44 protein-coding genes are annotated in these 47,459 nt (G+C 67.6%); 18 read left to right on the forward strand and 26 right to left on the reverse strand.

All coding sequences use genetic code 11. The features are described 5' to 3' along the window. The first annotated feature begins 311 nt into the window (after nucleotides 1-311). The 3 genes from QH195_RS26340 (at nucleotide 312) to QH195_RS26350 (ending at nucleotide 3,688) form a co-directional block, all read left to right on the forward strand. On the forward strand, nucleotides 312-983 hold the full coding sequence (locus QH195_RS26340; protein ID WP_280437385.1) for a TetR/AcrR family transcriptional regulator: 672 nt from the start codon (nucleotides 312-314) through the stop codon (nucleotides 981-983). A gap of 132 nt (nucleotides 984-1,115) precedes the next feature. Next, nucleotides 1,116-2,036, forward strand: coding sequence for an ABC transporter ATP-binding protein (locus QH195_RS26345; RefSeq protein WP_280423433.1), 921 nt, complete (start codon nucleotides 1,116-1,118; stop codon nucleotides 2,034-2,036). Beyond that, nucleotides 2,033-3,688, forward strand: a complete 1,656-nt coding sequence (locus QH195_RS26350) for an ABC transporter permease (RefSeq protein WP_432278856.1) — start codon at nucleotides 2,033-2,035, stop codon at nucleotides 3,686-3,688. Before QH195_RS26345 ends, QH195_RS26350 begins: the two co-directional genes overlap by 4 nt. An 83-nt stretch (nucleotides 3,689-3,771) precedes the next feature. On the opposite strand, the gene glgC is transcribed toward QH195_RS26350, so the two are convergent. Continuing rightward, a complete protein-coding gene (glgC, locus tag QH195_RS26355; RefSeq protein WP_280421318.1) occupies nucleotides 3,772-4,986 on the reverse strand; it encodes a glucose-1-phosphate adenylyltransferase in 1,215 nt (404 codons plus the stop codon). 114 nt (nucleotides 4,987-5,100) lie between these two features. Between glgC and glgA the strand changes: the two genes are divergently transcribed. Further along, nucleotides 5,101-6,327: a glycogen synthase gene (gene glgA, locus QH195_RS26360; protein WP_280437386.1), complete on the forward strand. Its 1,227-nt coding sequence runs from the start codon at nucleotides 5,101-5,103 to the stop codon at nucleotides 6,325-6,327. A 63-nt stretch (nucleotides 6,328-6,390) separates the two neighbouring features. Here glgA and QH195_RS26365 read toward each other — a convergent pair whose 3' ends face one another. The 10 genes from QH195_RS26365 to QH195_RS26410 all read right to left on the reverse strand — a co-directional run bounded on the left by QH195_RS26365 (nucleotide 6,391) and on the right by QH195_RS26410 (nucleotide 15,108). Next, nucleotides 6,391-6,795 (reverse strand): group I truncated hemoglobin, encoded by a 405-nt coding sequence (locus QH195_RS26365; RefSeq protein ID WP_280421320.1) that lies wholly within the window; start codon nucleotides 6,793-6,795, stop codon nucleotides 6,391-6,393. A gap of 98 nt (nucleotides 6,796-6,893) precedes the next feature. After that, nucleotides 6,894-7,808: a putative RNA methyltransferase gene (locus tag QH195_RS26370; protein WP_280421321.1), complete on the reverse strand. Its 915-nt coding sequence runs from the start codon at nucleotides 7,806-7,808 to the stop codon at nucleotides 6,894-6,896. Beyond that, nucleotides 7,795-7,962, reverse strand: a complete 168-nt coding sequence (locus tag QH195_RS26375; RefSeq protein WP_011211259.1) for a DUF3117 domain-containing protein — start codon at nucleotides 7,960-7,962, stop codon at nucleotides 7,795-7,797. The genes QH195_RS26370 and QH195_RS26375 overlap by 14 nt, the downstream gene beginning before the upstream one ends. A gap of 158 nt (nucleotides 7,963-8,120) precedes the next feature. After that, entirely contained in the window at nucleotides 8,121-8,693 is a 573-nt protein-coding gene (locus tag QH195_RS26380) for a DNA-3-methyladenine glycosylase I (RefSeq protein WP_280437387.1), read from the reverse strand. Next, nucleotides 8,690-9,010 carry a DivIVA domain-containing protein gene (locus tag QH195_RS26385; RefSeq protein ID WP_280437388.1) on the reverse strand — a complete coding sequence of 107 codons (321 nt, stop codon included), beginning with the start codon at nucleotides 9,008-9,010 and terminating at the stop codon, nucleotides 8,690-8,692. Before QH195_RS26385 ends, QH195_RS26380 begins: the two co-directional genes overlap by 4 nt. 263 nt (nucleotides 9,011-9,273) lie before the next feature. After that, nucleotides 9,274-10,410 (reverse strand): Mrp/NBP35 family ATP-binding protein, encoded by a 1,137-nt coding sequence (locus tag QH195_RS26390; RefSeq protein ID WP_280421324.1) that lies wholly within the window; start codon nucleotides 10,408-10,410, stop codon nucleotides 9,274-9,276. Nucleotides 10,411-10,429: 19 nt separating this feature from the next. Beyond that, nucleotides 10,430-11,284, reverse strand: coding sequence for a lytic transglycosylase domain-containing protein (locus QH195_RS26395; RefSeq protein ID WP_280421346.1), 855 nt, complete (start codon nucleotides 11,282-11,284; stop codon nucleotides 10,430-10,432). 381 nt (nucleotides 11,285-11,665) lie between these two features. Further along, nucleotides 11,666-13,075 carry a lytic transglycosylase domain-containing protein gene (locus tag QH195_RS26400; RefSeq protein ID WP_280437389.1) on the reverse strand — a complete coding sequence of 470 codons (1,410 nt, stop codon included), beginning with the start codon at nucleotides 13,073-13,075 and terminating at the stop codon, nucleotides 11,666-11,668. A 144-nt stretch (nucleotides 13,076-13,219) separates the two neighbouring features. Next, nucleotides 13,220-13,831 (reverse strand): DUF1003 domain-containing protein, encoded by a 612-nt coding sequence (locus tag QH195_RS26405; RefSeq protein ID WP_280437390.1) that lies wholly within the window; start codon nucleotides 13,829-13,831, stop codon nucleotides 13,220-13,222. Next, nucleotides 13,828-15,108, reverse strand: coding sequence for a magnesium transporter MgtE N-terminal domain-containing protein (locus QH195_RS26410; RefSeq protein WP_280421327.1), 1,281 nt, complete (start codon nucleotides 15,106-15,108; stop codon nucleotides 13,828-13,830). Before QH195_RS26410 ends, QH195_RS26405 begins: the two co-directional genes overlap by 4 nt. 53 nt (nucleotides 15,109-15,161) lie before the next feature. Here QH195_RS26410 and QH195_RS26415 point away from each other — a divergent pair, with 53 nt between their 5' ends. The 3 genes from QH195_RS26415 to QH195_RS26425 all read left to right on the forward strand — a co-directional run bounded on the left by QH195_RS26415 (nucleotide 15,162) and on the right by QH195_RS26425 (nucleotide 17,317). Continuing rightward, a complete protein-coding gene (locus QH195_RS26415; RefSeq protein WP_280421328.1) occupies nucleotides 15,162-16,106 on the forward strand; it encodes an HpcH/HpaI aldolase/citrate lyase family protein in 945 nt (314 codons plus the stop codon). Between the two features lie 134 nt (nucleotides 16,107-16,240). Further along, nucleotides 16,241-16,732, forward strand: coding sequence for a general stress protein (locus QH195_RS26420; RefSeq protein WP_033243303.1), 492 nt, complete (start codon nucleotides 16,241-16,243; stop codon nucleotides 16,730-16,732). 3 nt (nucleotides 16,733-16,735) lie between these two features. Further along, nucleotides 16,736-17,317, forward strand: a complete 582-nt coding sequence (locus tag QH195_RS26425; RefSeq protein ID WP_280421329.1) for a suppressor of fused domain protein — start codon at nucleotides 16,736-16,738, stop codon at nucleotides 17,315-17,317. A 99-nt stretch (nucleotides 17,318-17,416) separates the two neighbouring features. Here the strand turns inward: QH195_RS26425 and QH195_RS26430 are convergent, their stop codons facing one another. Next, nucleotides 17,417-18,490, reverse strand: coding sequence for a magnesium and cobalt transport protein CorA (locus QH195_RS26430; RefSeq protein ID WP_280437391.1), 1,074 nt, complete (start codon nucleotides 18,488-18,490; stop codon nucleotides 17,417-17,419). Nucleotides 18,491-18,551: 61 nt separating this feature from the next. On the opposite strand from QH195_RS26430, the gene QH195_RS26435 reads away from it, so the two are divergent. The 5 genes from QH195_RS26435 to QH195_RS26455 all read left to right on the forward strand — a co-directional run bounded on the left by QH195_RS26435 (nucleotide 18,552) and on the right by QH195_RS26455 (nucleotide 24,180). Continuing rightward, a complete protein-coding gene (locus QH195_RS26435; protein ID WP_280437392.1) occupies nucleotides 18,552-19,406 on the forward strand; it encodes a PHP domain-containing protein in 855 nt (284 codons plus the stop codon). Continuing rightward, nucleotides 19,403-19,669 carry a hypothetical protein gene (locus tag QH195_RS26440; RefSeq protein WP_280421331.1) on the forward strand — a complete coding sequence of 89 codons (267 nt, stop codon included), beginning with the start codon at nucleotides 19,403-19,405 and terminating at the stop codon, nucleotides 19,667-19,669. Before QH195_RS26435 ends, QH195_RS26440 begins: the two co-directional genes overlap by 4 nt. Before the next feature lie 506 nt (nucleotides 19,670-20,175). Continuing rightward, a complete protein-coding gene (locus tag QH195_RS26445; RefSeq protein ID WP_280421347.1) occupies nucleotides 20,176-21,381 on the forward strand; it encodes an NAD(P)-dependent malic enzyme in 1,206 nt (401 codons plus the stop codon). Between the two features lie 207 nt (nucleotides 21,382-21,588). Further along, nucleotides 21,589-22,494 carry a glycine betaine ABC transporter substrate-binding protein gene (locus tag QH195_RS26450; protein WP_280437393.1) on the forward strand — a complete coding sequence of 302 codons (906 nt, stop codon included), beginning with the start codon at nucleotides 21,589-21,591 and terminating at the stop codon, nucleotides 22,492-22,494. 207 nt (nucleotides 22,495-22,701) lie between these two features. Continuing rightward, nucleotides 22,702-24,180, forward strand: coding sequence for a DHA2 family efflux MFS transporter permease subunit (locus QH195_RS26455; protein WP_280437394.1), 1,479 nt, complete (start codon nucleotides 22,702-22,704; stop codon nucleotides 24,178-24,180). Here the strand turns inward: QH195_RS26455 and QH195_RS26460 are convergent. The 6 genes from QH195_RS26460 to QH195_RS26485 form a co-directional block, all read right to left on the reverse strand. Continuing rightward, nucleotides 24,177-25,598: an HAD-IB family hydrolase gene (locus QH195_RS26460; RefSeq protein ID WP_280437409.1), complete on the reverse strand. Its 1,422-nt coding sequence runs from the start codon at nucleotides 25,596-25,598 to the stop codon at nucleotides 24,177-24,179. The two genes, QH195_RS26455 and QH195_RS26460, sit on opposite strands and share 4 nt — an antisense overlap. Before the next feature lie 14 nt (nucleotides 25,599-25,612). Next, nucleotides 25,613-26,902: a patatin-like phospholipase family protein gene (locus QH195_RS26465; RefSeq protein WP_280437395.1), complete on the reverse strand. Its 1,290-nt coding sequence runs from the start codon at nucleotides 26,900-26,902 to the stop codon at nucleotides 25,613-25,615. Between the two features lie 134 nt (nucleotides 26,903-27,036). Next, nucleotides 27,037-28,830: an AMP-dependent synthetase/ligase gene (locus tag QH195_RS26470; RefSeq protein ID WP_280437396.1), complete on the reverse strand. Its 1,794-nt coding sequence runs from the start codon at nucleotides 28,828-28,830 to the stop codon at nucleotides 27,037-27,039. 120 nt (nucleotides 28,831-28,950) lie between these two features. Then, nucleotides 28,951-29,874: an alpha/beta hydrolase gene (locus QH195_RS26475; RefSeq protein WP_280421336.1), complete on the reverse strand. Its 924-nt coding sequence runs from the start codon at nucleotides 29,872-29,874 to the stop codon at nucleotides 28,951-28,953. A 17-nt stretch (nucleotides 29,875-29,891) separates the two neighbouring features. Further along, a complete protein-coding gene (locus QH195_RS26480; RefSeq protein ID WP_280421337.1) occupies nucleotides 29,892-30,722 on the reverse strand; it encodes an SDR family NAD(P)-dependent oxidoreductase in 831 nt (276 codons plus the stop codon). Continuing rightward, on the reverse strand, nucleotides 30,719-32,266 hold the full coding sequence (locus QH195_RS26485) for a flavin-containing monooxygenase (RefSeq protein ID WP_280437397.1): 1,548 nt from the start codon (nucleotides 32,264-32,266) through the stop codon (nucleotides 30,719-30,721). The genes QH195_RS26480 and QH195_RS26485 overlap by 4 nt, the downstream gene beginning before the upstream one ends. Nucleotides 32,267-32,325: 59 nt before the next feature. Between QH195_RS26485 and QH195_RS26490 the strand changes: the two genes are divergently transcribed. Further along, nucleotides 32,326-32,967 carry a TetR/AcrR family transcriptional regulator gene (locus QH195_RS26490; RefSeq protein ID WP_280437398.1) on the forward strand — a complete coding sequence of 214 codons (642 nt, stop codon included), beginning with the start codon at nucleotides 32,326-32,328 and terminating at the stop codon, nucleotides 32,965-32,967. Between the two features lie 34 nt (nucleotides 32,968-33,001). On the opposite strand, the gene QH195_RS26495 is transcribed toward QH195_RS26490, so the two are convergent. The 5 genes from QH195_RS26495 to QH195_RS26515 all read right to left on the reverse strand — a co-directional run bounded on the left by QH195_RS26495 (nucleotide 33,002) and on the right by QH195_RS26515 (nucleotide 39,879). Next, complete coding sequence (locus QH195_RS26495) at nucleotides 33,002-34,723, reverse strand: ABC transporter ATP-binding protein (RefSeq protein ID WP_280437399.1); 1,722 nt, start codon at nucleotides 34,721-34,723, stop codon at nucleotides 33,002-33,004. A gap of 28 nt (nucleotides 34,724-34,751) precedes the next feature. Continuing rightward, on the reverse strand, nucleotides 34,752-36,611 hold the full coding sequence (locus tag QH195_RS26500) for an ABC transporter ATP-binding protein (RefSeq protein ID WP_280437400.1): 1,860 nt from the start codon (nucleotides 36,609-36,611) through the stop codon (nucleotides 34,752-34,754). After that, nucleotides 36,608-37,588 carry an alpha/beta hydrolase gene (locus QH195_RS26505; protein ID WP_280437401.1) on the reverse strand — a complete coding sequence of 327 codons (981 nt, stop codon included), beginning with the start codon at nucleotides 37,586-37,588 and terminating at the stop codon, nucleotides 36,608-36,610. Before QH195_RS26505 ends, QH195_RS26500 begins: the two co-directional genes overlap by 4 nt. A 408-nt stretch (nucleotides 37,589-37,996) precedes the next feature. After that, nucleotides 37,997-38,674, reverse strand: a complete 678-nt coding sequence (locus tag QH195_RS26510) for a response regulator transcription factor (RefSeq protein WP_280421343.1) — start codon at nucleotides 38,672-38,674, stop codon at nucleotides 37,997-37,999. After that, a complete protein-coding gene (locus QH195_RS26515; RefSeq protein ID WP_280437402.1) occupies nucleotides 38,671-39,879 on the reverse strand; it encodes a sensor histidine kinase in 1,209 nt (402 codons plus the stop codon). The genes QH195_RS26510 and QH195_RS26515 overlap by 4 nt, the downstream gene beginning before the upstream one ends. A 180-nt stretch (nucleotides 39,880-40,059) precedes the next feature. Here QH195_RS26515 and QH195_RS26520 point away from each other — a divergent pair, with 180 nt between their 5' ends. Beyond that, nucleotides 40,060-40,899 carry an alpha/beta fold hydrolase gene (locus QH195_RS26520; RefSeq protein ID WP_280437403.1) on the forward strand — a complete coding sequence of 280 codons (840 nt, stop codon included), beginning with the start codon at nucleotides 40,060-40,062 and terminating at the stop codon, nucleotides 40,897-40,899. Nucleotides 40,900-40,903: 4 nt separating this feature from the next. After that, nucleotides 40,904-41,737 carry a MerR family transcriptional regulator gene (locus tag QH195_RS26525; protein ID WP_280437404.1) on the forward strand — a complete coding sequence of 278 codons (834 nt, stop codon included), beginning with the start codon at nucleotides 40,904-40,906 and terminating at the stop codon, nucleotides 41,735-41,737. A gap of 9 nt (nucleotides 41,738-41,746) precedes the next feature. Here QH195_RS26525 and QH195_RS26530 read toward each other — a convergent pair whose 3' ends face one another. Together QH195_RS26530 and QH195_RS26535 are read right to left on the reverse strand one after the other, a co-directional pair. Further along, nucleotides 41,747-42,976 (reverse strand): PucR family transcriptional regulator, encoded by a 1,230-nt coding sequence (locus QH195_RS26530; RefSeq protein ID WP_280437405.1) that lies wholly within the window; start codon nucleotides 42,974-42,976, stop codon nucleotides 41,747-41,749. 266 nt (nucleotides 42,977-43,242) lie between these two features. Then, nucleotides 43,243-43,872: a TetR/AcrR family transcriptional regulator gene (locus tag QH195_RS26535; RefSeq protein ID WP_280437406.1), complete on the reverse strand. Its 630-nt coding sequence runs from the start codon at nucleotides 43,870-43,872 to the stop codon at nucleotides 43,243-43,245. A 204-nt stretch (nucleotides 43,873-44,076) separates the two neighbouring features. On the opposite strand from QH195_RS26535, the gene QH195_RS26540 reads away from it, so the two are divergent. Beyond that, nucleotides 44,077-45,450 carry an ABC1 kinase family protein gene (locus QH195_RS26540; protein ID WP_280421164.1) on the forward strand — a complete coding sequence of 458 codons (1,374 nt, stop codon included), beginning with the start codon at nucleotides 44,077-44,079 and terminating at the stop codon, nucleotides 45,448-45,450. 19 nt (nucleotides 45,451-45,469) lie between these two features. Here QH195_RS26540 and QH195_RS26545 read toward each other — a convergent pair whose 3' ends face one another. Beyond that, on the reverse strand, nucleotides 45,470-46,468 hold the full coding sequence (locus QH195_RS26545; RefSeq protein WP_280437410.1) for a TIGR03617 family F420-dependent LLM class oxidoreductase: 999 nt from the start codon (nucleotides 46,466-46,468) through the stop codon (nucleotides 45,470-45,472). A gap of 90 nt (nucleotides 46,469-46,558) precedes the next feature. On the opposite strand from QH195_RS26545, the gene QH195_RS26550 reads away from it, so the two are divergent. Together QH195_RS26550 and QH195_RS26555 are read left to right on the forward strand one after the other, a co-directional pair. Further along, nucleotides 46,559-46,807 carry a ribbon-helix-helix protein, CopG family gene (locus tag QH195_RS26550; RefSeq protein ID WP_280437407.1) on the forward strand — a complete coding sequence of 83 codons (249 nt, stop codon included), beginning with the start codon at nucleotides 46,559-46,561 and terminating at the stop codon, nucleotides 46,805-46,807. Continuing rightward, the gene (locus tag QH195_RS26555; protein WP_280421166.1) at nucleotides 46,804-47,238 is read left to right on the forward strand and encodes a type II toxin-antitoxin system VapC family toxin; all 435 of its coding nucleotides are present in this window, start codon (nucleotides 46,804-46,806) and stop codon (nucleotides 47,236-47,238) included. The genes QH195_RS26550 and QH195_RS26555 overlap by 4 nt, the downstream gene beginning before the upstream one ends. Nucleotides 47,239-47,459 lie beyond the last annotated feature (221 nt).

Below are 47,459 nucleotides of genomic sequence, written 5' to 3' on the forward strand. Positions count from 1 at the left end.
GGCCGGCCTGACCCATTGCCCGGCGCGGCCGCCGGAACCGGCACTCGGCGGCGGTCCGGGACGCAGGCTCTGCGGTGTGCCGCGCCATCGACGCCGACGTTTGGGGTGATTGACGGCGTCTCGTGGCGACCGGCTGTGTGCCGGTTCTCGTGTGGCCCGGCGTGCATGACAGTAACCCCAGGTAGACAAGGGTTTCGGGTTGTCGTTGCGTGCTCTCCGGGGCTTGCCCTCGCGGATGAATTATTTCTTGACGGAATCTCTACGGCCCGACCCCTTGCGTCCTGATTGAACGAGTGTTTAACGTATTGAACATGCGTTCAAGCGATGATCTGACCACCCGGGCGCGTATCCGTGACGCCGCCATCGCGCTGTTCGGCGAACAGGGCTTCGGCGTCGGTGTGCGGGCCATCGCGAAGGCCGCAGGGATATCGCCCGGTCTGGTCAACCACCATTTCGGGTCCAAAGACGGGCTGCGCCGCGAATGCGACGACTATGTGCGGGGAGTGATCCGTGAAACGAAGATGAACTTCATGAACCGGCCGTCGGCCGGGAACATGCTGCAGCAGTTGGCCGAGATCGAGGAATTCGCCCCGATCGTCGCCTACATGATGCGCAGCTTCCAGGCCGGCGGCGACCTGGCCGGCACGTTGTTCGAGCATATGGTCACCGACGTCGAGCAGTATCTCGAGGCCGGTGTGGCTTCGGGGGCGCTGCGCAAACCGCGGAATATGAAGGCCATGGCGCGCTATCTGGCCACGGCCAACGGCGGCGGCATGCTGCTGTTCCTGCAGACGCACACCCCGGCGGACGGGGTGATCGACTATCGGCAGGCCCTGCGCGAGTACGCCGAGCAAATGATGCTGCCCGCGCTCGAGATCTACACCGAGGGCCTGCTCACCGATTCCTCGATGATGGACGCGCTGCGCGCGGCGGGGCCGGGGTCCGGTGACAGCACGGGTCCGGCCGAATCCGGCGCCACGTAACGGCCTGCCCCGGTCCCCCGGAGTTGATCGGCTCGTCCTCCGATTCCGGCGAATCGCACCGCGGCCGCCCTACCGGAACGCGTGCACCACTTCCTTCGAGCTATCTATTTCAATGTCCTACAAGGAGATTCGATGATTTCGGCAATTGAGATCCGGGATCTGCACAAGCACTTCGGCCAGGTCCGCGCACTCGACGGACTGAACCTGCAGGTGTCCGAAGGCGAAGTCCACGGTTTTCTCGGGCCCAACGGCGCCGGGAAATCCACAACTATCAGGATCCTGCTCGGACTGCTGGCACGGACCAGTGGTGAGGTGCGGATGCTGGACCGCGACCCATGGACCGACGCGGTATCGCTGCACCGCGACATCGCCTACGTTCCAGGTGATGTGACCCTGTGGCCGTCGCTGAGCGGCGGCGAGACCATCGACCTGCTGGCGTCGATGCGCGGCGGTCTCGATACCGCTCGGCGGGCCGAGCTGATCGAACGGTTCGAGCTCGACCCCCGTAAGAAGGCGCGCACGTATTCCAAGGGCAACCGGCAGAAGGTCGCCCTCGTCTCGGCGTTCTCCTCACATGCCCGGTTGCTGCTGCTGGACGAGCCGACATCCGGACTGGATCCGCTGATGGAGCAGGTGTTCCGCGAATGCGTCGCCGAGGCGGCCGGACGCGGCGCCACCGTACTGCTGTCGAGCCATATCCTGTCCGAGGTGGAAGCCCTGTGTGAGCGGGTCACCATCATCCGTTCGGGACGGACGGTGGAAAGCGGCACGCTGGACTCCATGCGGCACCTGAGCCGCACTGCCATCACCGCGGAGCTGACCGGTGATCCCGGCGATATCGCGGCACTACCGGGTGTGGCCGATGTGAGCCTGGACGACCACACCTTGCGCTGCCAGGTGGACGGCGAAAATCTCGCGGCACTCATCCGGGTGCTCGGCGATACCGGTGTCCGCAGCCTGATCAGCCGGCCACCGACCCTGGAGGAGCTGTTCATGCGGCACTACTCGGTGAACGGCCGGGAGTCCGGCGAACTGCAGGAGGTCCGGAAATGACCACGGCTGTGGCCGGTGTCCGGCCGGGCATGTTCGACACGACGTCCGCGGGCACCGAATTCACCGGCACCCTCCGGTTGCTGCGGCTCTACCTGCGGCGCGACCGGATCGTCGCACCGTTGTGGATCCTGCTGCTGTCGGTGCCATTGGGCTCGGTGTATGTGGCGAGTATCGAATCGGTGTATCCGACCGCGGCCGATCGCGCCTCGTTCGCGGCCACGATCCTGGCCAGTCCGGCGCAGCTGGCGATGTACGGGCCGGTCTACGACACCTCGATCGGCGCCGTAGGGATCTGGAAAGCGGGGATGTTCCACACCCTGATCGCCGTGGCCACCATCCTCACCGTGATCCGGCACACCAGGGCGGAAGAGGAATCCGGCCGCACCGAAGTGCTGGCCTCCACATCCGTCGGCCGGTACGCGAGCCTGACCGCCGCGCTACTGCTGGCCCTCGGTGGTGCCCTGCTGGCCGGTCTGATCGGGGCGGCGAGCCTCACCGCAACGGGGGTTCCGGCCGCCGGATCGCTGGCCTTCGGGCTCGCGCTCGCCGGGTCGGGCATGGTGTTCGCGGCGGTCGCCGCGGTGACAGCACAGGTTTGCACAGGCGCCCGGCTCGCCCGCGGGCTGGCGTTCGCGACGCTCGCGGTGACCTTCACCTTGCGCGCCGTGGGTGACGCGCAAGCCGGCGCGGGGCCGGTCAACCCGCTGACCTGGTTGTCGCCACAGGGATGGTCGCTGCAGGTCCGGCCCTACGCGGGCGACCGCTGGTGGGTGCTGCTGCTGCACCTGGCACTGCTCACGGTGACGATCGCGGTGGCCTTCGCCCTCTTGCGCCGTCGCGATGTGGGCGCCGGTCTGCTCGCCGAACGGCTCGGGCCCGCCGCCGCCGGCCCCGCCCTGACCGGCCCCTTCGGCCTGGCGGTCCGGTTGCAGCGCGGCGCGCTCCTCGGGTGGGGTATCGGGGTCGGGCTCTACGGCCTGGTGATCGGGAGCGTCGTCAACGGTATCGGCGACAGTTTCGGCAGCAGCGAAATCCTGCGCGATCTCATCACTCGAATGGGCGGCGCCGATTCGCTGGAGGATTCGTTCGTCAGCTACGCGTTCACCATGCTGGGGATCGCCGGCGCCGCGTATGCGGTATCGGCGGCACTGCGGATGTTCGGCGAAGAGAACGGCCATCATGCCGAATCGGTGCTCAGCGGCGCCGTCGGCCGGGTTCGCTGGGTGGCCTCCCATCTGGTGTTCGCCTTCGGCGGCCCGGTGGTGATCATGCTGACAGCCGGCCTGCTGGGCGGGCTCACCTACGGGATCGCGGCCGGTGATATCGGCGGCACACTGCCCGGAATGCTGGCGGCCGCGCTGGTCCAGTTGCCCGCGATCTGGTTCTTCGCGGCGGTGACGGTCGTGCTGTTCGGACTGGTGCCGCGCTGGACGCCGGTGGCGTGGGGGTTGCTGACCGCCGCGATCGCGGTCTTCCTCCTCGGATCCATCTCCGGGGCCCCGCAATGGTTGCGGAATCTGGAACCGTTCAGTCACGCACCGAAGGTGCCGGGCATGGAGTACAGCGTGGCTCCCACGCTCGTCGTCACGGCCGTCGCGGCGGTCCTGCTGGTCGTGGGGTTGATCGGGATACGTGGCAGGGACGTGCGCTGACATTCTGTGACGGTTGCGGCCGTGTGTCCGGGTCATCGTGACCGGACGCACGGCCGCTTCGGTACGCGCCCGCCTGAGCCGGGTCAGACCCAAGTGCCTTTGCCGACGGTGACGACACCGCCGTTGCTGATAGCGAACCTGCTCCGGTCGCGTTCCTGGTCCACCCCGATGATCTCGCCCTCGGACACCATCACGTTCTTGTCCAGGATGGCCCGCCGGACCACCGCGCCGCGCCCGATCCGGACCCCGGGCATCAGCACACTGCCCTCGACCGTGGCGCCCTCGTCCACCTGTACGTTCGCGCTGAGTACCGAATTGCGGACCGTAGCCGCCGACAGGATGCTGCCCGCGCCGACGATGGACTCCTGCGCCAGCCCGCCGCGGGCGAATTTCGCGGGCGGCAGATTCTCGGCGGCGCCGCGGATAGGCCAATGCCGGTTGTAGAGGTTGAAAACGGGGTTCACCGACACCAGGTCCATATGGGCTTCGTAGAAGGCATCGATGGTGCCGACATCACGCCAGTAACCGCGGTCGCGGTCGGTGGCGCCGGGAACGTCGTTATCGGCGAAATCGTAGACCGCGGCCTGTCCCGCGGCGACCAGGCCGGGAATGATGTCGCCGCCCATATCGTGATCGGAATCGGAATTCTCCGCGTCCGCCTTGATCGAATCCACCAGCACCTTGGTGGTGAACACGTAATTGCCCATCGAGGCGAAGGTCGCGTTGGGATCGTCGGGAATTCCCGGGGGATGGGCCGGTTTTTCCAGGAAACCGACGATACGCCCGGATTCGTCGGAATCTATACAGCCGAACGAACTCGCCTCGCTGCGTGGCACCCGGATACCGGCCACCGTGACCCCGGCGCCCGAATCGATATGGCTGGTGACCATCTGTTCGGGGTCCATCCGGTAGACGTGGTCGGCGCCGAACACCACGATGTAGTCGGGATCCTCGTCGTAGATGAGATTCAGCGACTGCATGATCGCGTCGGCGCTACCGGTGTACCAGCGCGGCCCCAGCCGCTGCTGGGCGGGCACCGGAGTGATGTATTCACCGGCGAAACCCGACAGCCGCCAGGTCTGCGATATATGACGGTCCAGCGAATGCGATTTGTACTGGGTGAGTACACACAGCCGGAGGAAACCGGCATTGACCAGATTGCTCAGGACGAAGTCGATGAGGCGGTAGGCCCCGCCGAACGGGACGGCCGGCTTGGCGCGGTCGGCAGTCAGGGGAAAGAGTCGCTTGCCCTCGCCACCGGCGAGCACGATTCCGAGTACGTGCGGCTGGCTCCTCACAGTGCCAAACCTACCGAACCAGGTGGTCGGGGGGCATCGGCCGCTCGGCGGCGGCCGTGAACCGGCTGCTTGCCGGCTGCCGTGTATCGGCTGCCGGGCGTCTACCGTGAATCCGTGAGTTTCGGTTCCAGGGGTGCGGATGTGGCGCCCGGGTCGCCGGCGGGTGATCCGTTACGGGTGGCCGTGTTGACCCGGGAGTATCCGCCCGAGGTATACGGCGGGGCGGGCGTGCATGTCACCGAATTGGTGGCCCGGCTGCGCCGGATGAGCACCGTGACCGTGCACTGTATGGGCGCTGCGCGGACAGCGGCCCAGGTGCACGACACGGATCCGGCGCTGGCCGCGGCCAACCCGGCGCTGCAGATGATGTCGGCGCAGCTGCGGATGGCCGACGCCGTGGGTGCCGTGGACATTGTGCATTCGCATACCTGGTATGCGGGTCTGGCCGGGCACCTCGCGGCGACGCTGTACGGGATCCCGCATGTGGTCACCACACATTCGCTGGAACCGCGCCGCCCGTGGAAGGCCGAACAGCTGGGTGGCGGCTACCGGTTGTCGTCGTGGTCGGAACGTAATGCGCTGGAGCACGCCGACGCGGTGATCGCGGTGAGCGACTGGATGCGCCGCGATGTCCTCGACGCCTACCCCGCCCTGGATCCGGCGCGGGTGCACGTGGTGCGCAACGGTATCGACGCGGACGTCTGGTACCCCGGCCCGCCGGCCCCGGGCAGCCGCCGGATCCTGGACGAACTCGGGGTTCGTGCCGACCGGCCGCTCGCGGTGTTCGTCGGCCGGATCACCCGCCAGAAGGGCGTCGGGCATCTGCTGGCCGCGGCGCGGCAGATCGATCCGCGGATCCAGCTGGTCCTGTGCGCCGGCGCCCCGGACACCCCGCAACTGGAAGCCGAGGTCGCGGCGGCCGTGGCCGGGCTGCACCGGCAGCGCGACAACATCTTCTGGGTGCGCGAGATGCTGCCCACCGAGCAGATCCGCCAGCTGCTTGCCGCGGCCACGGTCTTTGTCTGCCCGTCGGTCTACGAACCCCTCGGGATCGTCAATCTGGAGGCGATGGCCTGCGGCACGGCCGTGGTCGCCTCCGATGTCGGCGGTATCCCCGAGGTGGTCGCCGATGGCGGCACCGGGCGGCTCGTGCATTTCGATGCGGGCGAGACCGCAGCCTACGAGCATGCGCTGGCCGCCGCGATCAACGAGCTCGCCGGTGACCCGGTGCGCGCTGCCGAACTCGGGGCCGCGGGGCGCGAGCGCGCGCGGGCGGAATTCGACTGGCACCGGATCGCCGAACAGACCCTGAGCGTCTACCGCACGGTGGCGAAACCCTGAGACGTACCGCCCCGAACCGGCAGCCCGTGGTTCGCGGTTCCGCGGTCACCGGGATCCGGCGGATCAGGCGGAGGAGGCTCCGGAGACGATATCGCCGGCAAGCGGTGCCACCGCCCCGATGATCTCGCCGGTCGTTTCCTCGTCCACACCGGCGGCGGTGAGCGAATCGGTCAGATGACCGGCCACCAGGTCGAAATGATGCAGGGTGATGCCGCGACCCTGGTGCACCTGTTTCATCGGCGCACCGGTGTAGGGGTCCGGGCCGCCGAGCGCCGCGGCGAAGAACTCGACCTGCTTACCGCGCAGCCGGGACATATTCGTTCCGGTGAAGAAGCCGGCGAGCTCTGCGTCGGCGAGGACTCGGGTATAGAAATCGGCGACGACGGCTTCCAACGCCTCGTATCCGCCGATCCGGTCGAAGATGGTGGTGGGGGTGCTTGTCTTCTTGCCGAATGTCGGTATCCGCATGCAATAAGCACATCAGGCCGGTATTACCCGTCGGTCAGGCTCGCGTCGCAAGTGGATTGCCCTGTGTGGCAGCGTGATTGCTCGATTCTCACCGCGGATCAACGGTCGCGGTGAGCACCGGTGACGGCTGCCGCCGCAACCGCGGTGTATGTGCTCACCGTGACCGATGCCGTCACCTCGAAAGGTTCCGGTAGCTGATCGCCGGTGGCCGCGGTGTGGTGGGCGGATGGACCCATCGCCACGAGGTGGGCGATATCGGTGCGGGTCAGTGTCATCGAATACTCGACCGCGGTGCTGTGCACCCGGGTGAACAGCCCGGCCATCCCCTCGGCGAGCCGCCGCTCCTTGTCCGGATCGACGGTGACCATACCGATCGGGCCGATCAGCTCCGCCAGATGCCGGACGGTCGGGGTCACCACGAGATACCGGCCACCGGGCGCTAGACAGCGGGCCACGGCCGCCGGGTTCCGCGGTGCGAAAACCGAGAGTGCCGCCGTCAGGGCGTGGTCGCGCATCGGGAGGCCGCGCCAGGTGTCGGCCACCACGGCCGCGGCGCGGGGATGCGCGCGGGCGCAGCGGCGACCGGCGGGTTTGGCGATATCCAGCGCGATACCGCGGGCACTGGGCACGGCGTTCAGAACGTGCGACAGGTAGTAACCGGTGCCCGCGCCGATATCCGCGATCACCTCGGCGCCGGGTGGTGATGCGCTGTCTTCGTGCGATCGTGCCGCCACGGCGGCGTCGGCCAGCGCCGCGGCGATCGGCTCGAAGAATCCGGAGCCCTGGAAAGCGGCCCGTGCATCGAGCATCTCGGCGGTGTCGCCGGTGAGTTTGGTCGCGGCGCCGGTGAGCAGGCTGACATAACCCTGGCGGGCGATATCGAAACTATGGCCGAGATCGCAGCGCAGCACCCGGCCCGCGCACACCAGACCGCGGCCGCATACGGGGCAACTCAGTGCCCCGGCGACCGCGGCCAGCGCCGATTCCTCGGCAGTATCGCTAGCTGGTGACACTCTTCAATTCGTCACCCAGTGCCGCGGCTTCGTCGGGCGTGAGTTCTACGACCAGACGCCCGCCACCCTCGAGTGGGACCCGCATAACGATCCCACGGCCTTCCTTGGTTGCCTCGAGGGGACCGTCCCCGGTACGGGGCTTCATGGCCGCCATCCTCTGCTCCCTCCAGATCTGCGCGGTATGCTGCGCACTTGCTCGGATCCCCGGTTGTCACCAACCGGGCGGTCCGTCGGTTGAGGCGACGGACCGCACTCGATCCATTCTTCCCTATCGCAAGAGATGGCGGATACTCGACGTCCAAATGTGACCGGTCAGCCGAAGCCGGTGTGCCGGGTATCGACCCAGCATTCGGACAGGTGATCGTCCACCATTCCGGTCGCCTGCATCAGCGCGTACGCCGTGGTCGGCCCCACGAAGCGGAAACCGCGCCGCTTCAATTCTTTTGCCAGTGCGGTGGATTCGGGCGTCACCGCGGGAATATCGCCGATTGCGTGCGGGCGCGGGCGTGGCGGGGGAGCGAACGACCAGAGCAGTTCGTCCAGGCCGGTATCGAGTTCGCGTGCGACCTTCGCATTAGCGATACAGGCATCGATCTTGGCGCGATTGCGCACAATCCCCGGATCGCCGAGCAGCCGTTCGCGGTCGGCTTCCCCGAATTCGGCGACCCGGTCGATTTCGAAACCGGCGAACGCCAGCCGGAACGCGGGGCGTTTGCGCAGGATGGTGATCCAGGACAATCCGGACTGGAAAGCCTCCAGGCACAGCCGCTCGAACAGGGCGTCGTCGCCGTGCAGCGGGCGTCCCCACTCCTGGTCGTGGTAGTCGCGGTAGAGCTGGGACTCGACCGACCAGGGACAGCGAACCAGCGTATCGGTGGCGGTCACGAGCGCTCCGGACCCGTCGCCGCGCCGGCGCTCGCGGACTGTGCCTCGGCGAGCTGGGCCTGTAGTTCATCGATCCGGGCGGCCAGCCGGGCCAGTGCCCAATCGACCTCGCCGGCCTTGTACCCGCGCACCACCTGCTGGAACCGCAGAGCCCGCACATCGGCGCCGGAGATGCCCTCCACCGGCAGGATGGTCGCGGTGGTGCCCTCCGGAAGCGGGCCCAGCTCCTCCGACCGGCCGAAGAGCGCACCGGCCAGCAGGAACAACACCGTGGCCACCAAACCCACGATCAAGACGTACAGCAGCAGGGTGAGCATGGACCGAGTCTAGGTGCGACCGCCGACAAGGGTCTCGGGTCGCCCTGCCCGCCCGGTCCGCATCACCCGGCCGCTGTTATGAGGCGAGGACGGCCCGACCGGAAGTATGCATTCCGGCCGGGCCTGTGGAGGCCGGGGCCGCGCAGTCGGCGTGCCCGGGTTCGGCCTGTGGGCAGGGTGGCAACGGGATACCGCCGCGCCGTCCTGCCGGGTTGCCATGGCGTCCGGGTGTAACTCACCGAGAGTTCCGGAAGCCGGCTGGTTCAGAGGTGACGAGTCGTATCGATGCCCAGCGACATACCGGCCAGCCCACGGCGGCGGATCGCCAGTTTGTCGGCGACCGCGCGCAGGGCGGCGGCAGCCGGACTGTCCGGGTCGCGCAACACGATGGGGGTGCCCTCGTCACCGGCCTCACGCACGGCCTGTTCGATCGGGATCTGACCGAGCAGCGGCACCTCGGCGCCGACCGCGCGGGTGAGCCGGTCGGCGACCGCTTGTCCACCGCCGGACCCGTACAGCTCCATCCGGCTGCCGTCGGGCAGATCCAGCCAGGACATGTTCTCCACCACCCCGGCGATCCGCTGCCGGGTCTGCAGGGCGATGGCGCCGGCGCGTTCGGCGACCTCGGCGGCGGCGATCTGCGGGGTGGTGACCACCAGAATCTCCGCGTTCGGAATCAGCTGGGCGATGGAGATCGCCACATCGCCGGTGCCGGGCGGCAGATCCAGCAGCAACACATCCAGATCACCCCAGAACACGTCCGCCAGGAATTGCTGTAGCGCGCGGTGCAGCATCGGGCCGCGCCACACCACGGGGGTGTTGCCCTGGGTGAACTGCGCGATCGAGATCATCTTCACGTCGTGCGCGACCGGCGGCATGATCATCCGCTCGACCTGGGTGGGCCGGGCATCGGTGCCGAGCATCCGGGGGATGGAATGGCCGTAGATATCGGCGTCCAGCACGCCGACCGACAGGCCACGGTCGGCGAGCGCGGCGGCGAGGTTCACCGTGACGCTCGATTTACCGACCCCGCCCTTTCCGGACGCGACCGCGTAGACGCGAGTGAGCGAACCGGGCTGGGCGAACGGGATCACCGGTTCGGCGGAATCACCGCGCAACTGCTTACGCAGTTCGGTGCGTTGTTCGTCGCTCATCACATCGAGTTCGACCGATACCGCACCGACGCCGGCCACATCCGCCACCGCGGTGCTCACCCGCTGGGTGATCTCGGTGCGCAACGGGCATCCGGCGGTGGTCAGGTACACCTCGATGTGCACGTTGCTCTCCGGATCGATCCGGACGCTTTTCACCATGCCCAGTTCGGTGATCGGTTTGCGGATCTCCGGGTCGTCGACCTTCGCGAGGGCGCCCCGCACGTCCGCTTCCGTTACCACTGGCATACTGCCGATGGTAGTGCGGTCAGATCTTGGGGAGTTCCGCGGGCCGTGGTGCGATCCCAGTTTTGTACGACTGGGCCCAGGCCATGACGTTCGCGACGTAGGCCATCGAGTTGTTGTAGCGCAGGATGGCCCTGGTCTGCTGGGCGGGATCGTTCATATCCAGATCGCCCGAGCACAGGTATTTACCGGCGGTCAGGGTCGCGTCGTAGTAGTTCTGCGGATCGGAGATCCCGTCGCGGTTGCCGTCCGCCGCGTAGTGGGTCCAGGTCTCCGGCAGGAACTGCATGGGACCCACCGCGCGGTCGTAGCCGCCGAAACCGTCGAGCGACCCGCCGTCGGAATCGTGGATGACATTGTTGCCCGCCAGGCTGCCGTCGAGCGCCGGGCCGAACACCGGGGACAGCGCGTTACCGTCGGCGTCCGCCTTGCCGTTGTACATGTGGGTGGATTCGACGCGGCCGATACCGGCCAGCATCGTCCAGGACATATTGCAGCCGGGGTTCTCGTCGGCCAGGATCTGCTCGGCCGTGAGGTAGGCGTCCTGGGCGATCCCCGGAATACCCGATGCGGCGACCGGGAGGTCGTTACGGGGCCGGTTCGGGTCCAGCGCAACCGTTTTCACCTCGACCGGTGCCTCCGGCGACTGTTTCGCCATGGCATGCATCACGGTGTCGTCGAACGAAGCGGGCGCCATGGACTGTGCCGGGGCGGCACCCACGGCCGACATATGCATCTCGACCGAAGCCGCGGTGGGATCGGTGGCCATCGCCGCGGCGGCGTTGGTGGCCACGACGCCCGCCGGTACCAAACCGGTGAGTGCGATAACCGAACTTCGGGTAACAGTGGCAGGTTGTTGTTTACGGTGACGCCCCACGTGCTCAAAGCCCTTCATCTCAACCACAAGCCTGCGGCCGCGGCCGGACTCGTTGCCCGGTCGTGACCTTCGCCGTCGAGACTACCGCATCCGAGACCACTTCGTTACTACCTCGTGACCATTTTTCCGGCGTGAATGCGACTTCGATGGGAACGGGAAGTGGCGCCGCCCCATAGGGACCCGGCGTCCGCCGCGGCGGTGCCGGCGTGTGCGCTTCGCCGGGGCAGTGAACCCGCCGGTCGGTTCTGCCGAATCGGCTGATCGTGACAGGCCCGGGTGGCGTGAGTCCGCAGATCAATTCGGAGTTGTCCCGGTGTGTGGAAACGCCGGGCGGCGGCGCCGGTGCCGTGTCTGCAGGGAGGAGCGCCGCCGGGCCGGGAACTATCGAGCAGGCGGGGCTGATTCGGTGTGCGCCGGGGCCGGGGTGGTATCGGCGGGCGGTGGGGGTGGTACCGCGTCCGCGGGTGTGGGGGCCGCCGGACCCGGAATCAGCTCGATCGGCAACGGGATGACCAATCCGCCCGGGAGTGTGATGGACGGTGGTGCGGGTGCCGGAGCCGGAGCCGCCTGCCGGTCCGGGTGTCCCGGCGGCGCGGGGGGTGCCGCCTGGTTCTGTGGAGCTTCCTGCGGTGCAGGTGCTTCCGGAGCGGGAGCGCCCGGTGTAACGGGAGCCGGGGCCCCGGGCGCGGCCTGGGTGCCCGGGCCCGCGGGTGCTGCCGGGTCGCCGGGCGCGGCCGGGGCCCCGGGCCCGGGTGCAGGGAGTGCCTCGCCGACCTTCGGTGACCCCGGTGCGGGCGGGCAGAGCAATCCGCAGGGGATCGGCGGCAATCCGGGGATCCGGATCATCGGTTCGGGCCGCGGGGTCTGCACCGCCAGCTCGGGTGGGGGCGGCGGAACCGGCGTATCCGTCTGTGCGGCGAGCAGGTCCGGCGATCCCGGCGGGAGCTGGGTGGGGGCGCTGCCCGGCGGTACGAGGCCGGGGGACGGGATGATCGGTGCGGAACGGCCGCCGGTGCGGTAGGCGGCCGACCAGCTCAGCACATTGGCCGCGTACGACATCGAGTTGTTGTAGCGCAGTACGGCCCGCAATTCCTGTTGCGGGTCGCGCAGATTCAGCCCGCCCGAGCACAGGTACTTGCCGGCCCCCAGGGCGGCGTCGAAGACGTTGTGCGGGTCGGCGTGGCCGTCGGCATTCCCGTCGGCGGCGTAGCGCGACCACGTCCCGGGCAGGAACTGCATGGGGCCCAGCGCGCGGACGTATCCACCGTCGGTGGACCGGATGACCTCGTTGCCGGGGAGCGTGCCGTCCAGCGCCGGACCGAAGATGGGCGGGTTGGTGGTTCCGGCGGCGTCGGTACGCCCGTTGCTCGCATGACCCGATTCGATGCGGCCGATCCCGGCGAGCAGGTTCCAGGTGAGCCCGCAGCCGGGCGCCGAGGACTGCAGGGCCAGTTCGGCGTTGCGGTAGGCGGCCAGCACGATCTCCGGGATGCCGAGCGCGCCGCTACCGCTGGGCAGGGAGATGCTCTGCAATGGAACCGTACCGGCGAAGGGTGGGATTCCGTCGGCGGGCAGGGGGCTCAGGGCTCGTAGTTTCCGGGGAGTCGTGGGCTCGACCGGCAGCATTCCGAGTGTCTGGGCCAATGGGGCTTCGGTGTCTTCGGTGGTGTCTCCGGCCTGCTCGGCATTCGCCGCGAGTCGGGCTCCGGGAGCTTCCGGCGGTGTCGACGACATGGTGGTGTGGGCGGCCGAACCGCTCGCTACCAGGCCCGCCATGACCAGAGCCGACATTGCCACAGGGGTAGGTATCCGCATTCGGCTCCACCGTTCCTCTATGTCACAGGTGAGCGACCGTCTCGGACATTCCGTAACGGCGCGCTCGGGACAACGTGATCCAGGTTACCTACCGGTCAGGAGCATATTGCGGATTTCCGGTCATTCATCGGCGACTGGCGGTGAAATCGACCCCGTAACCGGCTTGTGACCGGAGGTTTTCTTGCGTTTCGGCTTGGTAGCTTTGTCCGGGCCGCGCGTCGGTCCGACTCCGGTCGTGTACTCGATCCGCTCCAGTGCGTCACGGATCTCGTCGAGCTCGCGGCGCAGATAATCACGGGTGGCGACCTCGCCCACCGCCAGGCGCAGCGCCGCCAGTTCCCGGGCCAGGAACTCGGTATCGGCCTTCGTCTGGGCGGCGCGCAGCCGGTCCTCCTCGAGGGATACCCGATCGCGGTTGTCCTGCCGGTTCTGTGCCAGCAGGATCAGCGGCGCGGCATAGGCGGCCTGGGTGGAGAACGCCAGGTTCAGCAGGATGAACGGGTAGGGGTCCCAGCGCAGCGTGATCACGAAGATGTTCAGCACGATCCAGACGATCACCACCACCGTCTGAATCGCGAGATAGCGTCCGGTGCCCAGGAATCGGGCGATCCGTTCGCTACCGCGGGCCAATGCCTCGGCATCCCAATCGAAGCGGAACCGGCTCCCGACGGGGGTCTCCAGGCGCTGCCGCGCGCTGGAGACCACCCGGCCCGCCGTGCTCTTGTCGGTCACGGCCGCACACCTTCGTACAGTTGTTCGTCTTCGCGCCAATCGGGCGGCAGCAGATGGTCGAGGACATCGTCGACACTCACCGCGCCCAGTAGATGGTTCTGCTCGTCGACCACGGGCCCGCACACCAGGTTGTAGGTGGCGAAATACCGGGTCACCGCCGCGAGCGGCAGTTCCGGCCGCAGCGTCGCCAGATCGGCGTCCAGGATCCCGCCGACAAGATGCGCGGGCGGTTCGCGCAACAGTTGCTGCAGATGGACACATCCGAGGTATCGGCCGGTGGGGGTGGCCGTCGGCGGCCGGACGACGAACACCATCGACGCCAGCGCCGGTGTGAGATCGGGATCCCGGACCCGGGCCAGCGCCTCGGCGACCGTGGTGGACGGCGACAGGACCACGGGTTCCGGTGTCATGAGCCCGCCCGCGGTATCCGGGGAATGCTCGAGCAGCCGGCGCACCGGTTCGGACTCCTGTGGGTCCATCAGCGTCAGCAGGGATTCGGCCTCGTTCTCCGGCAGGCCGCCCAGCAGATCGGCGGCATCGTCGGGGTCCATCGCTTCGAGAACGTCGGCCGCGCGGGTCATCTCCAGCTGACCGAGCAGTTCCAGCTGATCGTCACCGGAGAGTTCCTGGACGACATCGGCGAGCCGCTCGTCGTCGAGGGCGAGCGCCACCTCCAGGCGCCGTTTGGCGGGCAGTTCCCGCAACATATGCGCGACATCGGCCGCGCGCTGGCCTTCGAACTGTTCGAGCAGGGCGCTCACATCCTGGCCCGGACGGTCGATCTCGTACGGTGTGAGGCCCTGGACCCGCGCCCAGTCCACCACGTGCACCGTGCGCCGCCGCCCCAGCCGGCGATGTCCACGCACCGCCACCCGGGTGACCCGCCAGTCCCGGGTTCGGGTCAACGCGATCCCCAGATCCACCACGAAAACATCCACCCCGGCCAGATCCGGTAGGTCGGGGTCCTCGACATGCACCGTGGAATCCACGATCTGCGCCATGGCCAGCAGTTCGCCGGGGCGCTGCGCGAAACGCCGCAAGCTGACATTACCGGTGTTCAACGTGACCGAACCGGGTTCGATACTGGTCACCCGCAGCATCGGGACGAAGATCCGGCGCCGGGTCGGCAACTCCACCACCAGACCGTGCACACGCGGTTCCTGCCGGTCGTAGCGGACGGCCACCACCACGTCGCGTACGCGGCCGATAGACTCGCCGTCCGGCCCCAGCACCGCCAGGCCGGTGAGCCTGGCGATATACACCCTGGTAGCTGCCATGAGTGCCAGGCTAGATGTTCCGGGGCCGGACCGGGCCGACCACAGGAGTGTTGATGAAGCCGCGCCGTTCCGTCCTTGCCGTGCCGGGCAGCAACCCGAAAATGATCGCCAAGGCCAAAGGCCTGCCGGTCGACGAGGTGTTCCTGGATCTCGAGGATGCCGTCGCCCCGGGGGCGAAAGCCGCCGCCCGCGCCAATATCGTGGCCGCCCTCAACGATTCCGGCTGGGGTGAACAGTTGCGGGTGGTCCGGGTGAACGACTGGACCACCCAGTGGACCTACGCCGATGTGATCTCCGTGGTCGACGGTGCCGGGACCGCGCTCGACGCAATCCTGCTGCCGAAGGTCACCGACGCGGGCCAGGTAAGGGCGCTCGATCTGCTGCTGAGCCAGTTGGAGCGCGCCAACGAGATCGAACCCGGCCGGATCGGGATCGAGCCGCAGATCGAGAACGCGCTGGGGTTGCGCAATATCGACGAGATCGCCACCGCCAGCCCCCGGGTGCAGACCCTGGTCTTCGGGCCCGCGGACTTCATGGCGAGCATCAATATGCGCACCCTCGTGGTCGGCGAGCAGCCCGAGGGGTACGACACCGGCGACGCCTACCACCACATCCTGATGACAATCCTGCTCACCGCCCGCGCGCACGGTCTGCAGGCGATCGACGGCCCCTATCTGCAGATCCGCGATATCGACGGTTTCCGGCGCGCTGCCGGGCGCACCGCGGCCCTGGGCTTCGACGGGAAATGGGTGCTGCACCCGAGCCAGGTCGATGCCGCGAACGAGATCTTCAGCCCCCGGCAGGCGGATTACGACCACGCCGAGATGATCCTGGACGCCTACGCGTATCACACGTCCGCCGAGGGCGGCGCGCGCGGAGCCGTGATGCTGGGCGACGAAATGATCGATGAGGCCAGCGCGAAAATGGCGGTCGTCATCGCGGAAAAAGGCCGCGCCGCGGGAATGCGGAGAACGATGACATTTACTGCCCCTGAGTGATGCCGGCGGGCTCTCCGCGGACACCATTCGAACCTTGCGTCCCCAGCCGCCGGCGCCGAGTTCGGCGAGACCCTGAGAGGTTAGGGACCAAGGGGGGCCAAACCCTGTGCCGCCGGAGGCGGCACAATATAAATATGACGAATCCCCTGGGGAGCTCGAATCGCGGCAGACAGGGTCTGCCCACGCCGCCTTCGGGATGGCCGGTCGGTTCGTACCCGACCTATGCCGAGGCGCAGCGTGCCGTGGATTATCTGGCGGACAATCAGTTCCCGGTGCAGAACGTAACCATCGTCGGCGTCGATCTCATGCAGGTCGAGCGGGTGCTGTACCGGCTGAACTGGGGCAAAGTGATCGGCGGGGGTGTGGTGTCGGGGGCCTGGCTCGGCCTGTTCCTCGGTTTGCTGCTGAGTTTGTTCACCACCAACGGGATGGCGGGTCCCCTGTTGGTGGGCCTGGTCGGCGGCATCATCTTCGGAGTCATCTCGACCACGATTCCGTACGCCGCGACCCGTGGTCAGCGTGATTTCGCGTCGACCATGCAATTGGTCGCGGGCCGCTACGACGTGCTGTGCGATCCGAAAACCGCCGAACAGGCCCGGGATATGCTCGCGCGGCTGGCCATCTGACGGATGGATGTGATCGAGCGGGTGCGCGCCGCCGTGGCGCGCCATTTCGAGGTGGACACGGCCGCCGTGGACACCGCGTCGGTGACCTTTCTCGGGCTCGAACCCATCGAGATCCTGCGGATCCCCGGTGACGGTGTGGTGCATTATGCGACCGTGGGCGGCTCCCGGCATCCGATGGGGGACCCGGCCGTCGTCCTGGCGGATCCGGTGCGCGGTCCCCGGGCCGAATTGCTGCTCACGCTGCGGGCCGGGTCGGACAGTGGCGCCGGGGTGGCCCGGTCGCTGGGGGTGCTCGCCGCGTCGCCCGCGGTGGAAGGTGTTGTCCTGCAGGCCGACGCCCTGCTGGATCTGGGCGAGCCGCTCTGGCGTGACGCCCCGTTCACCGCCGTACTGCTCGGGGCCGGTGAGATACCCGAAGTGGAGCTACCCGAACCCGCCGACCCGGTGCGGTACTTCGCGGTGACCCCCGTGACGGCCACCGAAGCCGCATGGGTGCGGGTTCGTGGCGCGCAGGCGCTGCGCGACGCCTGGTCCGAAGCCGGTATCGATGTGCTCGACCCCGGCCGCGGCGCTGCTTCGCTGTGAAACCGCCCGCATCCGGTGGCCGGGACCCCGGATTTTCCGGGTCTCGTAAGACCCCGATGCCGCGCTGGTCGCGGCCGTACGTGGTGGGCACGCGGTTGTTCAGAGCCAGTCGTTGCGGCGGAACAGGGCCAGCAGGGTGCCGCAGACGGCGAAGATGAACAGGAGTACCACCGGATAACCCCAGGTGGTTTTCAGTTCCGGCATATGTTCGAAATTCATTCCGTAGATTCCGGCGATCATGGTGGGTACGGCGGCCACCGCCACCCACGCCGATATCTTCCGCATATCCGTATTCTGCTGAACGGTGATCTTGGCGAGCGCCGCGTTGATGAGCGAGCTCAGCGCATCGTCGAAATCGGTGATCCGTTCCGCGACCGCGGTGTGATGGTCGGCGACGTCACGAAGGTAGCGCCGGATTTCGGCGTCCAAGGGCAGCTCGGTGTTGTGGACCAGTGTTTGCAGCGGTAAGGCCAGCGGATTGACCGCCCGGCGTAGTTCCACCACTTCCCGTTTCAACTGATAGATCGATTCCACGGTGACCGCGGAGCGTGGGGTGAAGATTTCCTCTTCCAAGGCGTCGATATCGAGTTCCACCGATTGCACGACCTCGATATAGGAGTCGACCACATGGTCGGCTATCGCGTGCAGCACCGAGCCGGGGCCCAGGCGCAACCGTTGTGGATCCGCCTCCAGTCCGCGCCGCACAACCGAAAGCGGTGAATGTTCGCCGTGCCGGACGGCGATCACGAAATCGGGTGCCATGAATATCAGCAGTTCGCCGGTTTCCACGATCTCGCTGACGCTGTGCAGTTCGTGTTCCCGGTAGGCGACGGTGCGCATGACCATCACCATTGTCTTGTCGTAGCGTTCCAGCTTCGGCCGCTGGTGTGCCTGTACCGCATCCTCGACGGCCAGTTCGTGCAGCCCGAACGTCTCGGCGACCTCGGCCATCTGGGTGGCGTCGGGATCGTGCAGGCCGAGCCAGACGAAGCCGCCGTGTTCGCGGGCGGCGGTCAGCGCGCTCACATGGGTGTACCGGCCGGGTAGCCGCTTGCCGTCCACATAGACAGCGCAGTCGACGACCGCGCGGGCGGTGGGCACCCGGATACGCGGGGCCGAACGGGTATGCCGCGTCCGTCCCGGACCGTGGAACGGCAGCGGCAGAGAAGGCACAGGCCGATGCTAGCCGCCCGTGCGAACTGCACCGGGAGTCCGCACTGACAGACTGGACGGCGTGCGCATCGACCTGCATACCCACACCACCGCTTCCGACGGCACCGACACCCCGGCCGATCTGGTGCGGAAAGCGGCCGCTGCCGGTCTGGACGTGGTCGCGATCACCGATCACGACACCACCGCGGGCTGGGCCGAGGCCGAGGCCGCGCGCCCGGACGGGTTGTCGCTGGTCCGGGGAATGGAAATGTCGTGTGTCGGCCGCGGTGTCGACGGCTGGCCGGTATCGGTGCATCTACTGGCCTATCTGTTCGACCCCGGCGACGACGGTTTCGCGGCCGAACGTGAGCGGCTACGCGGCGAACGCGTCCAGCGGCTACGCGCCATGGCCGAGCAGATGGCCGCCGACGGGCTACCTGTGGACCCGGACGCAGTGCTCGCCTCGGCCGGTCCGGCGGCGGGCCGCCCGCATCTGGCGCGCGCCCTGGTGGAGGCGGGCGTCGTCCCCAGTGTGGAAGCCGCTTTCGCGCAGTTGCTGGCCGCGAACGGCCCCTATTACGTGGAGAAGGCGGATACGCCGTTGCATCGGGCGGTGGAGATGATCGCCGGCGCCGGCGGGGTGAGCGTCCTCGCGCACGGCCGGGCCCGATCCCGTGGCCGGCTGCTCGACCTCGCGGAGATCCCGGACCTCGCCGCGCTGGGTCTGGGCGGGCTGGAAATCGATCATCCGGACCACAACGCCCAGGATCGGACGGCACTGCGTGACCTGGCCGGTGAGTACGGCCTGCTGACGACCGGGTCCTCGGACTATCACGGCGCGAACAAGACGATCGAGCTGGGCGCCTGCACCACCGATCCGGCACAGTTCGAGAAGCTCGCCGGTAGGGCCACCGGCGTGCCGGTGCTCGCGTCATGAAACTCGTGCGCGGACTCAGCGGGTCCATCGCGGCTGGGCTGGTCGTACTGGCCTGTGTGGTGGTGGGCGCGGCAGTGATCGGCGCCCGCCGCGGTTTCCCGGGCCCAGGTGCGGAATCGGTCGGCTGGCATATCGTGATCGCGGCGATCGCCGTTGCGGCGCAGGTCTATTCGGATCGCAAACGCGGCGCCGCGACCTTCGCGGTCGCTCTGGTCGTACTGGGCGGCGCCACACTGCTTCTGTGGACGCAGTGGTGGATCTAGCCGGACCGCCGGATTTCACAGTGCGCACCGCTGCGCGGCGCAGCGTTCTCACCCCGTGCTTCCCTGCTCCGGGAGTTTCCCCTTACGGGAAGGTAATGCCCGGCCCCTAGGCTGAGCCCGTGGTGTTCGATACACGATCCGCGGTGCCGGTTTGGCGTTCCGCACGGGACCTGGCACAATGTTGCGGATTCCCGATCGTTGCCACCGCCGGGTCGGGGATATCGGGCGCCCACCGCCACGCGACGCACCGTCGCAGCCGGAGCCGGGCGCCGGTCGAGTTCTGCCGGACCAACCCGTCCGAAATCCGCCCGGAGGGCAGCTGCCCGAAATCAGTGCTGCCAACTTTCGCCTCGTCCCGGATTCTCCGGGCCTCCGGGTTACTGCAGTGCCGGGAAACATCCTGGTAGTGCCACCGATGAACGATATGACGCAGATAACACCAAATACCCGGCGGTAACCGTCCACCGGTTACGACCGCAACCAGCAGGAGTGAAATCGTGTCCTCTGTGACTGACGCACCGAACGCCACCGCCAGCAAGAGCGAGGCCGAAGACCTCGCGGCGATCACTCACGAGGAGATCTTCGCCGGTCACCTCGGAGGCAAGCTCTCGGTCGAGCTCAGCGCGCCCCTAGAGACGCAGCGCGACCTGTCGATCGCCTACACCCCCGGGGTGGCGCAGGTGAGCCGCGCGATCGCCGAGGACGAGAAACTGGCGAAGCGCTACACCTGGACGGACCGCCTGGTGGTCGTCGTCAGCGACGGAACCGCGGTGCTCGGTCTCGGTGATATCGGCCCGCGCGCCTCGCTGCCGGTGATGGAGGGCAAATCGGCGCTGTTCAAGAAATTCGCCGGGCTCGATTCCATTCCGATCGTGCTGGACACCAAGGATGTCGACGAAATCGTCGAAACCCTCGTGCGCCTGCGGCCCAGCTTCGGTGCCGTGAACCTGGAGGACATCTCCGCGCCGCGCTGCTTCGAAATCGAGAAGCGGGTCGTCGAGGCGCTGGACTGCCCCGTGATGCACGACGACCAGCACGGCACCGCCATCGTGGTGCTGGCGGCGCTGAACGGCGCCGCCCGGGTGCAGGGCCGGCCGACCTCGGGCCTGAAGGTCGTCGTCTCCGGCGCCGGCGCCGCGGGGGTCGCATGCACCAATATCCTGCTCGCCGCCGGTATCCCCGATGTGACGGTGCTGGACTCCAAGGGCATCGTCAGCCGCGACCGCACCGATCTCAACGCGGTGAAGGCCGATCTCGCTCAGCGCACCAACCCGCGCGGTCTCACCGGCTCCGCGGCGGACGCGCTGACCGGTGCCGATGTGTTCCTGGGCCTGTCCGCGGGCACCATCGCCGAAGAACTCATCGCCTCGATGGCGCCGGAAGCGATCGTGTTCGCCATGTCCAACCCGGACCCGGAGATCCACCCGGAGGTGGCCCGCAAGTACGCCGGGATCGTCGCCACCGGCCGCAGTGATTTCCCGAACCAGATCAACAATGTGCTGGCCTTCCCCGGTGTGTTCAAGGGTGCTCTCGACGCGGGTGCCCGGCGGATCACCGAGGGCATGAAGATCGCCGCCGCCGACGCCATCCTCGGCGTGGTCGCCGACGAACTCGCGGTCGACAAGATCGTGCCCAGCCCGCTCGACCCCCGGGTTGCCCCGGCGGTCGCCGATGCCGTCGCCGCCGCCGCACGCGCGGAGGGCGTGGCCTGATAAATCGTTCCGCCTTACCCGGGCGGTAACCCAGCTGCAGCACCCGGTCGTCACCAATGACCGGGTGCTGCAGTTTTCGGCGCCGCGGGATGTCCCGGCACCGGTGTGGACGGCCGTGGGGCGCGCGTTACGGGGAGCGTGGGCGGCGGTAGATTCGGGCTGTCGGGCGCCCGGGACCGGGTGCGGCGGGCTGGTTACGGGAAGTGGGTGTCACGCGCGATGGTGCTGGCCGCGTCGGTGCGTATCGTGGGGCGGATGCTGGTGCCGGCACTGGCCGTGCTGAGTGTTTCCTGCGGTTCCGGGGAGGCGGCCGATCCGCTGGTGGTGGGGGCACAGCAGCCGGCACAGTCGCGGCTGCTGGCGGAGATCTACGCGCAGGCGCTGGCGCGGACCGGGGCCGCGGTCCGGGTGGAGCCGGGGCTGGGTGACCGTGGCGAGGTGCTGGCCGCATTGGCGGCGGGGACGGTCACGGTGGCGGCCGACCAGAACGGCGCGTTGCTCGCCGAGCTGAACATCGGGGCGGACGCAGAGACGGTAAAGGTGGTGACCGCGGAACTGAACGGCTCGCTGCCCCAGGACACCCTCACCTCCGATCCCGCCGACGGCACCGATTTCGAGCCCCGGGTACTGGTCACCACCGCCACTGCCGAACAACGCGGGATCGGCTCGGTCGAGGATCTGGCGAATCAGTGTTCCGGGCTGACCGCAGGGACGGCGGCGGTACCGGGTCTGCTGGACCTTCCGGCGGTCGCGGCGCGGATCTCGGGCTGTGAGTTCACCGCGACCCACCAGTTCACCGACCTCGCCGAACTCAGGCGGGCGCTGTTCGACGGCCGGATTCAGGTGGCCGTTCTGGGTGGTCCGGCCGAATTCCTGCCCGGTGGTACCGACGGCCTGACCGTGCTGGCCGATTCCGGGGATGCGATTCGCGCGGAGAATCCCGTCGCCGTCCTCCGCAAGGGTGTGCTGGACGAGCAGCAGACCGAGAAACTGAACTATGTGGCAGGAGAACTGACCACCGACGAACTCGCCGTGCTGGTGCTGCGCGTTCGCGACGAGGGCGCCGATCCGGCGGAGCTGGCCCGAACCTGGCTGGACGCGCACGGTCTGTAGCACGGGTTACGATCGGTCCGAGATGCCCGGAATCTTGGTGCGGCCCGCGATGTCGTACCTGTAGTGCACAGTGACCACGACATGAACCCGAGACCGGTGCCGCGCGCCCCGGTCCCGGGTCGGCCGGTGGCGGGCCGGGCGGTGCGCCGCACCGCGACAGATCCATGAGCCGGCGCATTCCGCGCCGCCGGGACAGGAATGGAATCCATGCCCACTCGACGTAATCCGTGGCTGGCCTTGGGTGCCCTGGTCGTCGGATTCTTCATGATCCTGCTCGATGTGACCATCGTGGCAGTCGCGAACCCGGCGATCATGACCGATCTGCACGCCGATATCTCCAACGTCATCTGGGTGACCAGCGCGTATCTGCTCACCTACGCGGTACCGCTGCTGATCACGGGACGGCTCGGGGACAGATTCGGTCCGAAGAACATCTATCTGATCGGCCTGGCGGTATTCACGCTGGCCTCGCTGTGGTGCGGGCTGTCCGGTGATATCGAAACCCTGATCGCGGCCCGCGCGGTGCAGGGGCTGGGCGCCGCGCTCATGACGCCGCAGACCATGGCGGTGATCACCCGCACCTTTCCGCCGGACGGCCGCGGCGCCGCGATGGGTCTGTGGGGCGCCGTCGCCGGCCTGGCGACGCTGATCGGCCCCATTCTGGGCGGGTTGCTGGTCGACGGGCTCGGCTGGGAATGGATTTTCATCGTCAACGTGCCGGTCGGGATCGTCGCGTTCGCGCTCGCGGTCTGGCTGGTGCCGTCCCTGCCGACTCATCGGCACAAGTTCGACCTGCTGGGGGTCGTGTTGAGCGCGGCCGGCATGTTCCTGCTGGTGTTCGGCATCCAGGAGGGCAACACCAACGACTGGTCGGCGACCATCTGGGTGATGATCGTCGCGGGACTCGTGGTGCTGGCGGTTTTCGTGGTGACCCAGGCCCGCAGGTCCGGGGAACCGCTGCTGCCGCTGAGCCTTTTCCGTGACCGCAATTTCTCGCTGTCGAATCTGGCGATCGCCAGTATGGGCGCCTCGGTGACCGCGGTGATGGTGCCGATCTACTTCTACTTGCAGGCCGTGCACGGTATGACCCCCACTCGTTCCGCGCTGGTCCTTGCGCCGATGGCGATCATCTCGGGTACAGCGGCGCCGGTGGTGGGCAAACTGTCGGGACGCTGGCATCCGCGCCTCATCCCGACCACCGGTTTCCTGTTGTTCGCCATCGCCACCGCCTGGATGGCGCTGGTGATGCGGAACCCGCATGCGAATATCACCTGGATGGTGCTCGCGGGTGCGGTTGCGGGCCTGTCCAACTCGTTCATCTGGGCACCGCTGGCCACCACCGCCACCCACAACCTGCCGATCCATCAGGCCGGGGCCGGTGCCGGGGTCTACAACACCACCCGCCAGGTGGGCTCGGTCCTCGGCAGTGCCGCGATCAGCGCCCTGGTGGCTGCCCGGATGAGTGCCGAGGGCCTGGGCGACCAGCCGGCAGGTGAAGGGATGGGCGCGGCGCAGGTACCCGAACAGGTGCGGGACGCGTTCAGCAGTGCGCTGAGCACCTCGACCTTCCTGCCCGCGGCGCTGCTACTGATCGGTGTGGTGGCCTCGGCATTGTTCATCCGTAACCCGGTGGGCCGGGCGTCGGGTCCGGCCGAGCCGGAGCCCGCGGATTCGGTCTCGCACTAGTGCGAGTCGGTGCCGGGCCAGCGCTGCAATGTATCGAGATACCGGCGGTGGATATCGGCTACTTCCCGGTTCAGAGTCTCCGGCTGCCAGCCGGCGGTATCGATCGGGTCGAGAACGGCCACCTCGATGGTCCCGGGCCGGACAACGGGCCCTTTGCGCCACATCGCGCGGCCGGCGTTACGGATGACGATCGGCACGATCGGCACCTCGGCCTGCATGGCGAGGTGGAATGCGCCCTTTTTGAAACTCTGCAACCGGGGCGTCGGCGAGATACGGCCTTCCGGAGCAATGGCGACCGACTTACCTGCGTCGAGTTCGGTTATCAGGGAACTCAGCGCCTGCTGGGCGCCGCCGGGCGTGGATCGGTCGATGAACAGCGAGTCGACGGCACGCAGGAGGCGGCCGAAGATCGGATAGCGCTCGGCCTTGTGGGTGACCACCGGTGTGAAGGAATCGCCCACGATATAGGGAACGATCAGGCTGTCGATCATGCTCTGGTGATTGAAGATGAACACCGCCGGACGGGTCGCCCGCGCGTTTCCTGCGTCCGTCACATGTACGCGCAGGCCCGCGCAGCGGAGCGCCGCGCCGGGTGCCCATCTGAGGATCCGTTTTCGCGTCGTGTGGCGGTCGCCGGGTGAGCACAGGAACGCTGCACCTGCGGCGCCGATCAGTGCGAGGGCCCCGAGCAGGGTGCGGGCGATATGGTAGGGGCTGCTGCGGCGGGGCTCGAACCGGAACACCGGCCAGCCGTTGCCGGTGGCGGCGACGGCGAGATCGCGGTCGGGATTCACCGCTGCCGGGTGGCCGGTCGCCCGCAGCATAGGAATATCGGCACCGCCGTTGGAATAACCGAAGCTGTTTCCGAGGTCGATATCGTGATCGACAGCGAACTTTTCGACGAGGTCGGCCTTGTGCCTGCCCCATACGAGCTCACCCGCGATCGCACCGGTGAACTTCTCGCCGGAAACCTCCGGTTCCGTGCACAGTAGATGATCGATCTCCAGTTCCCGGGCGAGCAGCCGGGTCTGCCACGGTGTCGCGGAAGTGACCAGAACCACGGTATGGCCTGCGCGATGGTGTGCGCGTACGAGTTCCCAAGCCTCCGGATAGAGATTGCGGGACAGGTAGTCGTCGCACAGCCGCTCTTCGACCGATACGAGATCTGCCACCGGCATACCGCGCCAGGTCTCGGAAATCATGCGCAGCAGACTTCCGCGGTGCGCGTCGGTCTTCAGTCCGGACAGTCCACGGAGCAGGACCTCGGTGTTGTTCCCGCCGGCCGGCCGCGTGGTGAGCGAGCGGCGGGGCCTGATCCCTTCGAACAGCGTGCCGTCGAAATCGAAGAAGGCGGCGGTATGCGGTCCATCGGGTGCTGCCTGTATTGCCTGAAGCATCGCCTGGACCGGTTCTCCCATGGTGTTCACACCGGTCATTGTTGCGAGACAAGCAATTCGGCGCCGCCGGTTCCGGCCGGGTGCCGGATCTGCCGCGTTCGAGGCCCGCCGGGACCGGCCACGGCGACCCGCGGTACGGTGCGCACGAGTCCGTCCCGGAGGTTGCCGACTCCGATTCCTTCGGTAGCGCAATGGGAAACGGCGTATGCGTCCCGGATTCCCTCGAAGATCCGGTTCGGATCGGTGTCGTGGAAGCGGATCGGGTTCATCCACGGTAGCGGGGCGATGCTCAGTACGTGCGGGCCCGGCCCGTCCGATGCGAAGCCGAGCCGGAACAACCGTTCTCGATCGCCTCGGCGACGTCGTATCGCCGCGAGATAAGCCGGGCCCAGGCCGTCTCGCAGCCGCTCGAGGTAGCGCGCGTAGGCGCGGTTCGCCAGGGTTACCCCGGCGGCGTGATTCGAGATCCCGGTGTCGGTGCGCCGGAAACGTCGGGTTCCGAGGGCGAGGACGTGAGTACAGCCGTCCGCGAGGGCCAGCCGGAACTGCGGCGGCGCCAGCAGAGCGCCGTCCACCAGCCGGCGCCCGTCGATATGCGATTCACCCCGCACCGCCAACGGTGGTCGTGCTCCCGCCCGGAGGAAGGCTTTCAATTCTTCCTCGGAAGCGAAGTCACGGGCAGCGTACGTTTCGCGGGCGTCGAGATCGGTGGTGAGCACCACCAAACTCGCCTGCGATCCGACGGCCGCACCGTAGTGCAGCGGCTTTTTCGAGCCGAGGACCTCTTCGAAGACGTAGTCGAGATCCAGGGCCGGGCGCCCGCGTAGTGGCCCCGAGTACCGTATCAACCGCCCACGGGAGAGATCCTCGTAGTAGATCGACAACGGGTACCAGCAGGTGCCGGTGGGCTGGGAAAGGAAATACGCGGCATTGATCGCGCCCGCGGAACACCCGTAGACGATATCGAACGCATCCCTGAATCCTGCGTCCTCGAGCTGAGCGCACATGGCCGCGGATATCGCGCCGCGCATTCCGCCGCCCGCGACGGTCAACGCGACCTTGGCGGAATCGCGGCGATTGCCCGGTGTACTTCCGGAGTCCCGCCGCCGGCGCAGTATTTCGAGAACCGGGTGATCGGGATTCCAGTACTTTTCGATTCTCCCACCGGAAGGCTCGGCCGGGGCATGGCCGGTCACAGTATGCAGCCCGCCGCTGCTGCCGGCGACAGCTGGTGGACAGCGATACGGATACTCACCCGCGGCCTGTTGCGCATACTCGACTTCCGGTTCCGTTCCGACCCCGCCCGCCGACGAATTCTTGCGCACACCAGAGAAATTCGCATCCAGAGTGATCGTCTTTTACGCTCCGCTGAGATCGCCGGACGATCGCCGCATGCCGGGAACGCGCACGGCCCCCACCCGCTGAATCGCCGATCGGGGCCGTGGCCGGGGTGGGTTCGTCAGCTGTAGATTTTCTCCACCTCGTCGGCGTACTGCTTCATCACCACGGAGCGCTTCAGCGACATCTTCGGGGTGAGTTCACCGGTTTCCTGGGTCCAGTCCACGTTGAGGATATTGATCTTCTTGATCTGCTCGGCCTTGGAGACCTTCTTGTTGGTCTCGGCGACCGCGGCCTCCACCTCGGCGATCAGCATCGGGGTCTCGACCAGCTTCGCGATATCGACATCGGCGGCGATATTGTTGCGTTCCTTCCAGCCCGGCAGAGCCTCCGGGTCCAGGGTGATCAGCGCGCCGATGAACGGTTTACCGTCGCCGACCACCATCACCTGGCTGATCAGTGGATGGGCGCGCAGCGAATCCTCGAGGACGGCGGGGGAGACGTTCTTACCGCCGGCAGTGACGATGATTTCCTTCTTGCGTCCGGTGATGGTGACGAAACCGTCCGCGTCGATCGCCCCGAGGTCGCCGGTTTTGAACCAGCCGTCCTCGAACGCGTCGGCGGTGGCATCGTCGTTGCCCCAGTATCCGTCGAACACCACGGAGCCGCGCAGCAGCAGTTCACCGTCGTCGGCGATTTTGGCGGCATGTCCCTCGATCGGGCGGCCGACCGAGCCCACGCGGATATGTTCCGGGGTGTTGACCGTGATGGCGGCCGTTGTCTCGGTGAGGCCGTAGCCCTCGTAGATGGTGACGCCGATACCGCGGAAGAAATGTCCCAGCCGGGCGCCGAGGGGCCCGCCGCCGGAGACCGCCGCCTGGCAGTTGCCGCCGAGTGCGGCCCGCAGCTTGCCGTAGACGAGCTTGTCGAACAGGGCGCGCTGGGCCTGCAGCCGCAGTCCGGGTTTGCCCTTTTCCAGGGCTTCGCTGTAGGCGATCGCGGTGGCTGCGGCGGCGTCGAAGATCTTGCCCTTGCCCTCGTCGTGCGCCTTCTGCTTGGCCGCGTTGTACACCTTCTCGAAAACGCGCGGTACCGAGAGCACGAAGTCGGGCCGGTGTTCGGCGAACTGCGCGACCAGCGTGCTCCAGTCGGAGGTGTGCGCGACGGTGACCTTGGCGTCGAAGGCGGCCAGCCCCACGGCGCGAGCGAAGACATGCGCCAGCGGCAGGAACATCAGCGTCTTCTTACCGGGCGAGAGGAAAGAGGCCAGCGCGATCCGGTCGGACCGGGATTCGGCCCACAGGTTGGCATGGGTCAGCATGACGCCCTTGGGCCGCCCGGTGGTGCCCGAGGTGTAGATCAGCGTAGCCGGGGAGGCAGCGGTCACCTGGGCGCGGCGGTCGTGCACGGCCTGGTCGTCGAGTTCGGCGCCGCGTTCGATGAGGGTGTCGATCGCGCCCGAGTCGATCTGCAGGGTTTCGCGCAGTTGCGGCAGTTCGGACGGGTCGATCTCGGCGATCACGCCGCGGTGCTTGTCGTTCTCCACGATCAGCAGCACGGTGGCCGAATCCTGCAGGATCCAGCGGGCCTGCTCGGCCGCCGAGCTGTCGTAGATGGCCACGGTGCAGCCACCGGCCGCCCAGATGGCGAAGTCGAGCAGGGCCCACTCGTAGCGGGTGGCGGCCATGATGGCGACCCGGTCGCCCAGTTCGATACCGGAGGCGATCAGTCCCTTCGCGACGTCGGTGACCGCTTTCGCGAACTCCTCCGCCCGCACATCGCGCCAGCCGCCCCGGCCGTCGGGGACGTTGAACATGACCGCGGCGGGGGATTCCTTCGCGTGCCGGAACACGGCATCGGAATTGTTCGCGTCCTCCGGGATGGTGTAGGAAGCCGGGGCTTCGAACTCGCGCATCGTTGCCTTTCCCTCTGTGCTTACTGGTCGGTAATTTACGCCACCGGCAGTGTGCGATGGCGGGCCACCCGTGAATGCGCAGAGTTCACATGGCGGCCGGGCTCACGAGTCCTGATCAGTTCATCCTATGTCGCTCGCGGGTTGCTCATCCATGGCGTGCCGCAGAAAGCCGGCCATTTCGCCCAGTACGGTGGCCGCCGGGCCGACCAGGCCGGCCTGTAACTGGGCGACATGCCAGAGCCCGCGGCTCTCGGTGAACTCCACCCCGACCCCGGCCGCACGCAGCGCGGCGGTGAGGTCGACACACTGCGGGTGCAGCAGTTCATCGATATCGGCCTGGATGTAGACCGGGGGTAGCCCGGCGAGCACGCCGTGCAGCGGAGCGTAGCCAGGATCGTGGCAATCGCCGCCGCCCAGATAGGCCGCGGCGCACGCCCGCGACCAGGGGCCGTTGACCACGAGATCGCGCGGGCGTTCGGACAGCTCGTTCGGATCCACCCAGGGGGCGATCAGGCCGAGGGCTGCGGGGGTATACCCGTGCCGGGCGATGAGCCGCTGGGCCAGGGCCAGGGAGAGACCGCCGCCCGCCGAATCACCGGCGATCGCGATCCGGTCCGGCCGGTAGCCGTACTCGGTGACCAGTTCGAGAAAGGCGGCCTCGGCGTCGTCGAGCGCCGCGGGATAGGGATGCTCGGGCGCCAGCCGGTAGTCGATCGCGTAGACCGGCAGTTCCGTCGCGGCGGCCAGGCGGCCGTTGAGCGAGCGATGGGTGGCCAGTGAGCCGACGGTATAACCGCCGCCGTGCAGGTAGAGCACGGCGGCGGGGTCGGTCGTGGCCGGCGTGCGCGGGGCGAGCCGTTCGGCCGGGCGTCCACCCAGCCGTAATTTCTCCACCCGCACACTCGCGGGTACCGGCTGCAGGATCGAGGCGGCGTCGATCAGAGCGCGCTGCACCCGGAACGGCAGCCGGTGGTCGAACGACAATCGGTACAGCGGGCCCATGAACGCCCGGATCAACGGCAGCGGGAGGGCGATATCTCGCATATCGGTCTATCTCCCGGTCAGGGCAGGAATCGGCGTTCGACGGCGACCGCGATGCGCTGGTAACCGGAGGCGGCCGTACGGACGAACAGATCCAGCAGTTTGGCTTCCCAGCCGATCAGTACCCGGCCCCGGCCCTTACGCACACCGTCGACAATGGTTTCGGCCGCCATTTCCGGGCTGTGGATGGCGAGGTATTTGTCGAATTTCGAGCTGGCGTCCGCGCCGTCGATATCGTCGCTGTAGGTGGCGTTCCGTGCCACAGCGGTCTTGATACCACCGGGATGGACACAGGTGACCTTGACCGGTGCCTTCTCCACCAGCATCTCCTGGCGCAGCGCCTCGGTGAATCCGCGGACCGCGAATTTGGCCGAGTTGTAGGCGGCCTGCCCGGGGACGGCGATCAGGCCGAACAGACTGGAAACGTTCACCACGTGCCCGTCCCCGGATTCCAGGAGATAGGGCAGGAACGCCTTGGTCCCGTTCACCACACCCCAGAAATCGACGTCCATGATGCGTTCGATGTCTTTGAAATCGGTTTTCACGATATCGCCGTGGTGGGCGATACCGGCGTTGTTGTAGATCTGGTGCACGACACCGAAATGCTGTTTCACCGCGTCGGCGTACAGCAGGACGGCCTCGCGTTCGGCGACATCGAGCCGGTCCGATTTCACCTCGGCGCCGAGCTGTTCACAGCGGCGCACGGTTTCGGCGAGGCCCTCGGTATCGATATCGGAGAGCGCCAGCTTCGCACCGCGACGCGCCAGGTTCACGGCCAGCGCGCGGCCGATACCGGACCCGGCACCGGTGATGACACAGACCTTGTTGCGGAAATAAGCTTCGTTGCTCACTGTGCAGTCACTACTTTCAGATCGGGGCGGGCGGGGGCGTCGGCCGCCGTGGTCGTATCGTAGGCGGCGATATCGAATTTCCTTGTGATCCGCCGGAATTCGAAGGTGAAGTCCGGCCACAACGTGGTGTTGTTACCGTGCTTGTCCAGGTACCAGCTGGCGCATCCGCCGGTGTTCCAGACGCTCTTGGCGAGTTTGCGCTGCAGGTCCGCGTTGAAAGCGTCCTGTGCGGCGCGGCGGACCTCGACGGTGCGCAGGTTACGGCGTTCGAAGGTCGCCAGCGCGTCGGCGATGTAGTTGATCTGCGATTCGATCATGTACACCATCGAGGTGTGGCCGAGCCCGACATTCGGGCCGAGCAGGAAGAACAGGTTCGGGTAGTTGGCGATCGCCGAACCCTTGTAACCCTGCTGGCCGATCTCTTCGAAGACCTCCGAGAGGCTGCGGCCGTCGCGGCCGAAAATGGTCTGGTAGGTGGGGGAATCGGTGACGTGGAACCCGGTCGCGACCACGATCGCGTCCACCTCGCGTTCGGTCCCGTCCTTGGTGACGATGGAATTCGCGCGGATCTCGCCGATACCGTCGGTGACCACATCGACATTGTCGCGATCCAGCGCCGGGTAGTACTCGTTGGAGATCAGCATGCGCTTGCAGCCGATCCGGTAGTCCGGGGTGACCTTCTTGCGCAATTCGGGATCGCGGATCTCGAACTGCAGTTTGGCCTTGGACAGCGCCTCGAACCCGCGCATCAGTGCCGGGAATTTCGCCAGGCCCACCACCTGGGTTTCGCGCATGGCGTAGATGGCGGCCCGGGACAGCCGCTGGGCACCGGGAATGTGTTTGAAGGCCAGCCGCTCCGGCAAGGTGTAGGGCCGGTCCAGCCGGGGGAGCAGCCACGGTGCGGTGCGCTGGTAGACGTCGAGGTGCGCGACCTTCTCGGCGATGGCCGGGACGATCTGGATGGCCGAGGCGCCGGTGCCGATGACGGCGACGCGTTTACCGGTGAGGTCGGAATCGTGATTCCACCGCGCCGAGTGGAAGATCTCGCCCTCGAAGCTGTTGATGCCCTTGATATCGGGCAGATTGGGTTCGCACAGCGCGCCGACCGCGGAGACCACGGTATCGGCGGTGAAATCGCCCTTGCTGGAGGTGATCTCCCAGCGGGCGGTGTCGGCGTTCCAGCGAGCGCTGGTGACATCGCAGTCGAAGATGTGCTTATCGCGCACGTTGTACTTCTCGGCGACACCCTGGATATAGGCCTGGATCTCGCCCTGCCGGGAGAACGAGCGTGACCAGTCGGGGTTCAGCGCGAAGGAGTAGGAGTACAGGTGCGAGGGCACATCGCAGGCGGCGCCCGGGTAGGTGTTGTCCCGCCAGGTGCCGCCGACATCGCTGCCGCGTTCCAGCACCAGGAAATCGTCCCGGCCCTGCTGGGTCAGCCGGATGGCGAGGCCGAGGCCGGCGAAACCGCTGCCGATGATGATCGTCCGCAGGTGGCGGACTGTGCGGTTGGCGACAGCTTTGTCTGTAACCTTGCGACTCATGTACCCAGACTAGAACTCTATTGAGCCGGAGTCAACAGTATTGAGCAGCGTTCAGTAGGATGGACGGAGTGAGTATCAGCCAGGGAGAAACCGCCAAACGCGTCCGCCTGAGCCCGGACGAGCGGCGGGCACAGCTGATCACCCTCGGTGTCAAAATGCTCGGCGAACGGGCCATCGAGGATATTTCGGTTAGTGAAATCGCAGCTCAGGCGGGTATTTCTCGCGGGTTGCTGTTCCACTATTTTCCGACGAAGCAGGACTTTCAACTGGCCGTAGTGCAGCAGGCGAATGCGGAACTGCTGGTACGAGTCGTACCGGATCCCAGCCTGGGCCTCGCCGAGATGCTGCGTGATTCGGTGAGCCGCTATATCGATTACGTCAGCGAGAACCGCACCTCGTACCTGGCGTTGTTGCGTGGCCCCACCAGTTCCGATCCCGCGCTGGCGGACATGGTGTCGCAAACCCGGCGAGCGATCGTCGACATCATTCTCTCCGAGGTACCACTGTCCGATCAGGAACGCGAAGATCCCCGCCTGCTGCTGTCGGTGCGCGGTTGGGTCGCATTCACCGAGGAAACCACGCTGTCCTGGCTCAGCGCGGAAACCATTGCGCGAGATGAACTGATCGACCTGCTGGTGGAGTCGTTGCTGGCGTTGTCTACGGCGGTCAACCCGGCCCTCGCCGCCGCCCTCCGGTCCTGAGTCGGTCACCGGGTCGACCGGTGACCTCCCCGTTTCAGGTCCGTCGGCCTGCCGCCGGTGTCCGCGCGACAGCCCAGAAATCCGCGTACCGGCCACCCCGGCGCAGCAGTTCGTCGTGGCTGCCGTCCTCCACGATCCGGCCGCGTTCGAGAAAGACGACACGGTCGGCCCGCTGAACCGTATGCAACCGGTGCGCGACCATAACGACCGTCCGGCCCGCCATCAGCCGTTCGATTCCCTCGTGCACCGCCGCCTCGTTCACCGGATCCAGTGCCGAGCTCACCTCGTCGAGCAGCACGATCGGCGCGTCCTTGAGCAGGGCCCGAGCGATCGAGACCCGCTGCCGTTCCCCGCCGGACAGCAGGGCGCCGCCCTCGCCGACATTCGTGTTCCAGCCGTCGGGGAGCCGGTCGACCACCTCGTCCAGCTGAGCCGCGGCCGCCGCCGCCCGAACCTGTGCGTCCGTGGCATCCGGCCGGCCGAGGCGGATGTTCTCCTCGATCGTGCCGTCGAAGAGATACACATGCTGGAAGACGAAGGAGATCTGCGATATCAGGTTTTCGGTGCCGATCGCGCGGATATCCACGCCACCCATCCGCACGGCTCCCGCGTCCACATCGTAGAAACGCGCGATCAGTTGCAGCAGCGTGCTCTTACCCGCGCCGGATGGCCCGACGATCGCCAGTCGCCGGCCCTGCGGTACCGACAGCGAGAGATCGTCGACGACCCTGCGGCCGTCGTGCGCGAAGGTCACGGATTCGAACGTGAGGTCGTGGCGCGCCGGCTGGACCGGGTCGGCCGGTTCCGGCAGCGGTGGGGTGCGCAGCAGGGCGTCGAGCCGGGTCAGTTCGGCGCGTGCCGCACGCAACTGGCCGCCGAGTTCGGCGAGGGACAGCAGCGGTTCGGTGCACCGCGCCGCCAGTACCAGTACTGCGAGCAATTCCGCCGCGCCGATATCGCCGCCCAGCGCCAGATACGCGCCCAGAGCCAGCAGCGCGGTGAAAGTGATCTGTACGACGAGTGTCAGGCCGGCCACGCCGGTCAGCGCGGACAGGGTACTGCGCCGGGCCGCTCGTTCCACCCCGCGCAACGCGTCGTCGAGCATCCGGAAACGTTCGGTGGTCCGGCCGCCCGCGCGGAGCACCGGCTGGGCCTGGAGATATTCGACAACCCGCCCGGCGGCCTCCTGATCGCGGGCGTGGCGTTCGGCATCACCGGCGGCCATGGCGCGACCGGACCGGATCTGGATCGCCACCACGATCGGCACGGCAGCCAGTGCGGCCAGGCCCAGTCGCCAATCGAAGACGAGCATGACACCGACGACGGTCAACGGCGTGACGGTGGCCGAGACGAGCGGGGCCAGCTGATGGGCGATCACACTCATCGCCTGGAGTACCCCGCGACCGGCGAGCACCGAGATTTCGCCGATCCGGTCGGCGGTGTACCAGCCGATGGGCAACCGGGCCAGATGGTCGCCCAGCCGGTGGTACACGCCGCGCAACAGCGTGGTCCCGGCGCGGAAGCCGGACAGATCGCTGAGATAGCGCAGCAGCGCGTACCCGGCGACGGCCACGCCGAACGCGACCAGCGGTGCCCGTGCGGCGGCCGGCTCCTCGCCGAACAGGGCTCGCAGCACCGGCACCAGCAGTGCGTAGGACATTCCTTCCGCGACAGCGGTGATGGTCATCAGGACAATGGTGCGGCGCACCGGCCGGGCGTAGGAATGGCCCAATACCCGTAACAGCATGCGGATCATATGATTTCGTGGCGCGGAACCCAGCCCGTCAGGGCCGGACGGGGCGCGTCGAGTCCGAGCTCGCCGCTGTCGCGCCGTCCTCCTCTCGAATGTCTACGTCCTGGGGTGTGCCGCTGCCCCGGCGCGACTGCCAGAAGGCGGCGAACTCGCCGCCGGCGGCCAGCAGTTCGGTGGGCCGGCCGGAAGCGGCGATCTGCCCGTTGCGCAGCAGCACGACCGTGTCGGCGTCGGCGACCGTCTCCCAGCGGTGGGCTATGACAACGGTTGTCCGGTCACCGGCCGTGGCGGACAGGGCGGTGCGAACAGCCTGTTCGGTCTGCGGGTCGGCGAAGGAGGTCGCCTCGTCGAGGACGAGCACGGGGGTCTCGGCGAGCAGGGCGCGGGCGATCGAGACCCGCTGTGCCTCACCGCCGGACAGCCCCGCATCCACGCCGATCACCGAGTCGTATCCGCGCGGTAGTTCCAGGATCCGGTCGTGGATATTCGCCAGCCGCGCCGCCCGGACCACTGCGGCGCGGTCGGCACGGGGGACCGCCAGGGCGATGTTCTCGGCGATCGACGCACGCAGCAGCCGCACGTCCTGGAAGACGAAGGACACCGTGCGGTAGAGGTCACGGTCGGCGATCTCGCGCAGATCCACACCTCCCACCCGGACCGATCCGGACACCGGGTCGAAGAATCGGGGCAGCAACTGTACGAGCGTGGACTTTCCGCTGCCGGACGGGCCGACGATCGCGGTGACAGTGCCCGGTTCGAGCGTCAGGTCGATACCGCGCAGTACTTCGTGCCCGGTGTCGTAACCGAATCGGACATCACGTAGTTCCACCCGGTGTCCCCGTGGCATGACCGGGCGGGCCGGTTGCGGGAGCGATGGTTCGGCGAGCACGTTCCCGATGCGGTCCACCGCGCGCCGTGCAGTCTGCATATCGTCGAAGCCGTGTCCCAGGGCCGCCACCGGTGCCGTCAAACCCAGTCCGAGCAGCAGGAACGGTAGTAGATCGGCGGGTGCCATACTACCGTTCGCGATCAGCGCCGCCCCGCCGGTCAACACCACCAGCAGCACGAACGGTGGCGATGTCGCCACTTGCATCGTGGCGCCGAGCGGTGCCAGGCCTCGCACCATCCGCAGGAAGATATCGGCGAACTCGTCGGCGGCGGTGCGGAAACGGCGATGCGCGCGCCCGGACTCCCCGAACGTCTTCACCACCGCGATACCCTGCACGAATTCCACCACCGAATCCGCGATCCGTCCCATCGCAGCATCGAATGCCCGCTGTTCGCGCAGCCGGGCCGGTGTCATCATGAGCGGCACCACCGCCAGCGCGAGTGCCACCGGGATCAGGGTGATCAAGGTGAGCCGCCAGTCGACGGTGAACAGGTAGATCAGCGATACCAGTGGCACCACGAACGCCGAGACGAGTTCGCCCGGAGTATGCGCGATGAACGGGTGCACCGCGCTTACGTCCTCGCCGACCACCTTGGCCAGTTCACCGGTCCGGCGGCGGGAGAACCAGCCGAGCGGTAACCGCCCCAGCCGCTCGGCGAGCAACCGGCGAAACGCCAGTTGCACCCGGGTGTCGACCAGATGCCCGATACCCGTCGACGCGCCGGTGAACAGCAGTTGCGCGAACAATCCGAGCGCACCCGCGACCACGACGAACCAGATACGTCCTTCATCGACCGGGCCGGGCGACAACAGGGTGCGCCCCAGTTCGACGACCGCCAGCAGCGGCGCGAGACCCGCTACCGCACCCACGATCTGCAGCACGACCACCGCGGCGAAACTCCACAGGTGAGCGCGCAGCACGCCGGCGATGCCGTGCCGCGCCGAGGTATCCACCGCGGTCCCGGACAGCTGAACCGGCTCGGTGAGTTCCGTGGTGGTCATCGCCGAACCTGCCTTCCGGGCGCCGGTGCGGTCGTGCGCCGCTCGCCGGCCAACCGGTGGCGAAGATGATCGAGTATTTCGGCGCGGGCCCGCCGGGCGGCCGGGACAGCGCCCGGCAGGCTCAGGAAGGCGTGTGTCGCTTCGGGATACCGGGTCAGCGTCACCTCGACCCCGGCGCAGCGCAGGCGGTCGGCGTAGGCCGCGGACTGGTCCTCGAGCGGGTCCAGACCCGCGGCGAGGATATGCGCCGGTGCCACCCCCTTCAGTCCTTCGCTGTACATCGGGGAGATCGTCCGGCGATCGAAATGCTCGGGGACCGCGAGACGCGGCAGCGCGCGGCATTCGGCCGGCGACGCCGTCGGGCTCTCCGCGTTCTCCGTGAACGAGGGGTACTCGAAGGCGCGATCGGTCCAGTCGAACAGGGGATTGATCAGCACCTGGGCGCGCAGACCGGGGCCGAATTCGACGGACCGGATCGCGATGAGAGCGGCGAGCGTGGCGCCCGCACTCGACCCGAGCAGTGCAATCCGGTCGCGATCCGCACCCCAGCCGGCCGCGAGCTCGGCCAGCCGGGGGACGGCGTCGTAGGCGTCCTGCACCGGCGCGGGCACCGGGTATTCGGGCGCCAGCCGGTAGTCGAGCGAGATCACCACGGCCGGGCAGTGCGCGGCCAGATGGGCGAGCAGCCAATCGTCCTGTTCCGGGAAGCCACTGATGAGACCGCCACCGTGGAAGGCGATCACCAGCGGTAGGGGTGGGCCCTCCCGCTTCGGCCGGTATACCCGGAGTTTCAGTCGACGGCCGGGCAGATCGATTGTGTCGCCGGTGATCCGGGCCGCGCGATCGGGTCGGCCGGTGAGGGGTCGCAACAGCACCGACCCCCGCAATCGGTTCTGCGCCGCCCGGAATGCGACGAACTGCTCCGGGGTGACCGAATCCCAGTCCGGGGCCGGTCGCAGCTTGGTCAGGATACGCATTCGCAGTGGAACTCTGCCTCGCATGATTATGCCTTTCGTACCGAACCGCGTTCGGTCCCCGGCGGGGTCGATCGCGGAGTACCTCGATGGTGGTGCCGGCCGGGTGGGTTGCGCTTCGGGCAGCGGGAGTCGCTGTCTACGTGAAATCGCGTACCGGTCGAGCCGTCGGATACTGCGGTGGTCGTAGTCGTCCGGGTCGGCGGATACCAGCAGCGAATACGTGAATACTTGTACCGCAACTTCTCGGCTGCATTCGTTGTCGTAACCACCTGCGCGGGAACAAACCTCGTCCGTGCCGGGCGAGCAAGGCGAGTCCGCGCCCTGCGAGGTGCGGGCACACCATTGCCGCTACGGGCGGCGTACGCGATTTGTCAGGAGTGCCGGGACGGCAGCTACTGCTGCGGCGGCCTACGGAGCCGAATCACACAACCCGGTCTGGTACGCGATCACCACCAACTGTGCGCGGTCCCGGGCGCCCAGTTTCACCATGGCACGGCTGACATGGGTGCGGGCGGTGGCCGGGCTGAGGAACAGGGCGGCGCCGATCTCGTCGTTGCTCATACCCTGGCCCACCAGCGCCAGAACCTCGCGCTCCCGATCGGTGAGCACCCCCAGCCGATCCTCCGCCGACCGTGCGGCCCGGCGCTGTGCGGTGAACTGGCCGATGAGGCGGCGGGTTATACGGGGCGCGAGCAGTGCGTCACCGGCGGCGATGACCCGGATGGCGTGCAGGAGTTCGGCGGGCCCCGCGTCTTTGAGCAGGAACCCGCTGGCGCCTGCCTGGAGTGCCTCGAAGACGTTGTCGTCGGTGTCGTAGGTGGTGAGGATCAGTACCCGGACCTGCTCCAGCCCGGCGGTTTCGGCGATCCGGCCGGTGGCGCGGATCCCGTCCAGGACCGGCATCCGGATATCCATGAGCACGACATCGGGGCGGGTGCTGCGGGCCAGTTCGACGGCTTCCGCGCCGTTGGTGGCTTCCCCGACCACCGTGATGTCGTCTTCCAGGTCCAGCAGGACCTTGAAACCCGAACGCACCAGCCGTTCGTCGTCGGCGAGCAGAACCTTGATCGGCGGTGTGGGGTTCACAGACGCGCCCCCGCCGGAACGAGCGGCAGACTGGCGGTGACCTCGAATCCGCCGCCGGGGCGCGGTTTCGCGTCGAGTTCGCCGCCGAGCAGCCGGCAGCGTTCGCGCATCCCGATGATCCCGCGACCCGATGCCGAACCGCTGTGCCCGGAGGCGGGCGCGCGGCGTCCTTCGTCGGTTACTCGAATGTGCAGGGCGTCGACCACGGGTTCCAGTGTCACCGTCACCCGGGTCGGACCGGCATGGCGGATCACATTGGTGATGGATTCCTGCACGATGCGGTAGGCTGCGCTGCCCACCGCGCTCGGCAGCGCCGGCACCGGTTCGGGCTGTACGACGGCGATATCGAGCCCGGCCTCGCGGGCCTTGCCGGTGAGCTCGTGGATCTGGTCGAGCCCGGGCGACGGTTCGCGGTCACCGCCGTCGCGGAGTACGCCGAGGATGGCGCGCATTTCGTGCAGGGCACGGGAACTGGTCTGTTCGATGGTGTGCAGCGCTTCCCGGGCCTGTTCCGGGCGCCGGTCGAGCACATGCGCGGTGACCCCGGCCTGCACGTTGATGATCGCGATGGCATGGGCGACCGTATCGTGCACCTCGCGGGCGATCCGCAGCCGTTCGGCGTCGACCCGCGCCCGGGTCTCTTCGTCACGCGAGCGTTCTGCCAGCTCCGCGCGCTCTTGCGCATCCGCGGCCATCACCTGGCGGGAACGCGCGGATTCGCCGAGCATGGTGGCGATCACTGCCCCGCCGATCCGGAAGAACACCCAGCCGATCGCCGATACCGGCTCCACATCGGCACCGGCGATCACCCAGCCGACCGACAGTATCGCGATCCCCGCGCCCGCGATCCGCAGTGATCGGCGCCCGTCGCCGTATGCGGCCACGGCGTACAGGGCGACGAAAAGACCGAGGTAGGACGCTCGATCGGGAAAGTCGAAGGAGAAATAGATCAGGCTGGCCACACCGGTGATCGCGAAAACCGCGACGGGCCGTCTCCGGCGCGCGACCACGGCCACACCGCTCACGATCAGCAGGACGTATCCGATTCCCGACACCGGCGTCGATGCCGGCTCGAGCGGAACCGGAACCATCGCACTGAGCACCTGGATCACCGTGACGGACAACGCCAGCGCGATATCCGGGAACCACGTCGGCCGCCGCGCAATCCGGGCAGACAGCTCTCGAGACACCGCCCGCTGATCCATACCGTGACAGTACGTGACCGCGGTCGGCTCGTGCTCCCCTTCGGGGCGTCACCTGTTACGGCGAGTGACGTACCCGATCGCACCCGGCCTACGCGTACCGACGTAGGTGGCGGCACCGTGGGAGACCTGCCGTGGCAGAGGTTGACCTTGACGCTGGGTAAACCTCGCACCATGGTTGTCATGACCAGCGGACCCGAAGACATCCAGGCGCGCGGCGGGCAGCACCCCGACCGGGAACACTGCTCGATCGACCACGACGGCGTCACCGTTTCGGTATCCCGTGGCGGCTCCGGGCGACCCGTCGTTTTCTGTCCCGGCCTGTACTCCACGCAGACCGGGTTGCAGGTTCTGATCGACCTGCTGCGGCGCGACCACGATGTGGTGACCTTCGACCTTGGTGGGCACGGTCTCAGCTCGGTCGCCCCGCGGTACTCGTTCGCCGGGTTCCTCGGGGATCTGAGCGCGGTCATGGAGGCAGTGCGGATCTTCGATCCGGCGCCCGTGCTCGTGGGCTATTCACTCGGCGCCGACCTGGTCGTGCACTATGCCAGTGAGCATCCCGGGGCCGTGGCCGGGCTGGTGCTCATCGACGGAGCGAACCCGATACCCGAACCGTTCCTGCCCACCGCCGATGTGCGCGAGTTCCGGGCAATGTGGGAGAACTCGGTGGACGCGGCGGCAGACGGCGCCCACCGGGTATTGCTCACCGCAGAGCAGGTACTCGAACTGAACCTGGAACTCGATGTGATCCGAACCGGCCCGCTTCTCGACCGGTACCGCGATATCGGCGTTCCGGTAAGCATGATCATGTCGACCGCGATGGCCGGTGCCGGTGCCGACGAGCGGACCCGGTGGCGCAACCGGAACTGGCGTGCCGGAATCGACCGACTCGCCCGCGCGCGGCCGGATATCACCACTACCTGGCTGGATGCCGATCACCAGCTGGTGCTCACCCACGCGACCGAAATCGCTCGGAAAGTCGCGGACCGCGTCGGCCGCCCGCCGGGTCCGGGAGACTGAACCGATGCTGACCATCGGCGAACTGGCGTCCTATGCCGGGGTTACGGTGCGCGCGGTGCGGCACTACCACGCCAAAGGGCTGCTGCCGGAACCGGAACGCGACCACTCCGGCTACCGGCGATACGACGCCGGCGCGGTGATCGAACTGATCAAGATCCGGACCCTCGCCGAGGCCGGAGTACCGCTGGTGCGGGTGCAGGAACTGCTGCGCGCCGGCGAGTCGGAATTCGCGGCGGCCGTTGCCGAGATCGACCGGCGGCTGCGCGCGGAGATCCGGGAACGGCAGCGGCGCCGGGACCGCATCGCCCGCCTCACCAGCGGCGACGGCCTGGTGTTGCCGCCGGAGGTGATCGGATTCCTCGACCGGCTCCGGTCGCTCGGGGTCGACGAGCGGATCGTGCGCTTCGAACGCGACGGCTGGATCCCGCTGGTAGCGCATTCCTCCGAGCGGATACCGGAGTGGATCGCCCGCAAACAACAGCAACTCGACGACCCCCGGCTCATCGATTTCTACCGCACCCTCGGCCGCGCCCTCGACCTGCCCGGCGACGATCCAGCGCTCACCGAACTCGCCGATTCCATGGCCGCCTACATCACCGAACTGGCCGACGAACTGGGCGAGGACCATCTCGACGACACCGAGATCGACCCGCCGTTCGCCGAACTGCTCGACACCCTGGCATTCGATACCGTGCCCGCGGCGCGCCGGCTGATCGAACTACTCCGGAAACGCGGCTGGACCGGGTGGACCAAACTGGGTCGTGTGGATCCGGCGGACCGTCCGGGGTGGGTCGTCGTCGGCCTCGGTCAGGAGCCCGCGCCGTCGGCCGAGCTCTGATCCGGCGTCTCAGGCGCTGGACGCGGCCCGCGAGCGGCGGGCGATCAGAGCGCTGTACAAGTACCACCAGGTCCGGGCATTCGTAGGGTCGAGACCGGTGAGGTCGCCGATTCGCTGCATTCGGTAATCGACGGTGTTCGGGTGGACGTTCAGCTGCCGGGCGGCCCGGGTGCGGTTGCGGTTGGTGTCGATGTAGATCTGCAACGTCTGCAACAGTTCGGGGTGGTCGTCGAGCGGATCGAGCAGCCGGCCGAGGCGGGTGCGGCCCGCTCCGGGGCGGGTCAGCTGGTATTCCAGCGCCAATTCGGTGAAGCGATGGACTCGGGCCGCCAGCCCGAGCTGTTCGACGATATCGAGTAGTTCGTGTGCCTGCCGGGTGGCGTCCGGTACATCCGCGGCCGCGGCGATGACGACGGTGGCGGTGATGTCCACATATGTTGCGGCGGAGAGATTGTCGACGAGGTCGTCGATTTCCGCATCGGTGCACGAATCGGCGGGGACGAGGATGGTGCCGCCGTCCACCGAGAGCAGTGGCAGTGCCTGCCGGTCCAGCCGGGTGGCCAGTGCGGACTGCAGTCTGCGCAGTTTACGGCGGGCCACGACCTGCCGGTCCAAGCGCGGATCGTGCTCGTCGGGGTGCGCCGGTACGGCCAGGGCGAGGACGAAATACCGTTCCGCGATAGGCACACTCGCGTCTCGGGTCATGGCGGTGGCGGTATGCCCGCCGAGCAGGGCCGAGGTCACCGTGTGCACCTCGGTGTGATGCTCGGCGGCCGCGCTCTTGAGCTCGCGGACATAGGTTTTGCTGACCGTGGAGGTGATCAGGGCGAGCAATTCGACCGAAGCGGTGATCACGGTCGCGATATCGGTACCGGGGACCCGGCCGGCTCGCGGAATCAACAGGTCCAGGCCGGCTTTCAGGCCGTGATGGGCGGCGTGCAGTACGGTGCCGATCGCGACGCCGTTGCGGGCCCAGCCGCCGGCGGCGGATCGGAGCCGATCGAGGCGCGGCGGCGGGCACTCGCCCCGCAGACGCTGGATCAACCAGCGCAGGCAGACCCGCACCACCGCGGTGACCTCACCGCGCAGCACGGTGTCCGGCACGGTCGGTCCGAGCGTTCCGGACCGGGCGAGCCCGGCCACCACCTCGCGTGCCAATCGGTGCACATCGGGTGCCGGTGGTGCGGGGATATGTTTGCCCGCATCGGGTTCGTGGTGAAGGGTGCGCTCGACAATCACCGGGGACCTCCTCGTCACCGCAGATCGAAATACCCCACGGCGCGAGGGCCGGGAGCGAACCCGGCGCCGCGGACCCGTTACGGTGTGGCGGGGTTTCCGGTTCTGAGCACACGGTAATCTGAGCTATCGCTCACCTTCTACTCCGCTTTCGACATCGGCGGACATCGTAGAAAATCGCTTTCACCTGCTGAAATGTGTACCGTAGATGCCGGTATCGCGGGCGATGCGGAGCAAACCACGGATACCGCTCACTTTTCGAGCGGATCTCAGGCGGCCGGTCGCCGCTCGATCTCGGACTCGATCCAGCGGCCTATCATCCGCGCGGTCATCTTGACGGCTGCCAGCCGTTGCCCGTCGTCGACCTCGATGGCGGACGCCCGCAGAACCGCCGCGAACATCGTATTGATCAGGACGAAGGTCATCGTGTCGTATTCGTGATCGTCACCGGGGCCGAGCAGCTGGATCAGCATCACCTTGACGAGGATGCGCAGGCGCGGCTCGAATTCCGGTAAGCCGCTGCTGTAGAACTGGACTCCCGCCACCAGCGCCCGGACCAGCGGTGCGTTGGCCACCAGTTCATCGGTGATGATCTCCAGGAGTCCGGCGACGAGCTTCTCCGGCGATTCCTGCGACATACCGACCAATCGCTGGGTGATGCGCTGCTCGATGGTCTCGAGCAGCCGCTCCAGCAACTCGTCGACGATGACAGCCCGATCGGTGAAATAGCGGTAGACGGTGCCGATACTTACCCCGGCCTCCGCCGCGATCCGATTCGTCGAGGTGTCGGCTATACCGCGTTCGCCGAAGAGCCGGGCGGCGGTGTCGAGAATATGCTCGCGGGTCGCCCGCGCGCGCTCCTGGGTCGGGCGCCTACGCCGGCCGGCTTTCGCGGGCACCGCATCCTCCTGTTCCTGCGCAAAGACGAGCTTTGCTCAGCTTAGTGCGAACACGAAGTCCCGGATCGAGAAAACCGTCTGCTCTCGGCGTGCGGTTCCCGGAAGCCGGACCGGGCCCACCGGGAGCGCGGTAGTGCCTCGCGTATCGATCCCGTCGACTGTAGTGTGACCGCCGTTACCCCCCAGCGGTCCATGGAGGTGCGGATGGCAACGGGTCGGGTTCCCCACGGGCGGCTTGTCCGGGGCAGCGCTCTGGGCCGGCTGGCCGCAGGCCAAGCCCTCCGTGAGGCCGGAACCAAGGTCGCGATGCTGGGCCGGCCGGAACAGGCGCGGCGCGCCCTCGCCGAACGATCCACCCTGCAGGCGGCCCAGCAGATGGTCACGGTGCTGGGCGGTATGAAGGGCGCGGCGATGAAACTCGGGCAGATGCTGTCGGTCCTCGATATCGACCTGGTGCCGGAATCGCACCGCGAACTGTTCCGGGCCAAACTCGCCGAACTGCGTGATCGTGCACCGGAATTCCCTTTTTCGGCGATGCGCACCGTTATCGAGCACGATCTCGGCCGCCTTTCGGAGGTCTTCGCCGATTTCGACGAGACACCGATCGCTGCCGCGTCGATCGGGCAGGTCTACCGTGCCCGGCTGCGTGACGGTCGCATCGTGGCGGTCAAGGTGAAATACCCCGGCGTCGACGAGGCCGTGCACGCCGATATGCGCAATCTGAAACTGTTCGGCAAAATCTGGAAAGCCGCGCTGCCCAGTGCCGCCGACGCGGGCGTACTCGACGAGATCGCCCGCAATATCGGCGGTGAACTCGACTATCCGCGTGAAGCGCGTAACCAGCGCCGCGTCGCGCAACGTTACCGCGGGCATCCCTTCGTCACCGTTCCCGATTGCGTCGACGAGTACTGCGGACCCAACGTCCTGGTCACCGAGTTCGTGGACGGGCAGCCGTTCGACGCCCTGCGCGCTCTGCCCGACGACGACCGGTCCCGGCTCGGCGAGTTGATCTATCGCTTCTACATCAACTCGCTGTTCACCGACTACGAATTCTGCGGCGACCCGCACCCCGGGAACATGATGCTCGCCGCGGACGGCCGGCTGGCCTTCGTCGATTTCGGTCTCTACCACCGGATGGATCCGGTACACGCCGATTTCGAACGCGACTGCCTGCGCGCCGCCGGGCAGATGCGCGGCGCGGACCTCTACGACGCCTGGGTCGGCCGCGGGATCATCGACCCCGAGGCCGGGGTCACCGTGGATGAATGCCTGAACTACGTCTGGGCGGCCGCGGGCTGGCATCTGCTCGACGACGAGGTCACCATCACCCCCGAACTCGCCACGGGGGCGGTGGTTCTCGCGATGGATCCCCGGGCGACCGAATTCCGCGGTATGCACCAGCAGTCGCTGCCGCCCGAGCACGTCTTCTCCCGCCGCGCGGACCTGTTCACCTTCGCGGTACTCGGCCAGCTGGTCACCACGAACAACTGGCACCGGATCGCCCGGGAATGGCTGGAGGGCGCAGCCCCCGCCACCGAGATCGGACGGGCGATCGCGGGCTGGCGGGCCGCCGGCTGAGACGGGAGTCGGAGCCGGCTCAGCGCAGGGCGGCGGCGAGGGCGGCGATCTGGTCGGCCGGTGGGTCGTAGCCGGGGAAGTAGCAGCACACCCGGTCGGTTACGTCGGCGAAGCGGCGGGTGATCTCGGCCGCGCACTCTTCGGGAGTGCCCCGTACCGCGAGGGCGTCGACCATGGGATCGGAAATACGGTCGAACATTTTCATGATGTCGCCGGATTTGGAGAGGGCGTTGAGTTCCGGCTGGAGATCGCCCCAGCCCTCGACATCGAGCACGGGGCGGTAGGCCGGTGTCGAACCGTAGAACGCGAGCAAGCCGCGCACACCGGTGCAGGCAGCCGTCAGCTCGTCCGCCGAGCGGCCCATCGCGACGATCACCTGCGGGTACAGCGGGAATTCCGTGCGGCCCGCCCGTTTCATGCCCTCCGCTACCGCGGGTAGCGTACGTTCCCGGAAATGGCGGTGGCTGTGGAAGGGCATCACCAGCAACCCGTCCGCGACCTCGGCCGCGGTGCGGGTCATCACCGGGCCCAGCGCGCCCAGCAGCACCGGCGGCGCGCCGTACGGGTTGGGGCCGGGGACGAAAGTCGGCGGCATCAGGGTGTGCCGGGTGTACTCGCCCCGGAAATCGAGCGGGGTGCCGTCCTGCCAGGACGTCAGGATCGACCGCACGGCCAGTACGATCTCCCGCATCCGCGCCGCCGGAGCGGACCAGGTCGTGCCGTAGCGTTTCTCGATATGGGGCCGGATCTGCGAACCGAGCCCGAGCCGGAACCGTCCACGCGACATGAGCTGCAGATCCCAGGCGGCATGCGCCAGATGCATCGGACTGCGCGGCATCGCGATCGCGACATTGGTCATCAGGTCGGTATCCACCCGGCCGGCCACCGCCGCCAGCGGCAGCAGAACGTCGTGCGGGCCTTCGAAGGTGAACAATCCGGCGGCACCGGCCTCGACGAGGGTGCGGGCGCGTTCCTCACAACGGTCCGGGCGTGCGTCCAACTGGAGATCGAGCAGCATCAGCCCATCCAAGTGCATCATGCCGCCAGCCGCTGCCGAACGTGGAACAGGCGCGGACGGGCAGGCATATGGCGGAGGTACCATAACCATATGGCGCTCAAGAAGACAACGGTCATGGTCGATGAGAAGGACCTCGAGACAATCAAGGAGGCGGCGGCTCGGCAGGGTCGCCCGGAGGCGGAGTACTTCCGCGAGGCATTCCACATCGCTGCACTGCGGGCCCGCCGATGGGAGGACGAGTGGGATATCCCAGTGCTCGACCTCGGCCATCCGATTGCCGCCGTAGAGGTCGATGAAGTCGTCCACGAAGCCATCACCGACGCCGACGACCGTCGATGATCCTGATCGGTGACACCTCTGGGCTGATTGCTGCATTCAACCCGTCCGATCCGGAACATGCCGCGGCTCGTCGGGTACTGCAACAAGCTGGTTCGACGGTTGTATCGCCGTTGGTTCTGCTCGAGATCGAGCATGTGATCACTCGGAATCTGAACCGGGATCTCGCCTACGGTGTGAATGATTGGCTGCTCGCGCAAGAGAACACCGGCCGCGTCGAGGTCGGTGCGGTATCGGCAGAATTGCTTCGGACGGCACGCCTTGTTCAGCGTCATTACCGAGATTTGCGCTTGGATCTCACCGATGCAGTGAATGTGGCACTGGCGGAACGGTACGAAACCTCGGACATCTTGACGCTGGATCGCCGCGACTTCCGGGCGGTTGCGCCCTTGACATGCCATAAAGGGTTCCGGGTGCTGCCGGACGATTACTGACCCGGAATACAGTCGGACGGCTGCCGTCTATCGGACCGAACCCCCTCGGAGCTCCGTGCCGGCGCGGCGCCAGGCCTGAAACGCGCGACGCCGGGGGGCCCCCCCCACCCGCCGGGGGGGGGGCCCGCGGGGGGGGGGGGGGGGGGGGCGGGGGGGGGGGGCCCCCGCCACGAGTAAAAGGACCGCGGCCCCCCCGGGGCGCAGAGAGGGCCCCCAGGGCG

The sequence above is a fragment of the Nocardia carnea genome (genome assembly GCF_029868855.1).
Classification (GTDB): domain Bacteria; phylum Actinomycetota; class Actinomycetes; order Mycobacteriales; family Mycobacteriaceae; genus Nocardia; species Nocardia carnea_A.

Bases quoted from the DNA above. Each gene is read 5' to 3' on its own strand.
- QH195_RS26340 (WP_280437385.1), top strand. From the start codon at position 312: ATGCGTTCAAGCGATGATCTGACCACCCGGGCGCGTATCCGTGACGCC.
- QH195_RS26345 (WP_280423433.1), top strand. From the start codon at position 1,116: ATGATTTCGGCAATTGAGATCCGGGATCTGCACAAGCACTTCGGCCAG.
- QH195_RS26350 (WP_432278856.1), top strand. From the start codon at position 2,033: ATGACCACGGCTGTGGCCGGTGTCCGGCCGGGCATGTTCGACACGACG.
- QH195_RS26365 (WP_280421320.1), bottom strand. From the start codon at position 6,795: ATGCGGATACCGACATTCGGCAAGAAGACAAGCACCCCCACCACCATC.
- QH195_RS26375 (WP_011211259.1), bottom strand. From the start codon at position 7,962: ATGGCGGCCATGAAGCCCCGTACCGGGGACGGTCCCCTCGAGGCAACC.
- QH195_RS26385 (WP_280437388.1), bottom strand. From the start codon at position 9,010: ATGCTCACCCTGCTGCTGTACGTCTTGATCGTGGGTTTGGTGGCCACG.
- QH195_RS26390 (WP_280421324.1), bottom strand. From the start codon at position 10,410: ATGCCAGTGGTAACGGAAGCGGACGTGCGGGGCGCCCTCGCGAAGGTC.
- QH195_RS26400 (WP_280437389.1), bottom strand. From the start codon at position 13,075: ATGTCGGCTCTGGTCATGGCGGGCCTGGTAGCGAGCGGTTCGGCCGCC.
- QH195_RS26410 (WP_280421327.1), bottom strand. From the start codon at position 15,108: ATGGCAGCTACCAGGGTGTATATCGCCAGGCTCACCGGCCTGGCGGTG.
- QH195_RS26415 (WP_280421328.1), top strand. From the start codon at position 15,162: ATGAAGCCGCGCCGTTCCGTCCTTGCCGTGCCGGGCAGCAACCCGAAA.
- QH195_RS26420 (WP_033243303.1), top strand. From the start codon at position 16,241: ATGACGAATCCCCTGGGGAGCTCGAATCGCGGCAGACAGGGTCTGCCC.
- QH195_RS26425 (WP_280421329.1), top strand. From the start codon at position 16,736: ATGGATGTGATCGAGCGGGTGCGCGCCGCCGTGGCGCGCCATTTCGAG.
- QH195_RS26440 (WP_280421331.1), top strand. From the start codon at position 19,403: ATGAAACTCGTGCGCGGACTCAGCGGGTCCATCGCGGCTGGGCTGGTC.
- QH195_RS26455 (WP_280437394.1), top strand. From the start codon at position 22,702: ATGCCCACTCGACGTAATCCGTGGCTGGCCTTGGGTGCCCTGGTCGTC.
- QH195_RS26460 (WP_280437409.1), bottom strand. From the start codon at position 25,598: ATGGGAGAACCGGTCCAGGCGATGCTTCAGGCAATACAGGCAGCACCC.
- QH195_RS26470 (WP_280437396.1), bottom strand. From the start codon at position 28,830: ATGCGCGAGTTCGAAGCCCCGGCTTCCTACACCATCCCGGAGGACGCG.
- QH195_RS26475 (WP_280421336.1), bottom strand. From the start codon at position 29,874: ATGCGAGATATCGCCCTCCCGCTGCCGTTGATCCGGGCGTTCATGGGC.
- QH195_RS26485 (WP_280437397.1), bottom strand. From the start codon at position 32,266: ATGAGTCGCAAGGTTACAGACAAAGCTGTCGCCAACCGCACAGTCCGC.
- QH195_RS26490 (WP_280437398.1), top strand. From the start codon at position 32,326: ATGGACGGAGTGAGTATCAGCCAGGGAGAAACCGCCAAACGCGTCCGC.
- QH195_RS26495 (WP_280437399.1), bottom strand. From the start codon at position 34,723: ATGATCCGCATGCTGTTACGGGTATTGGGCCATTCCTACGCCCGGCCG.
- QH195_RS26500 (WP_280437400.1), bottom strand. From the start codon at position 36,611: ATGACCACCACGGAACTCACCGAGCCGGTTCAGCTGTCCGGGACCGCG.
- QH195_RS26505 (WP_280437401.1), bottom strand. From the start codon at position 37,588: ATGCGTATCCTGACCAAGCTGCGACCGGCCCCGGACTGGGATTCGGTC.
- QH195_RS26515 (WP_280437402.1), bottom strand. From the start codon at position 39,879: ATGGATCAGCGGGCGGTGTCTCGAGAGCTGTCTGCCCGGATTGCGCGG.
- QH195_RS26520 (WP_280437403.1), top strand. From the start codon at position 40,060: ATGACCAGCGGACCCGAAGACATCCAGGCGCGCGGCGGGCAGCACCCC.
- QH195_RS26525 (WP_280437404.1), top strand. From the start codon at position 40,904: ATGCTGACCATCGGCGAACTGGCGTCCTATGCCGGGGTTACGGTGCGC.
- QH195_RS26540 (WP_280421164.1), top strand. From the start codon at position 44,077: ATGGCAACGGGTCGGGTTCCCCACGGGCGGCTTGTCCGGGGCAGCGCT.
- QH195_RS26545 (WP_280437410.1), bottom strand. From the start codon at position 46,468: ATGCTGCTCGATCTCCAGTTGGACGCACGCCCGGACCGTTGTGAGGAA.
- QH195_RS26550 (WP_280437407.1), top strand. From the start codon at position 46,559: ATGGCGCTCAAGAAGACAACGGTCATGGTCGATGAGAAGGACCTCGAG.
- QH195_RS26555 (WP_280421166.1), top strand. From the start codon at position 46,804: ATGATCCTGATCGGTGACACCTCTGGGCTGATTGCTGCATTCAACCCG.